A 56520-nucleotide genomic window follows, 5' to 3' on the forward strand; every position below is an offset into this window, starting at 1 on the left:
GCTTGCGCACTGCAAGGTCCTGGCCATGGACATGGACTCGACCCTGATCAACATCGAATGCATCGACGAGATCGCGGGCGTGGTCGGCGTGAAAGACAAGGTGTCCGAGATCACCGAGGCCGCCATGCGCGGCGAGATCAAGGATTTCGCCGAAAGCCTGCGCCGGCGGGTCGCGCTGCTGAAAGGCGCGCCGGCTGGCGCGCTGGACCAGGTCTACGAGGAAAAGCTGCGCCTGAACCCGGGCGCCGAACGCCTGATCTCCACGGCCCAGGCCGCCGGCATCAAGGTGCTGCTGGTGTCGGGCGGTTTCACCTTCTTCACGGAACGCCTGCGCGCCCGCCTGAACCTGGACAGCGCCCACGCCAACACGCTGGAAATCGAAGACGGCGTACTAACCGGACGCGTGCTTGGCGACATCCTGGACGCCGACGCCAAGGCCGCCCACCTGCGCGACTTCGCGCGCACGCACGGCGCCTCGACGGATCAGATCATCGCAATGGGCGACGGCGCCAACGACCTGAAGATGCTGGCCAACGCCGGCTTTCCGGTGGCCTACCACGCCAAACCGCTGGTGCGTCAGCAGACGCGCTACGCGCTGAACGTCTCGGGAATGGACGGCGTGTTGAACTGGTTCGAGAGCTGATCCTGCCTCAAAGGTCTCCTCAAAGGTGTCTGACACCCTGGGGAGATGACCGTCAGCCTGCGGCAGCGTCCCAACGGGTGTCAGACACCGTGCTCACACCGCGCTGCAACGCACGCCAGCCACCGCCCAAACGCAAAAGCCACCTCAGCAACGAGGTGGCTTTTTTCATGCAGGCAGGCGCCGCTGTCGCGGCGCCCCGCCATCAGTACCGCACGCGCAGGGACAGCAGCGCCGCCCGGCCCGTGCCCAGCGCCGCGTAGTGCGCGGCGTAGGCCTTGGTGTAGTACGTTTCGTCGAAGATGTTCAGCACGTTCAACTGCGCCGAGAAGTGCTCGTTGAACTCATAGCCGGCCATCGCGTCGAAGCGCCAGTACGACGGCACCCAGCGCGCCTTGGGCGTGCCGTCGGCGTTCTTCGTGGCGTCCGAGTTGCCGTACACCTTGTCAACGTAGTACGCGCCGCCGCCGACCGTCAGCTTGGGCAGGACCTTGTAGGTCGTCCACAGGCTGAAGGCGTTGCGCGGCGTGTTGGGCAGGTCCTGGCCGACGGCGCCGCTGTTGTAGGCGCCCTTGGTCATTTCGCTGTCCATGAAGGTGTAGCCGCCGAACACATTCCACTTCGGCGTGATGGCGCCCGAGAATCCCAGCTCGATGCCGCGCACCTTGGCTTCGCCCACTTGCGCCACTTCGGTCGCCGACACCGCCACGCTGGTGTTCTTGCGGATGTCCTGGAACGCCGCGGCCGACAGCGTCAGCTTGTCATCGAACACCTGCCACTTCGTGCCCAGCTCCACCGTGCGGCTCTTTTCCGGTTCCAGCGAAGACGTCGACAGCGAGGTCGCATCGCTGATCGCTCCGCCAGCAATGGCGGACGGCGTCGACGAGGTGCCGTAGGTCGCGTAGATCGTGCCGTTGGGCACGGGCTTGTACGCCAGGCCGACCTGGTAGTTAAAGAGGTTGTCCTCACGGCTCGTGCTGTAGAACGCGGGGGTGCTGGACGGATCGTTGCGGCCGCGCGCGATGTTGCTGCCGCTGGTGCGGTAGTTGTCCCACCGTGCGCCCAGGCTGGCTTGCCACTGTTCATTGAACTTGATGGTGTCAAAGCCGTAGAGGGCCAGCGTGTCCGTGTTGTAGACGGCAGGGTTGTTGTTGCGGGTCAGCTTGCCGGTGTAGTCGTCGTGGGGATTCGGATCCCACAGCGACGTGCACAGCGCCGGGTTCGACAGGTCCGTGGCGCTGACCTTGCAGTTCATCGGGCCCCGGGCGATCGTCTGGGTGTAGCTGTCCTTGTCCTGCTTGATGTTGCTGTACTCGAAGCCCAGGTCGAACGAGTGCTTCAGGCTGCCGGTCTCGAATTCGCCCGTCAGGTCCGTCTGGTTGGCGAACGTCTTGGTGACGTAGTAGCCCGACTTGAGCGCGCGATACACCAGCCCGTTCGGGATGTTGCCCTTGCTGTCGTCGGGATTGGTCGCCGCGAAATCGGTCGTGCCGCGGCCATAGCGCGTTACGTTGCGCAGTTGTAGCTTGTCCGAGAAGTCGTGCTGGAAGTCCACGGTAGCGACATCATCGCGGGTCTTCATGAAATCGCGGCCGGTCAGGCCATAGAACGACTTGCGGCCCACGCCCATGGTCTCCGTCACCGGCTGACCCGACTTCGGGTCATACGGAATGGAGTAATCGGGCATGCTGTCGTCCTGGTAGTGGTAGTAGCTCAGCGTGATGCGCGTCGGCGTGCCCACGCCCAGCATCAGCGACGGCGCCACGCCCCAGCGCTCGAAGTCCACTGCGTCATCGCGGCCCGGCGTGTCGCCCTTGTTGCCCATCACATTCAGGCGGAAGGCCGCCTTCTCGCCCAACCGCCAGTTGCTGTCGATCGTGGCGCGGTAGTTGTTGTCCGTGCCGATCTGCGCCGTGGCTTCGGTGAAGTCCGTGGCCTTTGGCGTCTTGCTGACCATGTTGATGCTGCCGCCCGCGCCGCCGCGGCCGGAGTACACCGAATCCGGTCCCTTGATGATCTCGACCTGCTCCAGATTGAAGGTATCGCGCACCTGCGTGCTGCTGTCGCGGATGCCGTCCAGGAAGATGCTGCCTGCCGAATTCTGGCCGCGAATGATGGGCAGGTCACCGCCCGGACGGCCGCCCTCACCCGCGCCGAAGGTGATCCCCGGCGAGTTGCGCAGCACGTCCTGCAGCGTGGATGCCGCCTGATCCTGGATCACCTGCTGCGGCACAACCTGCACCGTGCGCGGCGTGTCCAGCAACGGCGCCGTCATCTTGGGAGATTGCGCGGTCGACGTCTGGTACGCCGAGCTTTCGCCCTCCACGCGGACGGGCGACAACTGCGTCACGCCGCTGTCAGCGGACTGCGCTGCGGCATAGGGACTGACGAACAACGCAGGGGCGGCAATCGCAGCAGCCAGCGACGTGGCGAGCGTATTCAGCGAATACGAATCTTGGGGCTTCAATCCAGCTTCTCCAGAATGTAAATAGCAACGATTCTTGTTTTTTGTCGTTTGCGATTCTGAACCGTGACGCTGAATGAAACCTGAATGACAGGCTGTTGATGATCTAAAAGATGAAAAAACAACAGAGTTGATCTGCCGCAAATGCGAAACGGTCGGAGATTCGAATCGGGGGCAGATCAATGGTGGGATCCGGAAGCGTCACAAGCCCCTGCCGGCATGCGCAGGACAAAAAAAAAGCCCCGAAATCGGGGCGCTATTTTGTGCTGGGCAGGACTCAGACCCGAAGGCGAGGATGCCGCTTGAAGAGGTACCGGTACACGAATCCAGGATAGGCCAGCACCAGATACAGGCTGAGCGTGATGGCGTAGAACTCCCAGGTCTGGGCGAAGCGGTTGCCCAGCGTGGACTCGAACGCAAAGCCCAGCGCGCCAACGATGGCGTAGAACACCAGCACCTCGACCAGCCGCAACCAGAACGGCTTGACCGCCGCCGCCCCACCCTGCTTCCAGGGCAGCACGGCGAAGACGCGCTCGGTCAGGAAAGGAAGATTCGCGCTGACAAGCGCCAGCGCGATCAACAGCCACACCGCCAGCGTCTGGTTCATGGCTGTTATCCGTTCCTTAGAGGCTCAGCGACGAGCGGATGGCCTGCACGCACAGGGCCATCAGGCCACCCGGCAACAGACCCAGCACCAGGATCAAGGCGCCGTTGATCGACAGCACGCCGCGCTGGCCGGCCGTGGCCACCATCGGGGCGGCGTCGGCCGCCGGTTCGTCGAAGTAGACGACCTTGACCACGCGCAGGTAGTAGAACGCGCCGATCAGCGAGAACAGCACCGCGACCACCGCCAGCGTCACGTGGCCGGCGGAAACCAGCGCCTGCAGCACGGCCAGCTTGGCGTAGAAGCCCACCAGCGGCGGGATGCCGGCCAGCGAGAACATCAGGAGCAGCACGATGGCGGCATGCCACGGGCTGCGGCGGTTCAGGCCCTTCAGGTCGTCGATGTGCTCGCATTCAAAGCCCTGGCGCGACAGCAGCAGCACGATGCCGAAGCTGGCGAGCGTGGTCAGCACGTAGGTCAGCATGTAGAACAGCGAGGCGCCGTAGGCGGCCGACGACAGTTCCGGCTTGCCGGCCACCGACCCCGACATCAGGCCCAGGAGCACGAAGCCCATGTGCGAGATGGTCGAGTAAGCCAGCATGCGCTTGAAGTTGGTCTGGGCAATGGCGGTCAGGTTGCCGATGGCCAGCGAGAGCACCGCCAGGATCATCAGCATCGGCTGCCAGTCGGAGGCCAGGCCGTGCAGGCCGTCGACCAGCAGGCGCAGCGTGATCGCAAAAGCGGCCAGCTTGGGCGCGCCGCCCAGAATCAGCGTGACGGCGGTGGGCGAACCCTGGTAGACGTCCGGCACCCACATGTGGAACGGAACGGCGCCCAGCTTGAACGCAAGGCCCGACACCAGGAACACGACGCCGAACACCAGCGCCATCTTCTCGGCCTTGCCGGCGGCGATGACGTTGGACACTTCGGTCAGGTCAAGGTGACCCGTCGCGCCATAGATCATGGACATGCCGTACAGCAGGAAGCCCGAGGCCAGCGCGCCCAGCACGAAGTACTTCATGGCGGCTTCGGTGGCCACGACGTTGTCGCGGCGCAGGGCGATCAGCGCGTACAGCGCCAGCGACATCAGCTCCAGACCCAGGTAGATGGAGATCAGGTTCCCGGAGGAGATCATGACCATCTGGCCCAGCAGGGCAAACAGCGTCAGCACGTAGAGTTCGCCGCCGCGCACCATGTCGCGAACCTGCGCATACACGCGGCCGTAGATCAGCGTGACGCCGACGGCAAGGTACGAAGCGATCTTCAGCAGGTGCGACAGCTCGTCCGTGACGTACAGGCCGTTGAACGTCGAGCCAGCCACGCCGTTCTTCCACTGCACGGCCGACACGACGGTCAGCACGCCCAGGGCAAGCATGGTCAGCAGAAACGTCGGCTTGCGCTCGGGGTGATTGCTGACCGCGTCGATGAGCAGGATAGCCAGGCCGAAAATCAGCAGAAGGATTTCCGGTGTCGCCAAGGCGAAATCGATTTGGGATTGCATCATTGTCTTGTCTTACAGTTTCGAGACGGCAACGTGTTGCAGCAGGGCCTCGACCGACACGTGCATGACGTCGGTAAAGGGCTTGGGATAGATCCCCATGTACAACACGGCGATCGCCATCACGCCAAGAATCACGAATTCGCGGCGGTTGATATCGGTCAGCTCGCGCACGTGGTCGTTGGCGACATCGCCCAGGACGACGCGCTTGACCATCCACAGCGAATACGCCGCGCCCAGGATCAGGGCAGTAGCTGCCAGCAGGCCGATCCAGAAGTTGTGCTCGACAGCGCCCATGATCACCATGAATTCGCCGACGAAGCCGCTGGTGGCCGGCAGGCCGCTGTTGGCCATCGAGAACAGGATGAAGAACGTGGCAAAGCGCGGCATCACGTTGACCACGCCGCCGTAGTCGGCGATGCGGCGCGAGTGCATGCGGTCATAGAGCACGCCAATACACATGAACATGGCGCCCGACACGAAGCCGTGCGAGATCATCTGCACGATGGCGCCTTCGACGCCGGCCGTGTTGAAGATGAAAAAGCCCAGCGTGACAAAGCCCATGTGAGCGACCGACGAATAGGCCACCAGCTTCTTCATGTCGTCCTGCACGATCGCGACCAGACCGATGTAGATCACGGCAATCAGCGACAGCGTGATCATCAGGCCGGCCAGGCTGTGCGAGGCGTCAGGCGCGATCGGCAGCGAGAAGCGCAGGAAACCGTAGGCGCCCAGCTTCAGCATGATCGCGGCCAGCACGATGGAGCCACCCGTGGGCGCTTCCACGTGGGCATCCGGCAACCACGTGTGAACCGGCCACATCGGCACCTTGACCGCGAAAGCCGCGAGCAGCGCCACGAAGATCAGGATCTGCGGGGTGTAGCCCAGCTTGGTCTGCTGCCAGGTCAGGATGTCGAACGAACCGCCCGAGACATTCCAGAGGTAGACGAACGCGACCAGCGTCAGCAGCGAACCCATCAGGGTGTACAGGAAGAACTTGAACGCCGCATACACGCGGTTCGGTCCGCCCCAGACACCGATGATGATGTACATCGGGATCAGCGTGGCTTCGAAGAACACGTAGAACAGCATGCCGTCCAGCGCGCAGAACACGCCCACCATCAGACCCGACAGGATCAGGAAGGCGGCCATGTATTGCGCGACGCGGCTCGTGATGACTTCCCAGCCGGCCAACACCACGATGATGGTGATGAACGCGGTCAGGAGCACGAACCACATCGAGATGCCGTCGATGCCCAGGTGGTAATTGACGTTGAAGGCCTCGATCCAGGAGGTCTTCTCCACGAACTGCATGGCGGCCGTGGAGGAATCGAACCCGGTGTAGAGCGGAATCGTGACCAGGAAGCCGGCGATCGCGCCGACGAGCGACAGGCCGCGCGTCAGGCCGGGACGGTCGTCACGGCCCACCGCCAGCACCAGCAGGCCGAATACGATCGGGACAAAGATCGCAAGCGTGAGCCAGGGAAAAGTGTTGGATGCCATCTCGCTTGCCATCATTGGGGAATCAGCACAAAGAAAGTCACCAGCGCCATGACGCCGATGATCATTGCGAACGCGTAGTGATAGATGAAGCCGGACTGCAGGTGGCGGCTGACGGCTGCCACCCAGCCCACGACACGGGCGCTGCCGTTGATCAGGATGCCATCGATGATGCCGCGATCACCGGTCTGCCACAGGCCGCGGCCCAGGCAGCGCAGACCGCGCGCGATGACCTGCTCGTTGAACCAGTCGACGTAGTACTTGTTCTCGAGGATCTTGTTCACGCCCGACAGGTTGGCCTTGATGGCGGCCGGCACCTTGGGGTTGATCAGGTAGCAGTACCACGAGATGACGAAGCCAGCGACGACCAGCCAGAACGGCAGGGTCTGGAAGGCATGCAGGCCGTAGGCGACCCAGCCGTGCCATTCCTCGCTCAGCACGTGCATGGCGGGATGCTGCTGCGGCAGCACCTTGATGACGCCGTCGAAGAACTTGCCGAACACCATCGGGTCGACCGCCCAGGCGCCGACGAACACCGACGGAATGGCCAGCAGGATCAGCGGCAGCGTGACGACCCAGGGCGACTCGTGCGGCTTGCCGCCGTGGTGGCCATGGCCGTGGTCGTCATGGCCGTGATCGTCGTGACCGTGCGCGTCATGGCCGTGGCCGTGGTCGCTGGTGTCGAAGCGTTCCTTGCCATGGAAGACCAGGAAGTACACGCGGAACGAGTACAGCGACGTGACGAACACGCCGATCAGCACGGCATAGTAGGCAAAGCTAGCGCCCCAGACGTTGGCCTGGCCGGCGGCTTCGATGATGTTTTCCTTCGAGTAGAAACCCGAGAAGAACGGCGTGCCGACGAGCGCCAGCGTGCCCAGCAGGAAGGTGATCCAGGTGATGGGCATGTACTTGCGCAGGCCGCCCATGTTACGGATGTCCTGGTCGTGGTGCATGCCGATGATGACCGAACCCGCACCCAGGAACAGCAGCGCCTTGAAGAACGCGTGCGTCATCAGGTGGAAGATCGCGACCGAGTAGGCCGACGCACCGAGCGCGACAGTCATGTAGCCCAGCTGCGACAGCGTGGAATACGCAATGACCCGCTTGATGTCGTTCTGGATGATGCCCAGGATGCCCAGGAACAGCGCGCCGATGGCGCCGATCACGATGATGAACGACAGCGCGGTATCCGACAGTTCGAACAGCGGCGAGAAACGCGCGACCATGAAGATGCCGGCCGTCACCATGGTGGCGGCGTGGATCAGCGCGGAAATCGGGGTCGGGCCTTCCATCGAGTCGGGCAGCCAGGCGTGCAGCGGAACCTGGGCCGATTTGCCCATGGCGCCGATGAACAGGCAAATACATGCCACCGTCAGCAGCATCCAGTCGGAGCCCGGCAGCGTCATGCCGGCCAGCTTGTCGGCCTGCGCGAAGACTTCACCGTAGTGCATGGTGCCGGCGTAGGCGAACAGAAGGCCAATGCCCAGCACGAAACCGAAGTCGCCGACGCGGTTGATCAGGAACGCCTTCATGTTGGCGAAGATCGCCGTGGGGCGCGTGTACCAGAAACCGATCAGCAGGTAGGACACCAGGCCCACCGCTTCCCAGCCGAAGAACAGCTGCACCATGTTGTTCGACATCACCAGCATCAGCATGGAGAACGTGAACAGCGAGATGTACGAGAAGAAGCGCTGGTAGCCGGGATCGTCAGCCATGTAGCCGATGGTGTAGATGTGCACCATCAGGGACACGGAGGTCACCACGACCATCATCATGGCCGACAGCGGATCGATCAGGAAGCCGATTTCCAGCTTGGTCTGGCCGATCAGGCTCCAGGTGTAGACCGCGCCATCGAAGCGCAGGCCGTTCAGCACGTCGCCCAGCACCACCACCGAACCGATGGCGGAGATGAGCACGCCCAGGATGGTGATGACGTGCGAGGCGCGGCGGCCGATGGGACGGCCCAGGAACCCGGTGCCGAAAAGGCCCGCGAGAATTGCTCCGGCCAGCGGCGCCAGCGCGATGAGCAGGTAGAGATTGGGTGAGCTAGACATTTTCTTCCAATACCCCGTCAGCCCTTCAGGCGATCGAGTTCGTCAACGTTGATCGTGTTCAGGTTGCGGAACAGCAGCACCAGGATGGCCAGGCCGATCGCCGCTTCGGCGGCGGCCACGGTCAGGATGAAGAACACGAACACCTGGCCGGCGGTGTCGCCGAACCAGCTGGAGAACGCCACGAAGTTCATGTTGACGGCCAGGAGCACGAGCTCGATGGACATCAGGAGAATGATCAGGTTGCGGCGGTTCAGGAAGATGCCGAAGATCCCGATGGCGAACAGGATTGCGCCAAGGATCAGATAGTGGGCCAGCGTCAGCGTCATTGTTTTTCTCCTTGGGGCGCGGCACCGTTCGACGCGTCACGCTTGGCCTGGGCGCGCTCGCTCTGGGCGGGCATGCTCACCATGCGGAAGCGGTCCTTCGCACGCACGCGAACAGCGGCGACCGGGTCGTTGTACTTCACGTCGCGGCGGCGGCGCAGGGTCAGCGCGATTGCGGCAACCATGCCGACCAGCAGCAGCGCGGCGCCCACTTCAACGGCGTAGACATACTGCGTGTACATCGCCTCGCCCAGCGCGCGGGCGTTGTTGTAGTCGCTGGGCAGTTGCGCCTGCGGACCGGAGCCGTACCAGATGGTGCCCAGCACGAAGGACACTTCCAGCACCAGCACGAGACCGATGACCAGGCCGAGCGGCAGGTAGGTCTTCATGCCCTGGCGCAGGGTGTCCATGCGGATGTCGAGCATCATCACGACAAAGAGGAAGAGCACCATCACGGCGCCCACGTACACCAGCACCAGCAGCAGCGCGAGGAACTCGGCGCCCAGCAGCATCCAGAGCATGGCCGCGTTGGCAAACGCCAGGATCAGGTGCAGAACGGCGGTGACCGCGCTGCGCGCGGTGATCACGCGGAAGGCCGCGATCACCAGCACGGCGGCCAGTATGTAGAAAAGGACAGTGGTAAAAGTCATGGATCAGACCCTGGGCTTCAGCGGTAAGGCGCGTCTTCGGCCCGGCGGCGGGCGATGTCGGCTTCGTAGCGGTCGCCCACGGCGAGCAGCATGTCTTTGGTGAAATACAGGTCGCCGCGCTTTTCGCCGTGGTATTCGTGGATATGCGTTTCCACGATGGAGTCCACGGGGCAGCTTTCCTCACAGAAGCCGCAGAAGATGCACTTGGTCAGGTCGATGTCGTAGCGCGTCGTGCGGCGGGTGCCGTCGTCGCGCTGATCCGACTCGATCGTGATCGCCAGCGCCGGGCACACGGCTTCGCACAGCTTGCACGCGATGCAGCGCTCTTCCCCGTTGGGGTAGCGGCGCAGCGCGTGCAGGCCGCGGAAACGCGGCGACGCAGGGGTCTTTTCCTGGGGGTAGCGCAAGGTGACCTTGCGCTTGAAGAAATACTTGCCCGTCAGGCGCATGCCCTTGAGCAACTCGGTCAGCATCAGGCTGCCGAAGAAATCCTTGATCGCTTCCATATCCTGCCTCTGCTTGGCGCTTAGCGCCAAATGTTCCAGGGCGTCTGCATCCAGATCGCCACCACGACCAGCCAGACGCCGGTCAGCGGGATGAAGATTTTCCAACCCAAACGCATGATCTGGTCGTAGCGGTAGCGCGGGAACGAAGCCCGGAACCACACGAACAACGAGACCACGACGAACGTCTTGAGACCCAGCCAGATCCAACCCGGAATCCAGGTCAGCGGCGCGATATCGATCGGGGAAGCCCAGCCGCCCAGGAACATGATCGACGCCATGCACGACAGCAGGATCATGTTGGCGTATTCGCCCAGGAAGAACAGCGCGAAGGCCATGCCCGAGTACTCGACCATGTGGCCGGCCACGATTTCGGATTCGCCTTCCACCACGTCGAACGGGTGACGGTTGGTTTCTGCGACGGCCGAGATCACGTAGATCACGAACAGCGGCAACAGCGGCAGCCAGTTCCAGGACATGAACGTCAGGCCCTTGTCGGCAAACCAGCCGCGGTTCTGCACGTTGACGATCTCGGACATGTTCAGGCTGCCCGACACCAGCAGCACCGTCACAAGCACGAAGCCGATGGCCAGTTCATACGACAGCATCTGGGCCGAGGCGCGCAACGCGCCCAGGAACGCGTACTTGGAGTTGGACGCCCAGCCAGCGACGATCACGCCGTACACGCCGATGGACGTGATGGCCATGATGTACAGCAGGCCGGCATTGACGTTGGCCAGCACGACGTCGGGACCGAAGGGCACGACCGCCCAGGCAGCCAGCGCGGGCATCAGCGTGACCACGGGGGCCACGACGAACAGCACCTTGTTGGCCTGGCTGGGAACGACGACTTCCTTGGTGAGCAGCTTGAAGACGTCTGCGAAAGGCTGCAGCAGCCCCTTGAAGCCGACGCGGTTCGGACCCATGCGCACGTGCATGGCGCCGATCATCTTGCGCTCCCAGTACGTCAGGTACGCCACGCACAGGATGATGGGCACGGCGATGACCACGATCTTGATGAGGGTCCAGAGGACCATCCAGACCGTCGGGCCCAGCAATGCCTGACCGTGGCTTTCAAGAACATTGAGCCATTCCATCAGGCACGCTCCACGCTGATTTGACCAAATGCGCCACCCAGGGCAGCGGTAGTTTCGAAGGCGGCGGAAATGCGTACGGCACGATCGGCCACGGCATCATCCTGCACGGTTTCCAGTTCGACGGCGCCCTGCCCGGCCGAGACGCGCACCTTGACGCCGGCCGTCAGGCCGAGGCTGGTGAGGGTACGGCCGTTCATGGCGGCGGCGGGCTTCTTCGAAGCCGGCGAGGCCTGCAGCGGTTCCGAGCGGCGCACCATGGCGTCGGTGCGGTAGATCGGCACATCGGCGACGCGTTCCAGGCCGGTGAGGGCCTGGCCCAGACCCAGCGGGGCCTTGACGTCGTTGGACAGGCGGCCTTCGACGCCGCTGGCCAGCACGGCGTCGCGCACGGACTCGGAGGTCTCGTCGTCGAAGCCGGCCAGATGCAGGACGTTGCCCAGCACGCGCAGCACCTTCCAGCCCGGACGGGTCTGGCCGAACGGCGTGACCGTGCCCTTGAAGCTCTGGGCCAGACCTTGGGCGTTGACGAACGTGCCCGAGGTTTCCGTGAACGGCGACACCGGCAGCATCACGTCCGCCCATTCGGCAGCGGCCGAACGGTAAGGCGTGAGCGCGACGGCGAACTGCGCGCCGCGCAGCGCGGCGATGGCTTGCTGGCCGTTGTCGGCATCCAGCAGCGGCTCGGCGTGCAGGACGATGTAGGCCTTGAGTGGTTCGGCGAGCATGGCTGCGGCGGTCTTGCCACCCTTGCCCGGGATGGCGCCGGCGAGGTAGCCGCCGACGGTGTTGCCGCCCGAGGTCAGGAAGCCGAACTTGCCGCCCGACAGGTCAGCCACGGCGCGGCCGTTGGCGGCCAGGGTGGTGGCCTGAGCGCTGGCGACGGCCAGGTTGCCCATCAGGACGGCCGTGTTGGCGCCCGAGGCAAGGCTGGCGGCGATGAGCTTGGCGTTTTCGCCCGGCGTGACCGAGGCGAACTCGGCCGGCACGGCCTGTTCCTTGGCCTGGGCCAGCGCGACGGCCACTTCGGCCAGCGCGCGCGCCAGTTCCGACGGGGCCACGGTGATGCGCGCGGTCACGGGCATCAGGGGATCGTCGGCGGCGCTGTCGACCATCAGGATCTGCGTGCCGCGCTTGGCGGCCTGGCGCAGACGCTGGGCCATCAGCGGGTGGTCCTTGCGCAGGAACGAGCCGACGACCAGGACGCGGTCCAGGTTGTCGAGTTCGGCGATGGGCATGCCCAGCCACGGCGCGCCGGTCAGCGCGGCGTCGAAGGCCGGGTCGGTCTGACGCAGGCGGAAGTCGATGTTCTCGGAACCCAGCGCGCGGACCAGGCGGCCCAGCAGCGCGTATTCCTCGGTCGTGGCGTATTCGGACGCCAGGGCGCCGATCTGACCGGCGCCGAAGCTGTCACGCACGCGCGACAGGCCTTGGGCCACGGCCTGCAGGGCATCGGCCCAGGAGGCTTCCTGCCACTTGCCGTCGGTGCCCTTGATCATCGGGGCGGACAGGCGGTCGTCGCTGTTCAGGCCTTCGTACGAGAAGCGGTCGCGATCGCTGATCCAGCATTCGTTGACGGCTTCGTCCTCGAACGGCACCACGCGCATCACGCGGTCGCCCTTGACCTGGACGACCAGGTTGGCGCCCAGGCTGTCGTGCGGGCTGACCGAACGGCGGCGAGCCAGTTCCCAGGTGCGGGCGCTGTAGCGGAAGGGCTTGGAGGTCAGCGCGCCCACCGGACAGATGTCGATCATGTTGCCCGACAGTTCGGACTCGATCGAACGGCCAACGAAGGTCGTGATCTCGGAGTGTTCACCACGGCCCAGCATGCCCAGTTCCATGACGCCGGCGATTTCCTGGCCGAAGCGCACGCAGCGGGTGCAGTGGATGCAACGGGACATTTCCTCGGCCGACACCAGCGGGCCCAGGTCCTTGTGGAACACGACGCGCTTTTCTTCCTGGTAACGCGAGGAAGAACCGCCGTAGCCCACGGCCAGATCCTGCAGCTGGCATTCGCCGCCCTGATCGCAGATCGGGCAGTCGAGGGGGTGATTGATGAGCAAGAATTCCATCACCGACTTCTGAGCGGCGCGAGCCTTCTCCGAGCAGGTGTGGACGACCATGCCGTTGGTCACGGGCGTGGCGCAGGCGGGCAGCGCCTTGGGCGCTTTTTCCACTTCAACCAGGCACATCCGGCAGTTGGCCGCGATGGACAGTTTCTTGTGGTAGCAGAAATGCGGCACGTAAAGCCCGACTTTCTGGGCGGCATGCATGACCATGCTGCCTTCGGGCACTTCGACCTTGTTGCCGTCGACGGTTAGTTCAACCATTGCTGTTCCTGAGACCTACAGATATTGCGGGACCACACAAGACTTGTGCTCGATGTGGTGCGCGAATTCGTCGCGAAAATGCTTGAGGAAGCCACGTACGGGCATGGCGGCGGCGTCACCGAGGGCGCAGATGGTGCGGCCCATGATGTTGGCGGCCACGTTGTCCAGCAGCTCCAGATCTTCCGGACGGCCTTGACCGTTCTCGATGCGGTGCACCATGCGGTACAGCCAGCCGGTGCCTTCGCGGCACGGCGTGCACTGGCCGCAGCTTTCTTCGAAATAGAAGTACGACAGACGCAGCAGCGACTTGACCATGCAACGCGTCTCGTCCATGACGATCACCGCGCCGGAGCCGAGCATCGAGCCGGCCTTGGCGATGGAGTCATAGTCCATCGTGCATTCCATCATGATGTCGGCGGGCAGGACCGGGGCGCTCGAGCCGCCGGGAATGACCGCCTTCAGCTTCTTGCCGCCGCGCATGCCGCCTGCCAGTTCCAGCAGGGTCGAGAACGGGGTGCCCAGCGGGATCTCGTAGTTGCCGGGACGTTCGACGTCGCCAGTGATCGAGAACAGCTTGGTGCCGCCGTTGTTCGGCTTGCCGACTTCCAGGTAGGCCTGGCCGCCGTTGCGGATGATCCACGGCACCGCCGCGAACGTTTCCGTGTTGTTGATCGTGGTGGGCTTGCCGTACAGGCCGAAGCTGGCCGGGAACGGCGGCTTGAAGCGCGGCTGGCCCTTCTTGCCTTCCAGCGACTCCAGCAGCGCGGTTTCTTCGCCGCAGATGTAGGCGCCGTAACCGTGGAACGCGTGCAGCTGGAAGCTGAAGTCGGAACCGAACAGGCGGTCGCCCAGGAAACCGGCGGCGCGCGCTTCTTCCAGGGCTTCTTCGAAGCGCTCGTAGACTTCGAAGATTTCGCCGTGGATGTAGTTGTAGCCGACGCTGATGCCCATGGCGTAGGCCGCGATCGCCATGCCTTCAATCACGATGTGCGGATTGAAACGCAGGATGTCGCGGTCCTTGAACGTGCCCGGTTCGCCTTCGTCGGAGTTGCAGACGAGGTACTTCTGGCCGGGGAAGGCGCGCGGCATGAAGCTCCACTTCAGGCCGGTGGGGAAGCCCGCGCCGCCACGGCCGCGCAGACCCGACGCCTTGACCTCGGCGATCACGTCTTCCGGCTTCATGCCGGTGGTGAGGATCTTTTTCAGGGCTTCGTAGCCGCCGCGCTTGACGTAGTCGGCCAGGCGCCAGTTGGCGCCGTCGACGTCGGCCATGATCTGCGGCTGCATGTGCCGGCCGTGCAGGCACATCGAGTTGGACAGGTCGTTCAGGGGGTTGGGGTCCAGCCCCTGCGCGAACTGCTTGTACAGGTCAGGCGCATTCATGCCGACTCTCCTTGCTGCTTGAGGGCCGCGACCAGCGCGTCCAGCTTCTCGTCGGTCATGCGCACGCACATATGCTTGTTGTTCACGATCAGCACGGGGGAGTCGCCGCAGGCGCCCATGCACTCGCCTTCGACAAGGGTGAACTGGCCGTCTTCGGTGGTCTGGCGGTAGTCGACGCCCAGCTTGCGCTTGAGGTATTCGCCGGCACGGTCGCCATCGCGCAAGGCACAGGGCAAGTTGGTGCAGACGGCGATCTTGTTCTTGCCGACGGGCTTGACGTCGAACATGTTGTAGAACGTGGCGACTTCCTGGACCGCGATGGGCGGAACGCCAATGTAGTTGGCCACGTCTTCGATGACTTCGGTAGCCAACCAGCCCTTCTCTTCTTGCGCGATGGCAAGCGAGGCCATGATGGCGGACTGCCGCTGGTCGGCCGGGAACTTGGCCAGTTCACGGTCGATTTTCTGGTAGGCCTGTTCGGAAAGCAGCATAGTTTGAATCCGGGTTATGCGGGCGTGCTCGTGACTGTCTGGGGCGGATGATCAGCGATCGATCTCGCCGAAAACGATGTCCTGCGTGCCAATGATGGTGACGGCGTCGGCGATCATGTGGCCGCGCGACATTTCATCCAGCGATTGCAGGTGGACAAAGCCGGGCGCCCGAATCTTCAGGCGGTAGGGCTTGTTGGCGCCGTCGGACACCAGATAGAAGCCGAATTCGCCCTTCGGATGCTCGACCGAGGCGTATGCCTCGCCCGGGGGCACGTGGAAACCTTCGGTGAAGAGCTTGAAGTGATGGATCAGCTCTTCCATGTTGGTCTTCATGGCGGTGCGCGACGGCGGGGCGATCTTGTGATTCTCGATCATGACCGGGCCGGGATTGTTGCGCAGCCATTCCACGCACTGGCGGATGATGCGGTTGCTCTGGCGCATCTCGGCGACGCGGACCAGATAGCGGTCGTAGCAATCGCCGTTGACACCCACGGGGATGTCGAAATCAAGCAGGTCGTAGACTTCGTAGGGCTGCGTCTTGCGCAGGTCCCATGCGACGCCCGAACCACGCAGCATCGGGCCGGTGAAGCCCAGCGCCTTGGCGCGATCGGGATCGACCACGCCGATGCCGACCAGACGCTGCTTCCAGATACGGTTGTCGGTGAGCAGCGTTTCGTACTCGTCGACGCAGGCCGGGAAACGGTTGGTGAAGTCTTCGATGAAATCCAGCAGCGAGCCCGAACGCGCGTCGTTCATGGCGCGGATTTCCTTGTCGCCACGGTACTTGCTGGAGTCGCCGTACTGCGGCATGGAATCCGGCAGGTCGCGGTAGACGCCGCCCGGACGGTAGTAGGCCGCGTGCATGCGCGCGCCCGACACCGCTTCGTAGCAGTCCATCAGGTCTTCGCGTTCACGGAAGGCATACAGGAACACCGCCATGGCGCCCACGTCGAGCGCGTGCGAACCCAGCGACATCAGGTGGTTCAAGAGGCGGGTGATTTCATCGAACATCACGCGGATGTACTGCGCGCGCAGCGGGGCTTCGACGCCCAGCAGCTTTTCGATGGCCATGACGTAGGCGTGCTCGTTGCACATCATGGACACGTAGTCCAGGCGGTCCATGTAGGGCAGCGCCTGGATGTAGGTCTTGTGTTCGGCCAGCTTTTCGGTGGCGCGATGCAGCAGGCCGATATGCGGGTCGGCGCGCTGGATGACTTCGCCGTCAAGCTCGAGCACCAGGCGCAGCACACCGTGCGCGGCCGGGTGTTGAGGACCGAAGTTCAGGGTGTAGTTCTTGATGTCTGCCATGATTCAACGCCCCATGCCGTAGGTGTCTTCGCGCACCACGCGCGGGGTGATCTCGCGCGGATCGATCGTGACCGGCTGGTAAATGACGCGCCGTTGTTCGGGGTCGTAGCGCATTTCGACGGTGCCCGACAGCGGGAAGTCCTTGCGGAAGGGATGGCCGATGAAGCCGTAGTCGGTCAGGATGCGGCGCAGGTCCGGGTGGCCTTCGAAGACGATGCCGTACAGGTCGAAGGCTTCGCGCTCGAACCAGCCGACCGCGGGCCAGCACTCGATCAGAGAGGCGACCATGGGAAACTCGTCGTCGGGCGCCCAGGTGCGCACACGCAGCCGCCAGTTGTTCTCGATGGAGAGCAGGTGCGCCACGACCGCGTAGCGCGAGCGGTGGATGCGGACGTTCGTTTCCTCGGGCAGCTGGCGCGTGCCGTTGCCCCAGGTCAGGTAGTCGACGCCGCAGAGGTCGATACAGGTTTCAAAGCGCAGGCCGGCTTCGGTGCGCAGCTTGTTGCAGACGGAGAACCACTGCTCCGCGGGCACTTCGAGCGTCAGCTCGCCCAGCGCCTCGGTCAGCGCGATGTCCGCGCCGAGGGTGGTCTGCAAATTGTTTTTCAGGGATTCGAGCCTGGTCATCATCTTGTACGCTTAGGTGAACCGATACGCTGGTTTCGCAAGGTTCGCGGCGGCTAAAGGCCTGCCGGCGAACCGGACGAAGCATCAGCGCGCAATCGTGTTGGTCAGACGGATCTTGTTCTGCATTTGCAGCAAGCCGTAGACCAGCGCCTCGGCCGTGGGCGGGCAGCCCGGCACGTAGACGTCTACCGGTACGATGCGATCGCAGCCACGGACCACCGAATACGAGTAGTGGTAGTAGCCGCCGCCATTGGCACAGGAGCCCATGGAAACCACCCAGCGCGGCTCGGGCATCTGGTCGTAGACCTTGCGCAGCGCCGGCGCCATCTTGTTGCACAAGGTGCCGGCCACGATCATGAGATCGGACTGGCGGGGACTGGGCCGGAAGATGATGCCGAACTGGTCCAGGTCGTAGCGGGCCGCGCCCGCATGCATCATCTCAACCGCGCAACAGGCCAGACCGAAGGTCATGGGCCACATCGAACCGGTCTTCGCCCAGTTCAGGAACTTGTCGGCGCTGGTGGTGATGAACCCTTGCTTGAGAATGCCGTCTATAGCCATATTCGTCTCTGATAGCGTGCTGTGAAATGAACCCGGAGGTCACTCCCAATCCAGCGCGCCCTTTTTCCATTCGTAGATGAAGCCGACGGTCAACACGGCGAGGAAAACCATGACCGTCCAGAAACCGACGAGTCCGACGGTGCCCTGGGCGATGGCCCACGGAAACAGGAACGCGATTTCCAGGTCGAAAAGAATGAACAGGATCGCCACGAGGTAGTAGCGCACGTCAAACTTCATGCGTGCATCTTCAAACGCTTCGAAGCCGCACTCGTAAGGCGAGAGCTTCTCAGCGTAAGGACGCCGCGGACCAAGGAGGGAGCCGGCCGTTAGAAGCGCGAACCCGATAAGGGTGGCCACTACGATAAACAGCAGGACGGGAAAATACTGTTGCAGGTTCATTCAGGCGTCCGTCAAATGCGCAAACCTTAGGATTGTAGCATTCGCGCGGTTACTTCCGGCTGAACTCTGTAGCTTGAATAGCAGGCGAAAGACTGCATTCCTCAAATGGAACAATCGCAGCTTTCGTCGGCGTACTTCGAAGGATACACGGCTTGATGAGCACGAAGCCGTAGTATGCACGAATTCAGACAGCAGACGAAAAAAAACCACCCCCAAAAGGGTGGTTTATGCGAACGGGCCGAGGCCCGTTCGACTTTGCTTTAAATCCAGACAGGGCTTGCACCCTGCGTTGGATTAGAAGCGGTGACGGACACCGACGCCGACAGCGGTCGACTTCAGGTCGTTCAGGAACGCGTAGTTCGTGGCGTACGAACCGTAAGCGTACAGGTTGGTACGCTTGGACAGGTCGTAGGTGTAACCCAGCGAGTAGATGTTCATGTTGGCGTCGTCACCCGTCAGGTTGGCGTTCGACGGATCAACGCGCTGCCACGAACCGAACAGGTTCGAAGCGCCGCCGATCGGGGCCGACAGACCGACCATGTACGAATTGGCCTTGAAGCCGTCAGCAAACAGGTTGCTGCCGAAGTTCACGGAGCCAGTGCCACCACCGATGGTGCTGGTGGCGGTGCCTTGGCCGGCGAACCAACCGTCGGTCGTGCGAGCGTAGGCCAGGGCCAGCTTCACGACTTCAAAGTCGTACGAACCGCCGATGGCGTACATACGCGGGGTGGCGTCGGTCGACTCGGTCGGCAGACGGTTCGAGGCGTTCAGCTGGTCGTACGACAGAGCGACGTTCAGCGGGCCGTTGACGTAGCGCAGACCGGTCGTGATGGCGCGGGTGTTGTCGGCGGTCTTGAAGCCGGTTTCGGCACCCTTGGTGTCGTCAGCGCTGAACGAGTAGCCAACGCCGAACTGGAAGCCGCTGAACGACGGGGTCTGATACATGACCATGTTGTCGTAGCGTTGCGTGTTGGCAGCGCTCATGCCGACGCCGATGTTGGCTTGACCGAAGCCAGCGCCGAACGGGTCGATCGAGCCGAAGTACTTCGACGCGATGTTGGTTTGACGACCGAAGTCCAGTTGACCCCAGCTGTCGCTGGCCAGACCGACGGTGGCTTGACGGCCGAACAGACGACCACCTTGGGCGGAGTTGCCGTTACCCGAGTTGAAGCCCGATTCCAGTTGGAAAACAGCGCGCAGGCCGTCACCCAGATCTTCCGAACCACGCAGACCCCAGCGCGAACCGTTCTGGACGCCGTTGATCATGCCAAAACGGCTGCCGTTTTGGGCATCAGTACCGCCGCTGATCTTGTTGTAGCCGAGGCCCGTGTCGATGATGCCGTACAGGGTGACAGACGTTTCTGCCTGGGCGACACCGGCGAAACCGGCGAGCAGGGCGGCAGCGAGCAGAGTCTTTTTCATTTAAGAAATCTCCGTTGATTTGAGTGACAAGAGCAGCAATCCAGCAAACCAGCCTGCCGCCCCCCTAACTCCGCGAAGGGAAGTTGACGCTATTGCATCAAAAATCGGGGGGGCTGGCTATGGTCGGCATCAGAAAAGTGCAGGTTTGCGACAGGCTTGTTGGGAAGTTGCAACATCCCGCTGATGCTTGCCCGGCAACGCTAGGGCTTTCCCTTACCGAAAAGCCCGAGCGCGCAACCATGCGACTTTCGGCCCTGCCCCCAATTTTCCGGGCAATTGCAAAACTCATTTGTCGCGCAACTTTCTTCACGGATCCGGCGGCCATCCGGCGAAAAACGGAGGCGGCCGCGATGACGCCGGCCCTGCTGATCATCGTAGCCAAGTCCCGGCTGGATAACATTGTTATTAATAAAAATCGTCGATATGATCGGTGGCATCGAACAGACGCCCAGCCCCATGTCCACCCCCTCCCCGCGCGCCGACCGAAACGAACGACTCAGCGCCCTGCGCCGGCAGATCATCCTGGACGCCGCGCAGCGCGTCTTCGAGCGCGACGGTCTTGAAAAAACGACGATCCGGGCGATTGCGAAGGAAGCCGGCTGCACGACGGGGGCCATCTATCCGTGGTTTGCGGGCAAGGAAGCGCTTTATGGCGAACTGCTGGACGAATCGCTGCAGCGGCTGCACGCGCATCTGGAGCGAGCCGAACAGGCCGAAGCGCCGGAATCGGCCGCGCGCGGCGTGATCCGCGCGTTCTTCGGTTATTACGCCGAGCGGCGCACGGATTTTTCCCTGGGGCTGTATCTGTTCCAGGGACTGGGGCCGCGCGGATTGGGCCGCGACATGGACGAGAAGCTCAATTCACGGTTGAGGCAATCCATCGATCTCATCGGCCAGGCGTTGTCGCGCACGAAAGGCTGGCGCGGCGAGGCCGTGCAGGCCGAGCAGATGAACGTGTTCACCTACCTGATGGGGCTGTTGCTGCTGCTGCACACGCGCCGTCTCAAATCCCTGGGCCAGCAGGCCGACGCGCTGCTGGACAACTATTGCCTTGCCCTGGAGCAACGATGACTGCAACCGCCCTAGCCGCCAACGGCCACGCGCCGCTGATCAGCCTTGCCGACTTTCACGTGCTGCTGGCCGACCAGCACCCGTTCTCGATGCTGCTGGGAATCGACGTGCTGCACATCGGCCACGGCACGGCGCACGCCGTGCTGCCCGCCCGGGACACGCACCAGCGGCTGGGCGGCATCGTGGCCGGACCGATGTTGATGGGGCTTGCCGACCTGGCCATGTATGCGGCGGTCGTGGGCGCTACCGGCCAGGCGCATGCGGTCACGGCCAGCCTGACCATCAATTTCCTGCGCAAGAGCCCGGCGGGCGCCATCCATGCTCATGCCCGCCTGCTGAAGGTGGGCCGGCTTAGCGCGGGAGAGGTCGTGCTGACGGGAGAAGGCTCGGACGAGCCGGTTGCCCATATCGTGAGCACGTGGTCGGTGCCCAAGCCATGAGTCCGCGCGTCAGCATCGTCGGCATGGGCAGGATCGGCACGCTGGCTGCGCGGCGGCTGCTGGCTGCCGATCCCGACATTGCGCTGACGCTTTATGACATCGAGGCGGACCGCTGCGAGGCATTCCGCGGCAACGCGACGCTGGCGACGTCGGCGCGCGAAGCCTTGGCGGAATCCGACACCATCGTGCTGGCCCTGCCCCGCGAGCGCGAGATCGATCGCACGCTGGAACGCTTCAGCGACGGGCAGGTCACGGCGCCCATCGCCGGCAAGCTGATCATCGACCTGGATCCGCCGCCGGCCGACCGAATGCGGCAGCTGGACCGGGCCATTGCCAGCGCGGGGGGACGTTATGCCAGCGCGCCGCTGAAGGCGTGCGATTCGGCCAGCGTGGAGTCTTGCTTACTGGACGCGCTGAGCCCACCGGCCTGACACGTGCAGCCGCTCGACGGCCGCCACGCACAGGACCAGCCAACCGAGGCTGACGGCAAATCCGGCCACGACGTCGCTCGCGAAATGCACCTGCAAGAGGATGCGGCTAAGGCCGATGGCCATGATGAGCGCGGCCATGAACGCCACGCACGGCAGGCGCCACGCGGGCGGGGAAAACCGCCACATCAGGTAGCACGCCGTGCCGTAGACGGCCATGGCGGCAGAGGCGTGACCGCTGGGAAAACTCCAGCCGGTCGCCATGGCATAGCCGTGGTCGTGATCGGGGCGCACGCGTTCGAAGGTGTGCTTGAACAGCCAGTTGAGCGCGCCGTTCAGGCCGGTCGCGATGGCGCAAAAGAGCGCAAGCTGCCACAGCCCGCGCCATAACAGCGCAATCGTCATCAGCACGGCGACGACGGTGAGCAGGTTGCGGTCGCCCAGATACGTGATCCAGGACAGCAGCCACAGCATCGACGTGCACATGGACATGCTGAGCGCATCGGCCAGCGCGCCGTCGAACTGCACCACGGCGCCGCGGCTTTCGACAGCCAGGGCCAACGTGAGAAACAGAACGAAGGACACGCCGGCCACGCCGGCAAACAGCGCGGCGCGGCCATTGCGGGACAACCGCCCATGGCACCGCATGAACAGCAGCGCCGCGCCGCCGGCCAGCAGCGGCAGCGCGATAAACAACGAGAGGGCATGGGCCGCGGCCCATGCGGCGTAGACATCGGTCATGTGTGCGCCATCAAAAAAATTTCGCGCGGACGAGCGCGCGCACTACTACAGCGAGACCAGCGTCTTGTCGACGGGTGCGAACGCGTGCGCGCCGGCCGCGTAGTCCCAGCGCTCGACGTGGCAGACCTGCTGGCCGTCCTCTTCGGTGCGGGTGATCACGCCCAGCGAATTGGGCACGGTGCCCCGGACGCGGTGCGAACAGGTCGTTCCGGCCTGGACGATCCAGCCGGCCGGCCCCGTCGACGCGGTCAGCGGCAGCACGTAGGGCAAGTGTATGTGACCTCCCAGCACCAGGTCGACGCCCGCCTGCGCCCACGCCGCGAGCGCGCGCTCGCGGCCGATCAGCAGGTTGGACAGGTCGGATTCGACCTTGGCGCGCACCGGATGGTGCGCCACGACGATCCGCAACTGCCCCGGCCGCGCCTGGCGCAGCCGCTGGGCGACCCGGGTGATCTGGGCATCGGAGATCTCGCCGTCCTTGTGGCGCCTTGGCCGCGTGGTGTTCACGCCGATTGCCAGCACGCCGTCGTTCTCGAACACGGGTTCGAGGATTGGTCCGAGCGCGCGCTTGTAGTTGCCGTACGGATTGAGCACCCGCAGAAACACGTTGAACAGCGGGATATCGTGATTGCCGGGCACCGCCAGCACGGGCAGCGCCAGGCGCTCGATGAAACGGCGTGCGGCGGCGAACTGGCTGCGGCGCGCGCGCTGGGTGATGTCGCCGCTGAGGACCACGAGATCGGGCGACAGTTGCCGTGCCAAATCCAGCACAGCTTCAATGACCGCCTTGCGCTCGGTGCCGAAATGGGTATCGGACAGATGCAGGATCCGCGTCATGAGCGGTCCAGGAACTCGGGATCCGCCGGCACCACGAGAGGTAGACGATCAGTCGCCACCTTGAATTCGAGCGGCGTGTCCATCCAGGAGATTTCGCCGTCCATCGCCACCTTGACCCGGCGGCGCCCTCGCACCCCCACCGTGAGCTTGTCGAAGGCGAAATTGATCACGTTCTCAGCGTCGCCCAGCCGGCTTAGCAGGCCGCGCACCAGCAGGCCATAGAGCGCCAGCGTGCCGACGGGCCGCGCCGCCATGGCGACCAGTTGGTTCCGATCGAGCCCGTCGTTTTCGATGCCGATATGTTCAAGCTGCAGTTTGTTGTTGCCCACTACCAGCGTGGGCGACGTCAAGCTGCGCGACTTGCCTTCGAATTCAAGTTGCAGGCCGAGCTGGCGCGGTTGGCGCCACAGCGTGACCAGGCCCGACCACAGCGCGACCCAGCGCCGGCGGCCGTAGCGCTGCTTGTAGGCTTCGCGGTCTTCCAGCAGTTGCGGATACAAACCAAGGCTGGCGTTCACGAGGAACAGGCGGCCGTTCAGCAGGCCGACCTGCACCGGCCGGATGGTGCCTTGCAGGAAGCCGCGCAGCGCAACGTCTGTCTCTTGCGAAATGCCGTAGGTGCGGCCGAAGTAGTTGAAGGTGCCTTGCGGCAGGATGCCGAAGGGCACGCCTTGTCCCAGCACCGCGCCCGCGACGGCATTGAGCGTGCCGTCGCCGCCCGCGGCAATGACGACGCCCTGCTCGTCCTGCGCGCGCTTGACCGCCTGGCGCGCCACGTCCGTCAGCCGCGACGGATCGTCGACCGGCATGAGTTCGTAGCGCCGCCCGGCCTCGTCGAGGATCTGCCGGATGGTGTCCTGCAGGACCTGCGCGTCGCCGCGCCCCGATCCTTTATTGAGGACGATGAATAAGGGTTCTGTTCCCGTGAGGGGTCGAGCCGCTGTTGCCGGGCTCTGCTCGGATGGCGTCATGCGACAAACATACCCTAAGCGGGCAAAGCGCCGCAAGACGCGGTGAAGCGCGGGCACGCACGCTTTGTAAGCAAGCGTGCGTGCGACCGGTCAACGCCCGATGGCGTAGGCCTGCATCAGGCGCGGCGTCGCGGCCGCATGCAGCAGTCCGTCGGGATCGCGCGATGCCGCGGTCAGCCGGCCGACCGACCATTCGGGCACTTCCTCGATCTGGTGCCCGCGCTGGCGCAGGGCCTCGATGACCTCGGCGCCAAAGCTGGCCTCCAGCGCGAGATGGCCCGGCTTGCGGTCACGGGGATAGAACGAGGTGGGAAAGTGCATGGTGTGCGACATGGGCAGGTCGATGGCTTCCTGCAGGTTCAGGCCGTGATGCACGCGACGCAGGAAGAACAGGAGCTGCCATTGCTCCTGCTGGTCGCCGCCCGGCGTGCCGAACGCCAGATAGGGCTTGCCGTCGCGCAGCGCCAGCGACGGGGTCAGCGTGGTGCGCGGGCGCTTGCCCGGCGCCAGCGTGCCGGGCAGGCCTTCTTCCAGCCAGAACATCTGGGCGCGGGTGTTCAGGCCGAAGCCCAGTTCAGGGATGACCGGCGAGGACTGGAACCAGCCGCCCGACGGCGTGGCCGAGATCATGTTGCCCCAGCGGTCGATCACGTCCACGTGCGTGGTGTCGCCGCGCTTGGCCGAGGCGCGCATGTCGGCAAGCGTCGGTTCGTTCGTGGCGCTGCCGGGCGCGGTGACCGGCGACAGCCGTTCCAGGGTGTCCATGACCCGCGCCACCTGCGCCTCGAAGCCGGGCACCTGGCCGGGCAGCAGGTCGCGCGACGCGCCCTCCCCGATCAGCTGGCGGCGTTCGGCGTTGTACGCGTCGGACAGCAGATGGGCCAGCGGCACGTCGATGAACGCGGGGTCGCCGTAATACGCTTCGCGGTCGGCGAAGGCGAGCTTCATGGCCTCGGTGACGCGATGGATGAACTCGGCGCTGGTGGGACCGACGCCTGCCAGGTCCATGTCCTTCAGGATGGCGAGGGTCTGCAGAAAGACCGGTCCCTGGCTCCAGGCGCCCGCCTTGGCGACCGTGTAGCCGTGATAGTCGTAAGTCAGCGGCTTGTCATAGCTGGCGGACCAGCCGGCCAGGTCGTGCGCGGTGATGACGCCGCGGTGGGTCGTGCCGCTTTCGTCCATGACGTCGGTGTTGCGGGCGAAGCGGTCGATCTCTTCAGCGATGAAGCCGCGGTAGAACGCGTCGCGCGCGGCCTCGATCTGGCGGTCGCGGTCGGCGCCAGCGCCTTCGGCGGCTTTGAGGACGCGGGTCCAGGTGCGGGCCAGCGCCGGATTGCGAAACAGCTTGCGGGACTGCGGCACCTGCCCGCCCGGCACGTAGACCTGGGCGGTCGTCGGCCAGTGCGTCTCGAAGAAGTCTTTCAGGCCAGCGATGGTGTTGGAGATGCGCGGCATCAGCGCATGGCCATGCTCGGCGTAATAGATGGCGGGTTCAAGCACGTCGCGCACCCGCATCGTGCCGTGGTCGCGCAGCAGCAGCATCCAGGCGTCGAACGCGCCCGGGATCACCGTCGCGAGCAGGCCGTTGCCGGGGATGAGCTTCAGCCCTTCGGCGCGGTAGCGTTCGAGCGTGGCGGCGGCGGGCGTGGTGCCCTGCCCGCACAGCACCTCGACCTTGCCGGTGCGGGCGGAATAGAACACGGCGGGCACTTCGCCGGCCGGGCCGACCAGATGGGGCTCGACCACCTGCAGCACGAACGCCGAGGCAACGCAGGCATCGAACGCATTGCCGCCGCGCTCCAGCAGCGACATGCCAGCCGCGCTGGCCAGCCAATGAGTGGACGTCACGACACCGAAGGTGCCGAGAATTTCCGGGCGAGTCGTAAACATGGTGGGTCCTGGTGTGGGAGGGGTGTCTGACGCCAAAGTGCGGCTATCGGCCGGTGTCAGACACCCGTGGGGCATCGAGATGTACAGCGGTCATTGCGTACGGGTGTCAGACACCTGGGAAGGAGAGACCCGCCGCCAGCAACTGACGCCATCCGGGACACCGCGGATCCGGCTCCGCCGGTCCGCTGGAGTCGCCCCCTTGAGGGGGGGCCCGCGTCAGCGGGCTGGGGGTGGGCCTTACCTTCCGGTCCGCTGGTGTCGCCCCCTTGAGGGGGCCCGCGTCAGCGGGTAGGGGGTGGGCCTACCTCTAGGGGTGGGCCTACTTCTTCTCTACCCCTTTCAACCGGATCAAGCCGTCCGGATACGGAACGAAGCCTTGCAGCTTGGCCTGCACGCCGAACGTCCACGGCAGGTAGAACAGGTAGATGATGGGACGCTGGTCCTGCATCGCGGCCAGCACCTGGTCGTACAGGGCGCGGCGCTTGGCGGTGTCGGCCTCGGCGCGGGCGTCGTTGAGCAGTTTGTCGACGGCGGCGTCGCAGAACTTGCCGTCGTTCAGGTTGCCCTTGCAGCTCAGGTATTGGTGGATGTTGCCGCTGGGATCGACCCGGCCCGACCAGCCGCTCTGGCCTACCTGGAAGTCGCCGCGCGCGAGCGAGGACTGCAGCGAGGCGAATTCGACAGGGCGCAGGGTGATGTCAAAGCCCGCTTCGGCCCCCATGGCCTGCACCAGTTCGAAGACCTGCTGCATGGTGGTGTTGTTGCCGAAGGTGATCTCGACCTTCACGCGGTCGTAGCCGGCTTCCTTGAGCAGGGCCTGCGCCTTCTTGGGATCGCGGCCCGGGCGGTCGAAGGACTTGTTGTAGGCAAAGCTGGCGGGCGGGAACGGCTGGTGGGCAGGCTGGAACATGCCTTCGCCGATCACCTGGTTCAGCACGTCGCGGTCGATGGCCAGATCCAGCGCCTGGCGCACGCGCTTGTCCTTGGCCAGCGGATGATCGGCGCGCGCGCCGTTGGCAAGGTTGACGGAGATGGACTGGAAACCCAGGCCGGTAACCGGGGCCAGACGCAGGCTGGGGTCGTCCTTGACGGCCTTGGCGTCGCTCGGCGCCACGCGCTCGATGATGTCCAGGTCGCCGGCGCGCAGGTTGTTCAGGCGCACGGTGTTGTCCGGAATCGGCGTGAAGACGAGGCGGTCGAAATGGTAGTTGGCCGCGTCCCAGTACTTGGGGAATTTCTCGAGCACGATGCGGTCGTTCTGCACGCGCTCCTTGAACTGGTAGGGGCCCGAGCACACGGGCTTGCCGCCGGGATCCTTGTCGAAACTGGCGGGCGAAATCATCATGCCGGCGCGGTCGGACAGCTGCGACAGCAGCGAGGCGTCCGGTTCCGACAGGTTCAGCACCACGGTCCGGTCGTCCGGGGCATCCACGCTGGCCACCGTGGCCAGTTCGCTCTTGCGGTTGCTGTCGGGCAGCGTGCGGGCGCGGTCGAGGTTGGCCTTGACCGCGGCGGCATTGATGGGAGTGCCGTCATGGAAGACGGCATCCGTGCGCAGCTTGAAGGTCAGCGTCTTGTTGTCGGGGCCGACGGACCACGATTGCGCAAGCTGGGGCACGAACTTCAGGTCGGGCGTGATGTCGACCAGCCGGTCGCACAACGAGGCGAACACGATGCGGCCGACAAAGGTGCGGGCGCGCGCCGGATCCAGCACGTCCGGGTCATCCTGCAGCCCGATACGCAAGGTGGACTGGGCTTGCGCCAATCCGGTGGCGAGCATTCCCGCCATGGCCATGGCGAGGCAAAGTTTACGCATGAAAGATCTCCGTCGATTCCGCGGGGGACCGTGCCTCGTGCGGGGGCGCACCGCCTGGCAGGGAGGAACAGACCCCGGGTCGTGCCGCATCGCCGGGCCCATCCCCCTCGTGCGCACGTTGTTGCTGGATTCTGCGCCAGGCGCGCGGCGATTGTATAGACCGGCGCGGGGCGCGCCGCCCACTATACGCCCGTGGCGGCCGCCTTGCGGACGAAAGCCTCAGGGCAGACGGCACGGCGCCGAGAAATCGGCCGAGGCGGCAACCGTGTCGCGCAGCAGGGCGACCAGCGGCCGGGCGTCGTCGCGCCGGTACTGGAACGCGTAAGGCAACGCGGCCAGCTCGGGATCGCCGTGCAGGACACGCAGGCTGCCTTCGGCCTGGAGCTTTTCGGCCCAATGCCTGGGCAGCAGCCCCACCCCGGTGCCTTCGATCAGCAATCCCACGATGGCGCCCCAGTTGTTGCAGCACAGGCGCTCGCCCGCGGCCTGGCGCCCGCCCAGCCAGTCGTCGATGATGCGCGTGGTGCCCGCGCCCTCGGGCAAGGTCACGAGCGGCAGCCGGGCCAAGAGGGCCATGGTCATGCCGGTTTCGCCGGGCTGCAGCACCGCGGGCGCGGCAACCCAGGAAAAGCGCGCCTCGCCGATGGGCAAGGACGCAATGCCGGCGCGGGACGACCGGCCGGCGATCACGGCGAAATCCAGTTCCCCGTCCGCGACGCGTTGCTCCAGCACCTGGCCGATGTCGACGTAGGGTTCCAGCACCAGCTCAGGGTAGGCGGCGCGCACGGCGCGTATCAGCTGCGGCAGCCAGGTCAGCGCCGTGAGTTCGCCCACGCCGAAACGGCAGCGGCCGCGCAGGCCGGGCGTCTCGGTCATGGAAGCGCGGATCTGGTCCGCGGCGGCGAGCAAGCCGCGCGCCTGCGGAACCAGGCGCTGGCCGGCGTCGGTCAACACGGCCTTGTGGCCGCTGCGGTCAAAGAGCGGCTGGCCCAGCGCTTCTTCCAGTTCCGTGATGCGCTTGGAAAGCGAGGACACCGACAGGTGAAGCCGCTCGGCCGCCACGGCGAAACTGGCGCAGGTGGCGGCCCAATAGAAGGCTTCGAGCTGCTTGAGCGTCATGGCTGCTTGCTGACGCGATAGGCGCAGCGCCGCGCGCCGGCCAGGATATGTTCTTCGCGGTCGACCTGCACGCCCTCGCCCAGCACCTTGCGAAACAGTTCCAGCTCGCTGCGGCAAAAGCCCATACAGGCCTTGGCGGCCGAACAGATGGGGCAATGGTTCTCGATGAAGACGAATCCGGCTTCGTCCTCGCGCAGTTCCGCCATGTAGCCCTCTGCGCTGCGCACGTCGACCAGCCGTTCGAGCCGCGCCTTCAGGTCCGGCGCGTCCTGCATGGCCTGCTGGTAGACGTTGAGCATGGCGTTCTCGCGCACCTGCACCAGCTTGTCGATGCCCTCGTCGCCAAACACCTGGCGCACCGCCGCGATCATCTGCACCGTCATCTCGGCGTGCGTGTCCGGAAAGCGCCCGTGGCCGGCGGCGGTCAGGAACCAGATCTGGGTGGGCCGGCCGCGGCCCGCGCTGCGGCTCTCGGCGTCGACCAGCCCGTCGGCGTGCAGCCGCGTCATCTGCTGGCGCACCGCCTCGGCCGTCACGTCCATGGCCCGCGCGATGACCGCGATGGATTGCGGCCCGCGGGTCTTCAGGGTCATGAGGACGCGGTCCGCAGGCTGGTGCGGCAGCGCGGCGGCCGGTTGGGACAGGCTGTCAGACATGAGGGGTATCGATGCTCCGGATGAAGGTTCCTATGGTGCCACGGCCAGCCGCGTCTGGCCGGCCTCGTCAGCCTGCCAGCCGCCGCCCAGCGCCTTATAGAGCGCCACGAGGCGCGTATAGGACTCGGCTTCCGCCACGGCCACGGCGTCCTGGGCGCGCAAAAGCGTACGCTGCGCATCCAGCACGGTCAAATAAGGCGTGCTGCCCTCGCGGTAGCGCAGCCGGGCCAGTTCGGCGGCCCGCCCGCTGTGGGCTGCGGCCTGCGCCAAGCTGCCCAGGCGCTGCTGCGTCTGCCCGTATTCGGCCAACGCCGACTCCACTTCCTCGACCGCGCGCAGGACCGCCTGCTCGTAGCGCGCCGCCTCGCCATCCAGGCGCGCCTCGGCCCCGCGCTTGCGGGCAAGAGCCGACGGCAGATGGAACGCGGGCCAGTTGGCGTTTGCCGCGACGCCGAACCCGCGGCTGGCGGCCGAGCCGAAGTCCGCGCCGCGCAGCGCGACGAATCCCAGGAAGCCGCCCAGATCGATGCGCGGGTACAGCTCGGCCGTGGCCACGCCCACGTCTGCGTTGGCGGCAGCCAGGTTGCGTTCGGCGGCCAGCACGTCCGGGCGCCGCGACAGCAACGCGCCCACGTCGCCGATGGGCAGGCGCGCGGTCAGCGGCGCAAGCGGCTGGGCGGCGTCCAGCGCACCCAGCTCCGCCGGACGCAGCGCCGCCAGCACCGCGATCCGGTAGCGCGCCAGCCGGCGCGCGGTCTCCTGGACCGGGACGCTGGCCCGCACGGTGTCGAGTTCGGCCCGCGCGCTGGCGAGGTCTCCTTCGTCGCCACGGCCGGCCGAGACCAGCGCCTGGGTCACGCGCAGGCTGTCCTCCTGGCTGGCCAGGTTGGCGCGCGCCACAACCAGCCGCTGCTCGGCGCCGCGCAGTTCGAAATAATTGCGCGCCACTTCGGCCGCGACCACGATGCGCGCCTGCGCCAGGTCGGCAGCCTGCGCCTCGCTACGGGCCGCGGCGCTCTCGGCCGCGCGGCGCAGTCTGCCAAAAAGGTCCAATTCCCAGGCCGCGTCAAAGCCCGCCCGGTAGCTTTCGGCCAGATTGCGCTGGCCTGCGACGCCGGGATTGGCCTGCGACAGGCTGCGCTCGTAGCCGCCGCCCAGCGTTACGGCCGGCAGCTTGTCCAGTTCCTTTTCGTCGAGCACCGCGCGCGATTCGGCAAGGCGGGCCTGGGCGATGCGGATGTCCAGGTTGCGGGCGAGCGCCATGTCGATCAGGCGGTCCAGTTGCGGGTCCTGCAGTTGCTTCCACCAGTCGCGCTGGACCTGATCGGTGGAAAACAGCGCCTGCTCGGGGCTGGTCAGCACCACGGGCGCCGGGCTGGGCCGGCGGTAGTCGGGTCCGACGGCGCAGCCCGCGGCGGCCAAAGCGGCCAGCAGCACGGCGGCGCCGCGGAAAAGGCGGGGAAAGAAATGCGGTTTATCCATGATCGATTCCTCAGTGCTGGACGGCGGCGCGCGCGTCCTCGGCGTCGGCCTGCGCCAGTTCGCGGGCGCGCGGCGTATCGTTGGCGGCGCGGTGGTCCCGGGCAAACACGGTGTAGACCGTGGGCAGCACGAACAGCGTGAAGAGCGTGCCGACCAGCAGCCCGACCACGATGACCAGTCCCAGGCTGTAGCGGCTGTGCGCGCCGGCGCCGGTGGCGAACAGCAGCGGAATCAGCCCCATGACCATCGCCGCCGTGGTCATCAGGATGGGACGCAGGCGGATGCGCGCGGCCGCTTCCATCGCCGCGCGACGGTCCAGCCCGTGGCTGACCTGCATCTCGTTGGCGAACTCCACCATGAGGATCCCGTGCTTGCTGATCAGGCCGATCAGCGTCACCAGGCCGATCTGCGTATAGATGTTGACCGTGGCCATGCCCAGCGCCAGCGGGATCAGGGCGCCGCAGATCGACATGGGCACGCTTACCAGGATGATGAAGGGATCGCGCAGGCTTTCGTACTGGGCGGCCAGCACCAGGTAGATGACGATGATGGCGAAGATGAAGGTGATCATCAGCGCCGAGCCTTCCTGCGTGAACTGCCGCGCGTCGGACTGCCAGTCGTAGCTGAAGCCCGCCGGCAGCGATTGCGCCTCGCGCGTGAGGAACTGCACCGCATCGCCCATCGTGACGCCCGGCATGGGAATCGCCTGGAACGTGGCGGCGTTCAGCTGGTTGAACTGCGTGAGCTTGTTGGGCTCCACGCCCATCGACACCGATACCAGGTTGGACAGCGGCACCTGCGCCCCCGAGGCGCTCTTGACGTGGTACTGCGCCAGCGCCTGCGGCGAGATGCGCTGTTCGCGCAGGCTTTGCGGAATGACGTCATAGGAACGCCCGTCCATGCCGAAGCGATTCACGTAGTTCTCGCCCACCAGCACCGCCAGCGTGTCGCCGATGGCCTTCATGGTGACGCCCAGGCTGTTGGCCTTGCTGCGATCCACCTTCAGCTGCACGACGGGGTTGTTGTAGTCCAGGTCGCTGTCCACCACCATGAACAGGCCGCTTTCCCTCGCCGCCTGCTTCAGGCTTTCCATGGCGTCAAAAACCACGGCATAGTCCGACGCGCTCATCAGCACCATCTGCACCGGCAGCCCGCCCGTGGAGCCGGGCAGCGACGGCAGCTGGAACGCAAAGATGTTGCTGCCTTCGACCTGGTTCGCCATCGACTGCATGTCGGCCTGGATCTCGTCGGCCGAGCGCGTGCGGTCCTGCCAGTCCACGAAGTCCACGCCCCCGATGCTGTTGGAGACGCCGTCGGACCCGTTGATCAGCCAGCGCCCCTTTTGCTCGGGCAGCGTCTTCATGACGTCGTCCCACTTCTTGCCGAACTTTTCCACGTAATCGATGTTGGCCTGCTGCGGCGACTTGATGGCGGTGAGCACCGTGGACTGGTCCTCGACGGGGGCCAGCTCCTGCTGCGCGGCGTTGTACAGGAAAGGCAGGCTGGCCAACACGGCCACCGCCAGCACGCCGGTGACCCAGCGGTGATGCAGCGACACGTCGAGCACGCGGCCGTAGGCCTCGCCCAGGCGGCCGAAGAAGTGCTCGGCCTTGCGCGCCATCCAGCCATCGGCGACCCGGCCATTCAAGAGAAACGAGCTCATCACCGGCGACAGCGTCAGCGCGATCACGCCGGACACCACCACCGCCCCGGCCAGCGTGAAGGCGAATTCCTTGAAGAGCGAGCCGGTCAGGCCGCCCATCAGCCCGATCGGCGCATAGACGGCCGCGAGCGTGATGGTCATGGCGATCACCGGACCGGCGACCTCCCGCGCGCCGATCAGCGCCGCCCGCACGGGCGACTTGCCCTCCTCGATGTGGCGGTGCACGTTCTCGACCACGACGATGGCGTCGTCCACCACCAGGCCGATGGCCAGCACCATCGCCAGCAAGGTCAGCAGGTTCACGCTGAAGCCAAAGAGGGCCATGATGGCCGCGCCGCCCAGCATGGACAGCGGAATGGTGACCACGGGAATCAGCACCGCCCGCAGCGAGCCCAGGCACAGGAAGATCACCGCCACCACGATGACGATGGCTTCGAGCAGCGTCTGCGTCACGCCGTCGATCGAAGCGCTGATGAAGCGGGCCAGTTCGAACGGCACCTGCACGCTGGTGCCGGGCGGCAGGTTCTGCTTGATGTTGGGCAGCAGCTCGTTCAGGCGCTTGACGATGACCAGCGGATTGCCGACCGGCGTGGCGTTCAGGCCGAAGTACACGGCCGGCTCGCCGTCCATCAGGCCGCTCGAATCGGTGGACGCCGCGCCCAGTTCCACGGTCGCCACGTCGCCCAGCCGAACGACGGCGCCGCCTTCGTGCTTGACCACCAGGTCCCGGAACTCGGCCACGTTGACGAGGTCGGTGTTGACCTGGATGTTGGACACCACGTACAGCCCCTTGGCCTGGCCGGGCGCCGCCTGCACGTTGTTCTGGCGCAGCGCGTCGGCCAGCTCGCCGGCGGAGATGCCGCGAGCCGCCATGCGGTCCGGGTCCAGCCATACCCGCATCGCCAGCTTCTGCCCGCCGTACAGCTCGACGCTTGCCACGCCATCGATGGACGAGAGCTGCGGCTGCACCACCCGCGACAGGTAATCCGTCAGCGCGGCCAGCGACAGGTTCGTGCTGGAAAAGCCCACATAGGCGACGGCCGTCGCCTCGCCCGCGGACTTGACCAGGACCGGGTCGTAGACGTCCTGCGGCAGGCGGTACTTGACCTCGTTGACCTTGGCCATCACCTCGGTCATGGCCTTGTTGGAATCGGCGTTCAGCTTCATCCGCACGGTGATCACGCTGCGGCCCTGGGTCGATGACGACGACAGGTAGTCGATGCCCTCGACGGTGGCCACGGACTGCGCGATGGGCTGCGTGACGAAACCCTGCATCAGATCGGGCGAGGCGCCCGGATATTGCGTCGTGATGGTGATGGTGGTGCTTTCGGTCAGCGGGTATTGCCTGACCGGCAACCCGCTCAAGGCCTTGATGCCCAGCAGCAGGATGAGGGTGCTGACCACCAGCGCCAGCACGGGGCGGCGCACGAACAGATCGGTGAACTTCATGTTGGCCTCCGCACCTTACCGGGCCTGCGCCACGGCGTGTCCCGGCGCGGCCAGCGCCACGGTGTCGTCCGGCAGGATCTCGACGGCGGCGCCGTTATGCAGGCGCAACTGGCCCGACGTCACGACCCGGTCGCCCGCCTTCAGCCCCTCGGTCACCACCACCCGGCCGCGCAGGCGCTCGCCGGTTTTCACATAGGCCTGCCTGACAGTCGGCGCCGCCGCAGCAGCTTCTGGCGGCGTCACGACGTAGACCGAATCGCCATAGGCGCTGTAGCTGACGGCCGTCTCCGGCACGGTGATGACATCCGGGCGGTCGGGCAGTCCGATCCGCCCCTGCGCGTACATCCCCGCCGACAACGCGCCGTCAGGATTGGCCAACAGGGCCTGCACGCGGACCGTGCGGGTGCCCGGGTCGACCTGCGGCTCCACGGTGGTGACCTTGCCCGGGAACTCGCGGCCCGCGTGCGCGTCCACCGTCACCGCCACCGGCTGGCCCACCCGCAGCGCACCCAGCGCCTGCTCGGGCAGCGTCAGGTTGGCGTACAACGAGGACGCATCCGTCAGCGACACCAGCGGATCGCCCGCGCGGGCAAATTGGCCCAGGTTCACGCGGCGCACGCCAAGCACCCCGTCGAACGGCGCCTTGATGCGCTTCTGGTCGATCAGCGCCTGCACGCGCCGCACGTCGGCGGCCGCCTGTTCATGGTCGGCCACGGCCTGGTCGAGCTGTTCACGCGTGGCGGCCTGCAGCGGCACCAGCCGGCGCGTGCGATCCAGCAGGGCCCGCGCATTACGCGCCTGGGCTTGCAGCCGTGCCAGTTCGCCCTGCTCGGGCGCGTCGTTCAACTGCACCAGCAACTGCCCCGCCTTGACCGCCTCGCCCGGCGTGAAGAGGATCTGCGCCACACGTCCGTCGACTTCCGCCGCCACCATCACCTGGCGCGTGGCTTCCAGCGACCCGATGCCGGCAAGCATCACCGGAAAATCCGCCTGCACGGCGGGCGCCACCGCGACCTTGGCCGGCGGCATCGACCACCCGCCGCCAGGCGCGGCCGCCTTCGATTTCCAGTACATCGCCCCGCCGGCCAACGCCGCCGCCACTGCCAGGGCGACGACCGCCCCTGCCCTGCTTCTCGCCTTCATGATTCGCTCGCTTTTTTATTTAAACAAGAATTTGCTTGGATAATCCACGAATCGCGGGATTTCGTCAAAGCAGCGAAAGCAATGAAGGGGATAGGTGCGGCCTATGGGCCAAAAAAAGCCACGCGGACAGCGTGGCTTGGGAATATGAGCAGGCGCCTGCCGGCGCGCCGACTAACCGCGAACCATGTGCAGGTAGTGGCGATGCCGCTCGTATTGGTCGAGGATGTCGCCAATGACGGCGTCGCGGCTCCAGCCCATGATGTCGTAGTCCTGCCCGCCCTCGCGCAGATGGACTTCGGCGCGGAAGTACTTGCGCTCGTCTTCGTCGGCGGCCTCGTCGGGCGTCAGGCTGGGGCGCACGAAGGCCTGGGGCTGCACGGCGTAGGAAAAGTCCAGGTGTTCGCCATGCGAGACCTCGAGGATTGCGCCGCCCTCGTTCTCGTCTTCGCGCACCTGCACGGCATAGCCTTGCTTGCGCAATTCGTCGGCCACGTCTTCCAGCGCGGGCCGCACCACATCCGCGATGAAGCGCAGCACATGGGCGCGGCGCGGCATCATGACCATGTTGCGCAGACGCCGCTCCCAGGATTGGCCGCCGCGCGCCGGCCGCGACAGCGTCAGGGACTGATAGCGGATGCCGCGCTTGGTGGCGTCCAGCTTGAGCGCCTTGAACAGGCCCCAGAGCGACAGCAGCAGGATGATCGAGAAAGGTAGCGCGCTGGCGATGGTGGCCGTCTGCAGCGCGGTCAGGCCATCGGCCAGCAGCAGCGCGATGGCCACCGCGCCCATGGACAGCGACCAGAAGATCCGCTGCCATACCGGCGTGCGGTCCGCGCCGCCCGAGGCCAGCAGATCCACCACCAGCGCCCCCGAGTCGGCGGAGGTGACGAAGAACACGGCCACCATCGCAATGGCGAACACCGAGATCACGCTGCTCCAGGGCAATAACTCAAGGAATGCGAACAGGGCGAGCGAACTGTCCGCATCCACGGCCTTCGCCAACCCCTGGTCGCCGCCGACCAGGATGTAATAGATGGCCGTGTCGCCGAACACCGTCATCCAGAACAGCGTGAACCCGGCCGGCACCAGCAGCACGCCGCAGACGAATTCACGAATGGTGCGGCCCCGCGAAATGCGGGCAATGAACAAGCCCACGAAAGGCGACCAGGCGATCCACCAACCCCAGTAGAACAACGTCCAGCCGCCCAGCCAGTCGGTCGGCTCGTAGGCGTACAGGTTGAAGGTCTTGTTGACGATGTCGGACAGATAGGCGCCGGTGTTCTGCACGAACGTCTGGAAAAGGAACACGGTGGGGCCAACGGTCAGCACGAACAACAGCAGGACCACCGCCAGCACCATGTTGGCTTCCGACAGGAAGCGGATGCCCTTGTCCAGCCCGCTGGCCACCGACAACGTGGCCAGTCCGCAGGTGATGACGATCAGCACGATCTGGGGCACGACACCAACCGGAATGCCGAACAGATGGTTCAGGCCGCTGTTCATCTGCGCCACGCCCAGGCCCAGCGACGTGGCCACCCCCAGCACGGTGCCGATGATGGCGAAGATGTCGACCGCGTGGCCGATCGGACCATGGATGCGATTGCCGATCAGCGGATACAGCGCCGAGCGCAGGGTCAGCGGCAGGCCGTGGCGGAAGCTGAAGAACGCCAGCGTGAGCGCCACCGCCGCGTAGATCGCCCAGGCGTGCAGTCCCCAATGAAAGAAGGTGATCTTCATGGACTCGCGCGCGGCCTCGACGGTGCCGCCCTCGCCCACGGGTGGCGACACGAAGTGCATGACGGGTTCGGCCACGCCGAAGAACATCAGCCCGATGCCCATGCCGGCGGAAAACAGCATGGCGAACCAGGTGAAATTGCGGTAATCGGGCTCGCTATGATCCGGGCCGAGCTTGATGTCGCCATACCGGCTGATCGCCAGGAACGCGACCGAGATCAGGATGATGGCGACGACCAGGATGTAGAACCAGCTTGCATTGCCGATGATCCAGGCCTGCATCGATTCGAAGAGGGTCTGCGCTGCCTTGGGCGCAATGATGGCGAAGGCCACCAGCAGCAACGTGAAGACGGCCGCGGAATAGAAGACGGGCCGATGGATGGTCGTGCTTGGCCGGGGTTCCGAAGTCATGGATGCACTCCTTGTGCCCGAGGGTGATGGAACATGGCGTTGGCCCCCTCAGCACGACCGGTGCGCCGCCGGTATTACTATCACGGGCGCACCCAAGCTGACAATCACCTGAGTTTGAAATCGGACCGTTCAGCGACGGTCCCGCGGCCTCAGTCCGGCTTGGCGTCGCCGAACACCACACGGCGAAAGAACCCGGCCAGAACGGCCTCGGTCATCTCGGGCGTGACGGCCTGGGGGTCGAAGGCAACGCTGAACTGCATGCCGTCGGAAAGGGCCAGCAGACCCACCGCAAGCTGCTCGGCCGGCAGCGGCAGCGGCGTGCCGAACTGGGCCGAGAACTGGCGGATGTATTCGGTGGTGGCCGCGCGCAACTCGCGCAGACAGGCGACAAAGCCCACGCGGAAGTCCGGATCGCGCGCCGCCTGCAGCTTGCCCTCCATCCACAGCAGAAAGCAGTCGTTTTCGCGAAAGTGCTTGCTGTAGTAGTCGAGCACGCGCGCTTCCATCTGCGACCGGCTCTCGCCGGCTTCGAAAATGGCGCGCATGTCGGCCATGACGTTTTCGTGGTCGCGCTTGAGCAGTTGCAGGAACAGCTCGGACTTGCTGCCGAAATTGGAATAGAACGCGCCGCGCGTGTAGCCCGCCTGCTCGGCAATGTCTTCAACGCTGGCGGCCACGAAACCCTTCGACAGAAAAATCGACTGCGCGGCGTCAAGCAGGCGCTGGCGCGTCTGATCTCGGCTTTGCTCTCGGGTCAGGCGGACTTTGGACATGGCGCGAGTTTAGCACCGGCGCGTATTTCAGATTCACCTTTGTATTCAGATACAAGACTGTATTAGAATTCAGTCCGTATCGAGTCTGACTCGTCCCTTTCCTGCCCCCTTTTCCGCGCAGCGAGGTGTTTCGTGAATTGTTTTGGCCCGGGCGCGCATCCCATCGCACGCCATGCCGTTGCTCCTGCAGCACGGATCGTTCCCGCCGTTTCGCCCCGCCGCCGGACGCGCCTGTTGGCCCTGTCCGCTGTCATCGCAATGGCCGCCGCCGTGGCCGGCTGCGGCCGTGACGAAGCGCCCGCCCCCGCGCCGCGCCCCGTCGTCGCCATGCCCGCGCAGGCGGACGAAGCCCTGCCGGCCTGGACGCTTCCCGGTGAGGTGCAGGCGCGCTACAGCACGCCGCTGTCGTTCCGCGTGGGCGGCAAGATCGTGGAACGCAAGGTGCGGTTGGGCGACACCGTGTCCCCCGGCCAGGTCCTGGCCAAGCTGGACCCGGCCGACGCCACCAAGAACGCCGCCGCCGCGCGCGCGGCGCTGTCGGCGGCCCAGCACCAGCTGGACTACGCCCGCAAGCAACTGGATCGCGATCGCGCCCAGGCGCGCGAGAACCTGATCGCCGCCACCCAGCTCGAGCAGACCCGTAATGCCTACGCCTCGGCCCTTGCGCAGCGGGACCAGGCCGCGCAGGAGGCGGCGCTGGCGGCCGACCAGCTCAACTACACGACGCTGCACGCCGATCACGCGGGCGTCATCACCGCCGAACAGGCGGACACGGGACAGAACGTCGCCGCCGGTACCCCCGTCTATCAGTTGGCCTGGGCGGGCGACATCGACGCGCTGTGCGACGTGCCCGAAAGCGTGCTGGCGGGGCTGGAAATCGGCCAGCGCGCCACCGTCACGCTGGGGCCCTTGCCCGGCCAGACGTTCACGGCCGTGCTGCGCGAGATCGCGCCGGCCGCCGATCCGCAAAGCCGCACCTACCGCGCCAAGCTCACATTGGAATCGCCCTCGCCCGAGGTCCGGCTGGGCATGACGGCCAATATCAGTTTCGATAACCGCCAGGCCAACGGACGGACCACCTATACCGTGCCGGCCACGGCCCTGTTCCATGACGGCCGCGAGCCGGCGGTGTGGATCGTCAAGCCCGAGGCCGACACGCTGGAACTGCGCCGCGTGCAGGTGCTGCGCTACGACGCGCGCACCGTCACGCTGTCGCAAGGGTTGGCGGCGGGCGAGCGCGTGGTGTGGCAAGGCGTGCACACCGTGTCGGCCGGCGAAAAGGTGCGCCCGGTGCCGCCGCTGCATCCCGAGGATTTCGCGTCATGAGCGCCCCCGGCCAGGACCCCGGCCAGCAGGCTGACCAAGACGCCCATCGCCACGAGGAAGGCCGGTTCAACCTGTCGGCCTGGGCGCTGCGGCATCAGCCGCTGGTGATCTTCATCATCACGCTCGTCACGCTGTTCGGCGTGCTGTCGTACTCGCGGCTGGCGCAGTCCGAAGACCCGCCCTTCACCTTCCGCGTCATGGTCATCCAGACCCTGTGGCCGGGCGCCACGGCGCAGCAGGTCCAGGAGCAAGTCACCGACCGCATCGCCAAGAAACTCCAGGAGACCGCCAACACCGACTTCCTGCGCAGCTACTCGCGGCCCGGCGAATCCCTGATCTTCTACACGATGAAGGATTCGGCGCCGGCCAGCACCGTGGCCGACCAGTGGTATCAGGTGCGCAAGAAGGTGAGCGACATGCGGGCCACGCTGCCGCAAGGCGTGCAGGGTCCGTTCTTCAATGACGAGTTCGGCGACGTCTACACCAACATCTACACGCTGCAAGGCGACGGCTTCTCGCCCGCGCAGTTGCGCGACTATGCCGACAAGCTGCGCACCGTGCTTTTGCGCGTGCCGGGCGTGGCCAAGGTGGACTATTTCGGGGATCAGCCCGAACACATCTACCTCGAGATCCCGAACACGCAGCTCACCCGGCTGGGCGTGTCGCCGCAGGAGATCGCCGAGGCAATCAACAGCCAGAACGCCGTGCAGGGCGCGGGCACGCTGACCACGGCGGACGACCGCATCTTCGTGCGGCCCACCGGCCAGTTCCCGAACAGCCGCGCCCTGGCGGACACCCTGATCCGCGTGAACGGCAAGTCCGTCCGGCTGGGCGACATCGCCACCCTGCACCGCGGCTATGACGATCCCCCGGCGCAGCAGGTGCGGTTCCAGGGCGAAACCGTGCTGGGCATCGGAATCACCATGCAGCCGGGCCACGACGTGGTGCGCCTGGGCAAATCGCTGGACGCCAAATTCAAGGAACTGCAGGCGGAACTGCCCGCGGGGCTCGCGCTGACGGAAGTGTCCAGCATGCCGACGGCGGTGTCGGAGTCCGTCGACGAATTCCTGCGTTCCGTGGCCGAAGCCGTGGCGATCGTGCTGGCGGTAAGCCTGGTGTCCCTGGGGTTGCGCACGGGCATGGTGGTGGTGATCTCCATCCCTGTGGTGCTGGCCATCACGGCGCTGTTCATGGAGATGTTCGGCATCGGCCTGCACAAGGTGTCGCTGGGCACGCTGGTGCTGGCGCTGGGCCTTTTGGTGGACGACGCCATCATCGCGGTCGAGATGATGGCGGTGAAGCTTGAACAGGGCTGGAACCGGACACGCGCCGCCGCGTTCGCCTACACCAGCACCGCTTTTCCCATGCTGACCGGCACCCTGGTCACCGTGGCGGGATTTCTGCCCATCGCGCTGGCCAAGTCCAGCACCGGCGAATACACGCGCTCGATCTTCCAGGTGTCGGCCATTGCGCTCATCACCTCGTGGTTCGCGGCCGTGGTGCTGATTCCGCTGCTGGGCTACCGCCTCCTGCCCGAGCGCAAGCGCGAAGCGCATCTGCCGCACGACCACGAGCACGACATCTACAACACCCGCTTCTACCAGCGCCTGCGCGGCTGGGTGGCGTGGTGCGTGGACCGGCGTTATCTGGTGCTGGCCGGCACCGTGCTGGTGTTTGCCGTGGCGATGGCGGGTTTCAGGTTCGTGCCGCAGCAGTTCTTTCCCAGCTCCGACCGCAGCGAATTGCTGGTGGACGTGCGTCTGCAGGAAGGCGCGTCCTTTGCCGCGACGCTGCGCCAGGTCGAGCGTCTGGAAAAAGCGCTGGAGGGCCGGCCCGAGATCGCGCATTCGGTCAGCTTCGTGGGCACCGGCGCGCCGCGCTTCTACCTGCCGCTGGACCAGCAGCTTGCCACGCCCAACTTCGCCCAGCTCGTCATCACCACGCATTCGGTGGAAGACCGCGAAAAGCTCGCGCAGTGGATGGCGCCGATGCTGCGCAGCGACTTCCCCGCCATCCGCAGCCGCCTGTCGCGCCTTGAGAACGGGCCGCCGGTCGGCTACCAGGTGCAGTTCCGCGTCAGTGGCGACAAGATCCCCGAGGTGCGGGCGGTGGCCGAAAAGGTGGCGGCCGAGGTGCGGGCCGACAAGCGCTCGGCCAACGTGCAGTTCGACTGGGACGAGCCTTCGGAAAGATCGGTGCGCTTCGAGGTCAACCAGCAGAAGGCCCGTGAACTGGGCATCACTTCCAGCGACATCTCCAGCTTCCTGGCGATGACGCTCTCGGGCTACACCGTGACGCAGTACCGCGAGCGCGACAAGCTCATCAACGTCACCCTGCGCGCCCCGCGCGAAGAACGGGTCGACCCGGCCCGCCTTGCCACGCTGTCCATGCCCACGGCAAACGGCCCCGTGCCGCTGGGCACTATCGGCCAGGTCCGCTACGACCTCGAGTACGGCGTCATCTGGGAGCGCGACCGCCAGCCCACGATCACTGTCCAGGCCGACGTGACGGGCGATGCGCAAGGCATTGACGTCACGCACGCCATCGACAGGAAGCTGGACGCCCTGCGTGCCGAGCTGCCCGTGGGCTTTCGCATCGAAGTCGGCGGGCCCGTGGAGGAAAGCGCGAAGGGCCAGACGTCCATCAACGCGCAGATGCCCCTGATGGCGGTGGCCGTGCTGACGCTGCTGATGGTGCAGTTGCAAAGCTTTTCCCGGGTGCTGATGGTGGTGCTGACCGCGCCGCTGGGACTGATCGGCGTCGTGGCCGCCCTGCTGCTGTTTGGCAAGCCTTTCGGCTTTGTCGCGATGCTGGGCGTGATCGCCATGTTCGGCATCATCATGCGCAACTCGGTCATCCTGGTGGACCAGATCGAGCAGGACATCCGCGCGGGCCACAAGCGCGTGGACGCCATTGTCGGCGCCACGGTGCGGCGTTTCCGGCCGATTACGCTGACCGCTGCCGCCGCCGTGCTGGCGCTGATCCCGCTGCTGCGCAGCAACTTCTTCGGCCCGATGGCGACAGCCCTGATGGGCGGCATCACCATCGCCACGGTGCTGACGCTGTTCTTCCTGCCCGCCCTGTATGCGGCGTGGTTCCGCGTGAAGCACGACGAACGCGACGAGCCGGAAGGCGTGCCGCCCGGCGCCAACGCGGGCGACACGGTGGAACGAGGAGCCTGACCATGCGCATCCCCTTCACTTTTCAACGCGTTCGGTTTGCGGCGCTGCCGCTGATGCTGGCACTGGGCGGCTGCGCCTTCGCGCCGGACAGCAAGCCGCCTGCCATGGCGCAACCCGCGCAATATGGCGTCGAGGCCGCGCCCCCCGCGGGCGCCACCGCGCAGGGCGTGGCGCAACGCTTCGAGCGCGGCGCGCACCCCGTGCCGCAGTGGTGGAAGCGCTACGGCTCCGAGGCGCTGAATGCACTCGTCGAGGAAGGCCTGGCCAACAGCCCGGACCTGGCCGCCGCCGAACGCAACCTGGCCGGCGCGCGCGAGCAATTGCGCGGGCAGGTCAATTCCTCGTTGCTGCCTTCGGTGGACGCGGGCGCCAGCGCCACGCGCAACCGCGCGCTGACGATGCCCGAACTGCCCGAACCCACGGCGCTCTTTAACGTCTTCACGGGACAGGTGCAGGCCAGCTACAACCTGGACCTCTTTGGCGCGGCGCGCTTTGCCAACACCTCGCTGGCGGCGCAGGTCGCGCAGCAGGCCTATCAGCTTGAAGCCGCCCGGCGCTCGCTCGCGGCCAACATCGTCACTGGCGCGATCACCTCGGCCGCGCTGGCAGAACGCGTGGCGCTGACGGAAAAGCAGGCGGTGCTGCTGCGGCAGGTGGCGCATGACACGCAACGCCGCTATGAATACGGCTCTGCCTCGCAGAACGACGCGCTGGCCGCCGACCAGGACGCCGCCACGCTGGAGGCGTCCTTGCCCGGACTGCGCGCGCAGTGGCACGCCACGCGTCACGCGCTGGCCGTGCTGCTGGGCCGCAGTCCGGACCAGGCGCCCCCCGACCTGGCCTTCGACACCCTGGCCGTGCCCGAGGCGGTGCCCGTGGTGGTGCCGTCGGAACTGCTGGCCTCGCGGCCGGACATCCGGGTCGCCGAAGCGGCGCTTGAGGCCGCCGCTGCGGACGTGGGCCTGGCCACCGCGCAGATGTTTCCCAGCCTGTCGCTATCGGCGTCCATGGGCAAGGGCGGGTTCTCTTGGGCCGACGCCTTGTCAGGTGGCGGTTCGATCTGGGCCATTGGCGCGTCGCTGACGCAGCCGATCTTCCATGGCGGGCAATTGCTGGCCGAACGCAACGCCGCGAAAGAACGGTACGAGGCCGCCGTTTTGCAATACAAGCAGACCGTGCTGACCGCGTTTCGTGATGTGGCCGATACGCTCTCGCGCCTGGATGCGGGCGGACAGGCGCTGGCGTCGGCGGAAGCCTCGCGGCGCGCGGCCGAACAGTCCTATCGGAACACGGCCAGCCGGGTCAAGTTGGGTGCGCTGGCGCCCTACACCGAATACGCCGCCGAACAGCATTACGTCGCTGCGCGCCTGCGCGAACTGGAATACGCCAACAGCCGCATGACGGAAACGGCGGCGCTGTTCCAGGCAATGGGGTCGCCGGTTGCCGCCGCACCGCAAAGGTAGCGATCCCGCGCGCCGGTCTTCGTGGCGCGCCGGGACCGGCTGGCGCATCAGCCTTTCTTGAAAAGGCGCTTGACCAGACTCACCGCGCCCAGCACGACCGCGCCGGCGACGATGCCGAACAGGGCATTGAGCAACGTGGACACCAGCGCGTGCACGACGCCGCCCCCGCCCACCGCGGCGGCGGCGTGTTCGATGGCCGCATGCACGGGGGGAATGCCGTGGGTCAGGATGGCGCCGCCGACCATGAACATGGCGGCCGTGCCGACCACGGACAGGGTCTTCATCAGGTAAGGCGCCGCGCCCACGATCCGCTCGCCCAGCCAGGCCACCGCGCGCGACGATTTCTGGCTCAGGTGCAAGCCCAGGTCATCGAGCTTGACGATGCCCGCGACCAGGCCGTAGACGCCCACCGTCATCGCAATGGCAATGATGGACAGCACCGCGACCTGCCGTGTGAAGTCGGCGCCCGCCACCGCGCCCAGGCTGATGACGATGATTTCCGCCGACAGGATGAAGTCGGTGCGCACCGCGCCTTTGATCTTGGTCTTCTCGAACGCGACCATGTCGACCGACCGGTTCTGCAGCGCCTCGGAGAGCGCGGCGTGATGCCCTTCCGGGGATTCGCCGTGCGACAGGAACTTGTGCGCCAGCTTCTCGACGCCTTCGTAGCAAAGAAAGGCGCCGCCCAACATCAGGAGCGGCGTGATCGCCCAGGGTGCGAAGGCGCTGATGAGCAGCGCCGCAGGCACCAGGATCAGCTTGTTGATGAAGGAACCCTTGGCCACCGCCCAGACGACGGGAAGCTCGCGGTTGACGGGCACGCCGCTGACCTGCTGGGCGTTGAGCGCCAGGTCGTCGCCCAGCACGCCCGCCGTCTTCTTGGCGGCCACCTTCGTCATGACGGAAACGTCATCCAGGATGGTGGCGATATCGTCGAACAACGCGAAAAAGCTGCTTCCGGCCATCAAGATCCCCAGGCGCCTAATAAGGTGCTCCGAGTGTACAGGCGGCGGCCGGCGGATTCATGCAACCGAGCTGTCGGTTTTCATTCCGTTTGTGTCCGGATCGGGGCGGGTTGCGCGCCGTGCGCGCCGCCGCGTCTGAAGCGTCTGGCGGGTCTGGCGCTACATCGCCTCGATGCGGGGATAGAGATCGCGGTTTTCGCGCTGCATGCGCTCGTGCACCCGGCGCAGCACGGTGTTGGCGTCGTCGCGAAAACCCCGCTCGTCCAGTTCCAGGCTGCGCGCATTGTTCCAGCGCTTGGCGAAGCCTTCGTAGGCGGCGGCGATGGCGTCCATCTCTTCCTGGAATTCGCGTCCCTTTCGCGCCAGGTCGGCGTCCGCGCTGCGCGCCACTGCGGGATACAGCGCGCGGTCCTCGACCGCCAGATGCAGTTTGATGGTGGCGCTCATGGCGACGATGCCCTGGGCGATCTCGGCCGCGTTGCGCGCCACGCCGGCAAGGGCCAGCTTGCGCAGCGACGCGATGCCTTCAAGGATATCCACGTGCTGCTGCTTGAATTTGTCGATGTTCATACGGACCTTCCCTGCTGATGCCGCGGGGCCGGCAGGCCCCGCCCTTCCTTGCCGCGCGCCGTCAGGCCGGCGCGCGCGCTCCTGCGTTCTCGAAGAGGATGTTGTTTTCCAGGTGGATGTGCGCCATCAGATCTTCCTTGAACTGGCGAATGCCCAGGTAAAGCGCGCGCCAGGTATTGCAGGCCGCACGCGGCAGGGTCACGTTGTTGGTCAGCGCCATCAGGCGTTCGAGCGCCACGCCGTGGTCGTCGTGTTCCGTGCGCATGACCATGATCGGCATGGTGGCCATGGCGCCGTGGCCGCGCGCCAGCATCGGGAACAGCACCTGTTCCTCTTTCTGCATGTGGCTTTCCAGTTCCTGCTGCATGGCGCGCAGGTGATCGGCCAGGCCCGCCGGGCAGTCCGGGCTGTCGGCGTGCACCTGTTCCACCTTCAAGGCCAGGCGAATGAGTTCCGGCAATTGCTGACGGTGGACCTCGTGGTAACGCGCCAGGATGTGATCGACCAGCTCGGCCGGCGAAGCGAGCCCCCAGTCCGTTTCCTGCGAGGGGTTCTGCGCCAGGGCGATCAGGCGCGCCTCGATCTGCGCGGGATCCAGCGAACGCTGGGCTGCCGCCTCGGCCAGGCTTTTCTTGCCGCCACAGCAGAAGTCCAGTTCGAATTCGTGAAACACCTGCGTGGCGCCGGGAATGCTGCGGGCCAACTGGCCCAGGGATTGCTCAACCATGCTCATCGCGTCTCTCCATAGATCATGACGGTGCTCCTCTACTTGCGAAATCCGTGCCAGGAAAAAACTTGCGATTTATCAACCACCTGCGTTTTAAAGGGTAGATATCACCCTTCGGCGGTAGGGTTCTATTCACCTTGCAACGGTAGAATTCACCCATGCAAAATCTCCTGCTTGCCGACCTGGTCGCCGACCTGCCGCCCGCCATTCGTCTACAGCGCCTGGTCTCCAGCCTTCGAACGCATTTCCGCTGCGGCGCCGTCGCGCTGCTGCAGCTCGAAGAAGATCATTTGCGCCCCATCGCGGTGGACGGTCTGACGCAGGACGCCCTGGGCCGCCGCTTCGCCGTGCAGCAGCATCCGCGGCTGGCGGCCATCCTGGCGCGGCGCGGCGTCACCTGTTTTCACCACGACAGCACCCTGCCCGATCCCTACGACGGACTCATCAACGGCATGGCCGGCGAACCGCTGCCCGTGCACGACTGCATGGGCACCAGCCTGCACATCGAAGGCAAGACCTGGGGTGTGCTGACGCTGGACGCGCTGGAGGTCGGCACGTTCGACATGGAGGCGCAGGCCGATCTGCGCGACTACATCGTGCTGCTCGAAGCCGCGCTGCGCACCACCCGCCTGGAAGCCGAGATCCGCGCCCTGCGCGTGGCGCGCGGGCAGGCGCCGGCGGACAGCGCCGCGCCCGCCGCCAGCGAGATCCTGGGCCAGAGCGAGTCCATTGCTCGCCTGCTGCACGAGATCGAAGTCGTGGCCGATTCGGAATTGCCGATTCTGCTGCTCGGCGAGACGGGCGTGGGCAAGGAATTGTTTGCGCGCCGGGTGCACGGGCTGTCGCGCCGCCGCGACCGGCCGCTGGTGCACGTGAACTGCGCCGCGCTGCCCGAGTCCCTGGCCGAAAGCGAATTGTTCGGCCACGCAAAGGGCGCGTTTTCCGGCGCGGTGGCCGACCGGCCCGGCCGCTTTGAAGCCGCCAACGGCGGCACGCTGTTCCTGGATGAAGTCGGCGAACTGCCGCTGCTGGTGCAGGCCAAGCTGCTGCGCACCCTGCAGAACGGCGAGATCCAGCGCCTGGGCGACGACCGTCCGCGGACGGTGGACGTGCGCATCGTGGCGGCCACCAACCGCAGCCTGCGCGACCTGGTGCGTGCGGGCGATTTCCGCGCCGACCTCTACCACCGGCTGTCGGTCTATCCGATTCCCATCCCACCCCTGCGCGATCGCGGCAATGACATCCTGCTGCTGGCCGGCCGCTACCTGGAACTGAACCGCGCGCGCCTCGGGCTGCGCAGCCTGCGGCTGTCGCCGGAGGCCGAGGAAATGATGCGCCGCTACCGCTGGCCCGGCAACGTGCGCGAACTTGAACACGTCATCAGCCGGGCGGCCATCAAGGCGGTCAGCCACGGCGCGAGCCGCAACGAAATCGTCACGCTGGGCGCCAAGCTGCTGGACCTGTCCGACGGCGACATGCCCGGCGCGCTGGAAGACGATGCGGATGAGGCGCCCGCCCGCCAAGCGCCGGCGCAGTCGCTACGCGACGCGGTGGACGCCTGTCAGCGGCAGGTCATCCGCCGGGCGCTGGACACCCACGACGGCAATTGGGCCGTCGCCGCGCGCGCGCTGGATGTTGACCCCAGCAACCTGCACAAGCTGGCGCGGCGGCTGGGGTTAAAGGGCTGAAGCGTGACGCCGCGTTGGGCGCAAATCAAGCAATCCGGGCGTGCGAATCGACCACCAGACGACCGTGGGTGATTGCGGCGTCGACCGCCATTCCGGGCGTGGCAACAAACCCGCCGGCAACGAAAAGCGGCACGGCATGGGGCTCGCCAAGCCGGTCCTGATCACCCGCCAGTTCCACTGCCACGGTGGCGGTGAACGCTGGCCGATGCGCGTTCCCGACGGAAACCCGGGAGACGCTGGCGGTAAGCCGATAGCCCTTGTAGACCATATTGTTCTGATACATGGGACCTCCAATGTTCGGCGGCAGGCCTTGCGGCCCGCCACTCACAGCGCGCGGATCTGCGTCGCGTGAGGGCCCTTGGCGCCTTGCGCGGTCACATAGCTGACCCGCTGGTTTTCCAGGAGCACTTTGTGTCCGTCGCTGACGATCTGCGAGAAGTGCGCAAACAAATCCTTGCCGCCGTTCTCGGGCATGATGAAGCCAAATCCCTTGGCATCGTTGAACCACTTCACAATTCCGGTTTCCATTGACGCTTTCCTTTAAATGCGGACAGGCCGCGTAGGGAGGCCTGTCAAGGAAAGGATCGCGAACAATGAGGCGCCCCGCAAAGGGTGCAAGACCGGACGAAAATCACGATGCTCGAAAAGCTTCGGGACCACTATGGGTGCCGGGCCGGGGGAAGTCAACGCGCTTTGTGCTTATTGCGTAACCAATCAACTCAATCCTCGGGACGGCCGCGAAAAGCGCGTATGCTGGCCGCGTGGTGCTTGAAACGCGCGTTGCCTCGCCGTATCGCCATGAGGAGCAAGCCGTGATCAACCATCGCCAGAACGTCCCGCCCATCCCCCGCCCAGGCCAAGTCACCGCGTTGACCGCTGACGCCACGTGAGCCTGATCGGCAGGTCCATCGCCCGATTCGCCAAAGCGTGCGTTAAGCGCCTTCCCCCAGCGCCGGCCCCGTCCCGTGGCCCTGTCGAATCGGGACGCGATCGGCATCCGCGCCACGCCGCGATTTCATCGCCCTGGCGGATCTACCGCATCTACGCCCGCCCTGGCCATCTGCTGTTGCGCAACGAACAAGGCCAAATCCTGGATCTGGGCGTGATGAAAGGCGCCGAACCCAATCTCCGGTACCGGCTCTTTGCCCGGGACCTGCAAGGCAGGGGGTTCGCCACGCGCACGCAATTGCTTGACGACATTGCGCGGCGCATCGAGGCCGGGGAAGTCAGCCAGGAACTGCAGGTCCTGCCCGCCTGGGACAGGCCGCTGGGCGCCGATCTGGACCGGGGCACGCACACGGATGTGTCGATGAAATTCGCACGCTAGCCGGATATGCTCGCCAGTCCGCTGATGCAGGCCGACGTGACGGGGTTCGACGCACCCTCGCGCTGACGCGTGAAAGGCAATTGCATTCGGTAACAGGGCCGTGCTACAAGACGGCCCTTCCCTGTCATCCCTCGCCCGAATCATGTACACAGCCTCGACCGCCAGCCTGTTTATCGCCGGCGTCGCAGTCATTCTCGCCATGCCGGGCCCGACCAATACGCTGCTTGCCGCCGCCGGCCTGCGCCAGGGCTTTCGCCAGTCCGCGCCGCTGACGCTGGCCGAGCTTGCGGGCTATCTGATTTCAATCACGGTGTGGGGCCGCTTTCTCGGTGAAGCGGCGCAGGTGCTGCCCTGGTTGCCGGGCGTAGTCCGGGCCACCAGCAGCCTGTACATCGCCTGGCTCGCGTGGCGCATGTGGCGCGCGGCCAGCGCCGTGCCTTGCGCGGCCAAGCAAGTGATCGGCATGCGCACGCTGTTCGTTGCCACGTTGCTCAACCCGAAGGGCATTCTGTTCGCCAGCGCCATCTTTCCCGCACTGGCTTTCCAGAACTTGCCCGCGTATCTGACGGCGATGGGCGTCTTTGCGCTGCTGCTGGTGCCCATCGGCCTGGCCTGGGTGCTGTTTGGCGCGACGCTGGGCGGCGAACGGATGAAGTGGATCGATCCGGCAAAAATGCAGCGCGGCGCGTCGATCGTGCTGGGCGTGTTTTCCGCGACACTGGCCTGGTCGGTGTTTCGCTGAGCACATGTCGCACCGGCTTGAAAACCCATAGGATCCCTCGGGCGCGGCGGACCGAGCCCGCCCGCCGCCGCGGCCATCAGCCCTTGGGCATCTCGCGCTTCAAGCAGGCATTGACCACCTCGGTCACGCTCTTGCTCAGCCTTTCGCTGTCCGGCGTGGCGCTTTTGGTCGCCAGCAGTTGGTCCAGCTGCTTGAATTCTTCGTACGGCACGGATTTCTGCAAACCGTCGACCATGCAATTGCAATAACTGGCGGCCTTCGCGTCCACTTCCGGCGAGGCCTGGACCCGGGACTTGAAGCCCGCGACGCACGAACTATAGGTTTCGCGCTGGACCTCGGGCGGATAGGCCTCTTTCTTGCCGCACGCGGCAAGCGCCGCCAACGACATCAGCCCCACGCCCGCCGCGACCCGCAATGACGTTCCAGCCATGAGCCCCGCTCCTGATGAATTGAAAGCGGACCATTGTGGCATAGGCGAAACCCGCCATTGCGCCCCAGCCGCCGAGCTCAGCCCATGCCCGCTGCGCAATCCAGGATGGCGCGCCGGAATTCATGCATCAACGGCGACCAGGCGGTCCCCTGCCGCGAAATCAGCGCAATGGCGCGCGGCAGCGGCCGGCCCAGCGCCACCGGCAGCGCGACGACGTCCGCCTCAGCCTCCAGCGCGCTTTGCGGCAGCAGCGCCAGCAGGTCCGTCTGCGCCAGCAACGCCAGCGTGCCCTTGGAAAAGTGCTCGACTTCCAGCGCCGCAGCGGGCAATGGCAAGTTGCTTTCCGCGTACCGCGAATCCAGGGCCTTGCGTGCAATCGAGGAAGGCTTGGGAAGAATCCACCGCAGGTCCGCCAGATCGCGCAACGCCAGCTTGCGGCGCGCGGCCAGCGGATGATGACGGCTGGCCGCCACGCACAGCCGGTCTTCCATGATCGGTTCATGGTGCAGGGTCGAAGGCACGTCCGCATAGATGGGCGTCACGGCCAGGTCCAGCTTGCCGCTGGCGACCTGCTCGTTCAGGTCATCGGATAACCCCTGCGTCAATTGCACCCGCAACGCCGGTCGGCGCGGCAGCAGGTGCCGCATCGCGGGCATCGCCACGCTGTCGATGGTGGCGCCCGTCACCCCGACGCGCAGCAATCCCGCCTGCCCCACGCGCAATTCCGCCGCGTGACGCATGGCGTCCAGGTATTCGGCCCAGAGCCGCTTGGCATGTTTCAGAAACACCAGTCCGGCCGACGTCAGGCGCAGCCCACGGCCGCTGCGGTCCAGCAACGCAAGACCCGTATCGGCTTCCAGCCGCTGCAGCGACTTCGACAGCGCCGGCTGGCTGACGCCAAACGACGCCGCGGCGCGTTCCAGGTTGCCGTACTCGACGGCGGCCAGGAAGTACTCGATATCCCGCAGCGACAGATTCATAACCAAAGTTCATTCATTTACGTACTTTCGGGAATATAACGGCCACCCTGCCCTCCTAGAATCCTGGGATCAACCCGAGCATTCACCGAGGCGAGAGCACAATGGAACACAAGCCGAACATCGTCTTGATCGTGGCCGACAACCTGGGATGGGGCGAACTTGGGTGCTACGGCGGCGGCGCCCTGCGCGGCGCACCCACCCCGAACATCGACCGCCTGGCCGCCGAGGGCCTGCTGCTGCAGAACTTCAACGTGGAAAGCGACTGCGTGCCCACGCGCTCGGCGCTGATGAGCGGCCGTCACCCCATCCGCACGGGCTGCCTGCAATCCGTGCCGCCCGGCCTGCCGCAAGGGCTTACGCGCGACGAGATCACGCTGGCGCAACAACTATCGGGCCAGGGCTACGCCACCGCGCATTTCGGCAAATGGCACCTGGGCGACATCCCCGGCCGCTATCCCAGCGACCGCGGCTTTGACGAGTGGTACGGCATCCCTCGCACCACCGACGAAAGCCAGTTCACGTCGTCGATCGGCTTCGATCCCTCGGTGGCGGACATTCCGCACATCATGCAAGGCGAAGCCGGCGGGCCGTCGGAGAACGTCAAGGTCTACGATCTGGATACGCGGCGCGGCATCGACGCCGAACTGGTGGACCGGTCCATCGGTTTCATGCGCAAGCACGCCGAGGCGGCGCGCCCGTTTTTCTTGTATCTGCCGCTGGTGCATCTGCACTTTCCCACCCTGCCGCACCCCGACTTTGCCGGGCGCACGGGCGCGGGCGACTTTGCGGACTCGATGGTCGAAATGGACCACCGCGTCGGCCAGATCGTGCAGGCCGTGGACGCGCTGAACCTGCGCGATGACACCGTGTTCATCTTCTGCAGCGACAACGGCCCTGAATACCGCAAGCCTTATCGCGGCACTGCAGGGCCCTGGAGCGGCACCTACCATACCGCCATGGAAGGCAGCCTGCGCGTGCCCTTCATCATCCGCTGGCCCGGCCGCGTGCAGCCGGGCCAGGTGTCCAACGAGATGGTCCACGTGACCGATCTGTACACCACGCTGTCCCGCATCGGAGGCGCCGGCATTCCGCAGGACCGGCCCATCGACGGCATCGACCAGACCGACTTCTTTACCGGCGCCAGCCCGAAATCGCTGCGCGAGGGATTCCTGTTCTACATCAAGGGCGACCTGCGCGCCGTGAAATGGCGCGACTGGAAGCTGCACTTCTACTGGGAGCCCGAGGTCAACGAGGGCAAGGGAAAACTGGAATCCCCGTATCTGTTCAATCTGATTCAGGACCCGAAGGAGGAAAGCGACATTCTCATCTTCAATACCTGGGTGCTCGGCCCCATCCTGAAAATGGTGCAGGCGTTCAACCAGTCGTGCGCTGAACATCCGAACACGCCGCCCGGCAAGCGGGATCCCGGCTGAGCGCAAGACGAATCACCGATAGCAGAAATCAAGGGGAAAACATGAAATTCGCTATCCAATGCTGCGCGATGCTCCTGAGCATCGCCCTGCCCGCCGCGGCCGCCACGGCGGCCGACAGCAATTCTCAATGGCCTGCCAAACAGATCACGTGGGTGGTGGGCTTCGTGCCCGGCGGCACGGCGGACGTGCTGACCCGTATCGCGGCGCAGGAACTGGCGCGCCAGACCGGCCTGAATGTCATCGTGGAAAACCGTCCCGGCGCCTCGGGGGCGATCGCGCTTCAACTGGTTGCGCGCAGCAAGGCCGCCGACGGCTATCTGATCACCGTGCCGGGCCCGCTCATCTACCCGACGCCACAACCCGACATCGGCCGCGAGCTGGCCCCCGTGATGCTGATGGCGCAAGGCCCCATGGTCATCGTCGGCCCCGCCCGCAACGCCAAGAACAGCCTGCAGGACGTGCTGGCCGATGCCCGGCGCCAGCCCGAAGCCTGGAGCTATGGCAGCTCGGGCAACGGCACCTCGCAGAACCTCGCGGGCGAATTGCTGAATCAATACGCCGGCACCCGCATCGTGCATGTGCCATACAAGGGCGGCGGTCAGGCGGTGGCGGACGTTGCCGGCGGACAGATTCCGCTGGCCATCCTGGGATCCGCGCCGGTCATGCCGCAGATCAAGTCCGGCGCACTGAAGGCTTACGCCGTGACGACACCCTATCGCCTGGACAGCCTGCCCGACGTGCCCACGGTGGAGGAATCGGGCTTCAAGGGCTACGCCGCGACGCAATGGTTTTCGGTGGCGGCCAGCAATGCCATCACGAGCGAACAGCTTGAACCCATCAACGCCGCGCTGCGCGCCGCGGTCGCCACGCCCGCGTTCAAGGCGGCGGTCGACAACGCCGGCATGCTGGCCGGCGGCGGCTCGCGGGAAGACCTGCTGAAGTTCATCCAGGCGGACAACGCCAAGTGGAAGGCCCTGATCGACAGCGGCGCGGTGAAACTGGCGAACTAAGGGGCTGGCGCACTGCGGGGCTGGCGCACTGCGGGGCCGGGCATCAGCTCATGTACACGCCGCCATTGATGGCGTAGTTGGCGCCGGTGACGAACGCCGCCTCGTCCGAGGCCAGCCACGCGCACAGCCCGGCCAGATCCTGCGCGGTGCCCAACCTGCCGACCGGCACGCTTTCGACGATGCGGTCCAGCAGCGCGGGCGGGAAGGCGCGGACGGTGTCGTCGGCGATGAAACCCGGCGACACCAGGTTCACCGTCACGCCGCGCGCCGCGACTTCCTGCGCGAGCGAACGGGTGAAGCCGATGACGGCGCCCTTGGCGGTCGCGTAGTTGATCTGGCCGATCTGGCCTTTTTCGGCCGCCACCGATCCGATGTTGATGATCCGCCCCCAGCCTCGGTCCGCCATGCTGTCGACGACCTGCTTGGTGCTGTTAAAGAGCGTGTCCAGATTGCTGCGCAGGACGGCCGACCAGTCGGCGTGGCCCATCTGCCGAAAGCGCATGTCCAGCATGGACCCGGCGTTGTTGACCAGCACATCGATCTCGCCGACCTCGCGGCGGACCTTGGCGAACGCGGCCTCGGTCGAGGCCCAGTCGGTGGCGTCGCCTTCCGAGGCGATGAAGTCGTAACCCAGCGACTTCTGTTCCTTCAGCCAGTGGTCCTTGCGGGATGAGCGCGGACCGCAGCCGGCCACCACGCGATGGCCGGCGCGGTGCAGCGCCTGGCAGATCGCGGTGCCGGTATGGCCCATGCCGCTGGTGACGTACGCAATGCGCAAAGCCATGGTGCTTCCTTTGAATGTCGTGCGGCAGGCGCCGCGGGAATCAGGCGGCGGCGCCGACCAGCGGAAACAGGCCGAACGCCAGCGCGGCCGCCAGCATCACCAGGCAGACCATCGTGGCCCACTTCAGCGAATAGCGCTGGTGATCGCCGAATTCCACCCCGGCCAGGCCGACGAGCAGGTAGGTCGACGGCACGAGCGGGCTGAGCAGATGGACGGGCTGGCCGATCAGGGAGGCGCGCGCCATTTCCACGGGCGAGATGCCGTAGCCCTGCGCCGCTTCGCTCAGGATGGGCAGCACGCCGAAGTAGAAGGCATCGTTGGACATGAAGAACGTGAACGGCAGGCTGACCAGCGCGGTGATGCCCGCCAGGTACGGTCCCAGCGCGTCGGGAATCACGGCGAGCAGGCTGCGCGACATGGCTTCGACCATGCCGGTGCCCGACAGGATGCCGGTGAAGATGCCCGCCGCGAAGATCAGCGACACCACCGACAGCACGTTGCCGGCATGCTGCGCCACGCGGCGGCGCTGCTCGGCCAGGTTCGGGTAGTTGATGATGAGCGCAACCGCGAACGCAATCATGAACAGCACGGGTAGCGGCAGCACGCCCAGCACCAGGCTCACCATCAGCGCCAGCGTCAGGCCCGCGTTCACCCACAGCAGCTTCGGACGGCGCAGGTCGTGATCCACTTCGATCTCGGGCAGGTTCTTGGGGCCGTCCTCGTCGTACCCGGCGTGCAGGGACGCGCCATCGGGCAGCGACAGCACACCGAGGCGGCGGCGCTCGCGCAGGCCCAGGAAGAACGCCAGGATCAGGATAGCCACGATCGCCACGCCCATCACCGGCACCAGCGGCACGAAGATGTCGCCCGCGTCCACATGCAGGGCGCTGGCCGCCCGCGCGGTCGGGCCGCCCCACGGCGTCAGGTTCATGACGCCGCTGGCCAGCATCGCCAGGCAGGTCATGGACAGCGCGTTCATCTTCAGGCGCCGGTACAGCGGCAACATCGACGCCACCACGATCATGTAGGTGGTCGACCCGTCCCCGTCCAGCGAGATCACCAGCGCCAGCACGGTCGTGCCCACCACGATCTTGAGCGGATCGCCCTTCACCGCGCGCAGGATGCGGCCGACGATGGGGTCGAACAGGCCCGCGTCGATCATCACGCCGAAGTACAGGATGGCGAACATCAGCATCACGCCGGTCGGCGCGATTTTGCGGATGCCGTCCAGCATCATCTTGTCGATGCCGCCGCCAAAGCCGCCCAGCAGCGCAAAGATAATGGGGACAAGGATGAGGGCGACCAGCGGCGAAAGGCGCTTGGTCATGATCAGCGTCATGAACGTGATCACCATGCCGAAGCCAAGCAGGGTCAGAAGCATGAGGGTTATCTCCAGCTAGTCGTTGTTATGTGCTGCC

50 protein-coding genes (1 of these 50 only partly in view) are annotated in these 56520 nt (G+C 65.8%); 12 read left to right on the forward strand and 38 right to left on the reverse strand.

Annotation, left to right across the window (positions count from 1 at the left end):
* On the forward strand, window positions 1-643 hold the 3' portion of the coding sequence (serB, locus tag KVT32_RS04345; RefSeq protein ID WP_217617745.1) for a phosphoserine phosphatase SerB. It extends 215 nt beyond the left edge of the window; only the last 643 of its 858 coding nucleotides appear in the window; its start codon lies beyond the left edge, outside the window; it ends in the stop codon at window positions 641-643.
* Window positions 644-845: 202 nt separating this feature from the next.
* On the opposite strand, the gene KVT32_RS04350 is transcribed toward serB, so the two are convergent.
* The 17 genes from KVT32_RS04350 to KVT32_RS04430 all read right to left on the reverse strand — a co-directional run bounded on the left by KVT32_RS04350 (window position 846) and on the right by KVT32_RS04430 (window position 19851).
* Window positions 846-3107 (reverse strand): TonB-dependent siderophore receptor, encoded by a 2262-nt coding sequence (locus KVT32_RS04350; protein WP_152383670.1) that lies wholly within the window; start codon window positions 3105-3107, stop codon window positions 846-848.
* Between the two features lie 274 nt (window positions 3108-3381).
* A complete protein-coding gene (locus KVT32_RS04355; RefSeq protein ID WP_152383669.1) occupies window positions 3382-3711 on the reverse strand; it encodes a DUF2818 family protein in 330 nt (109 codons plus the stop codon).
* Between the two features lie 16 nt (window positions 3712-3727).
* Window positions 3728-5212 (reverse strand): NADH-quinone oxidoreductase subunit NuoN, encoded by a 1485-nt coding sequence (gene nuoN / locus KVT32_RS04360; RefSeq protein WP_217617746.1) that lies wholly within the window; start codon window positions 5210-5212, stop codon window positions 3728-3730.
* A gap of 9 nt (window positions 5213-5221) precedes the next feature.
* Entirely contained in the window at window positions 5222-6724 is a 1503-nt protein-coding gene (locus tag KVT32_RS04365; protein WP_056321733.1) for an NADH-quinone oxidoreductase subunit M, read from the reverse strand.
* On the reverse strand, window positions 6721-8760 hold the full coding sequence (gene nuoL, locus KVT32_RS04370) for an NADH-quinone oxidoreductase subunit L (RefSeq protein ID WP_217617747.1): 2040 nt from the start codon (window positions 8758-8760) through the stop codon (window positions 6721-6723). Before nuoL ends, KVT32_RS04365 begins: the two co-directional genes overlap by 4 nt.
* Before the next feature lie 17 nt (window positions 8761-8777).
* Entirely contained in the window at window positions 8778-9086 is a 309-nt protein-coding gene (nuoK, locus tag KVT32_RS04375; protein ID WP_006217969.1) for an NADH-quinone oxidoreductase subunit NuoK, read from the reverse strand.
* Window positions 9083-9733: an NADH-quinone oxidoreductase subunit J gene (locus KVT32_RS04380; protein ID WP_062840512.1), complete on the reverse strand. Its 651-nt coding sequence runs from the start codon at window positions 9731-9733 to the stop codon at window positions 9083-9085. Before KVT32_RS04380 ends, nuoK begins: the two co-directional genes overlap by 4 nt.
* A gap of 17 nt (window positions 9734-9750) precedes the next feature.
* A complete protein-coding gene (gene nuoI, locus KVT32_RS04385) occupies window positions 9751-10239 on the reverse strand; it encodes an NADH-quinone oxidoreductase subunit NuoI (RefSeq protein ID WP_008161196.1) in 489 nt (162 codons plus the stop codon).
* Between the two features lie 20 nt (window positions 10240-10259).
* Window positions 10260-11333, reverse strand: a complete 1074-nt coding sequence (nuoH, locus tag KVT32_RS04390) for an NADH-quinone oxidoreductase subunit NuoH (RefSeq protein ID WP_056321725.1) — start codon at window positions 11331-11333, stop codon at window positions 10260-10262.
* Window positions 11333-13660, reverse strand: a complete 2328-nt coding sequence (gene nuoG / locus KVT32_RS04395; protein WP_217617748.1) for an NADH-quinone oxidoreductase subunit NuoG — start codon at window positions 13658-13660, stop codon at window positions 11333-11335. Before nuoG ends, nuoH begins: the two co-directional genes overlap by 1 nt.
* Window positions 13661-13675: 15 nt before the next feature.
* Window positions 13676-15043, reverse strand: coding sequence for an NADH-quinone oxidoreductase subunit NuoF (gene nuoF / locus KVT32_RS04400; protein ID WP_056321720.1), 1368 nt, complete (start codon window positions 15041-15043; stop codon window positions 13676-13678).
* Window positions 15040-15534, reverse strand: a complete 495-nt coding sequence (gene nuoE, locus KVT32_RS04405; protein ID WP_056321718.1) for an NADH-quinone oxidoreductase subunit NuoE — start codon at window positions 15532-15534, stop codon at window positions 15040-15042. Before nuoE ends, nuoF begins: the two co-directional genes overlap by 4 nt.
* Before the next feature lie 51 nt (window positions 15535-15585).
* Entirely contained in the window at window positions 15586-16842 is a 1257-nt protein-coding gene (locus tag KVT32_RS04410; protein WP_217617749.1) for an NADH-quinone oxidoreductase subunit D, read from the reverse strand.
* 3 nt (window positions 16843-16845) lie between these two features.
* The gene (locus KVT32_RS04415; RefSeq protein ID WP_217617750.1) at window positions 16846-17472 is read right to left on the reverse strand and encodes an NADH-quinone oxidoreductase subunit C; all 627 of its coding nucleotides are present in this window, start codon (window positions 17470-17472) and stop codon (window positions 16846-16848) included.
* Between the two features lie 81 nt (window positions 17473-17553).
* Complete coding sequence (locus tag KVT32_RS04420) at window positions 17554-18030, reverse strand: NADH-quinone oxidoreductase subunit B family protein (RefSeq protein ID WP_006217960.1); 477 nt, start codon at window positions 18028-18030, stop codon at window positions 17554-17556.
* A gap of 39 nt (window positions 18031-18069) precedes the next feature.
* Window positions 18070-18429: an NADH-quinone oxidoreductase subunit A gene (locus KVT32_RS04425; RefSeq protein WP_006217959.1), complete on the reverse strand. Its 360-nt coding sequence runs from the start codon at window positions 18427-18429 to the stop codon at window positions 18070-18072.
* 294 nt (window positions 18430-18723) lie between these two features.
* Complete coding sequence (locus KVT32_RS04430; RefSeq protein WP_152383666.1) at window positions 18724-19851, reverse strand: porin; 1128 nt, start codon at window positions 19849-19851, stop codon at window positions 18724-18726.
* Between the two features lie 456 nt (window positions 19852-20307).
* Between KVT32_RS04430 and KVT32_RS04435 the strand changes: the two genes are divergently transcribed.
* Genes KVT32_RS04435 through KVT32_RS04445 form a run of 3 tightly spaced genes read left to right on the forward strand, consistent with a single transcriptional unit; the run spans window position 20308 to window position 21793 of the window.
* Complete coding sequence (locus KVT32_RS04435) at window positions 20308-20922, forward strand: TetR/AcrR family transcriptional regulator (protein WP_056321707.1); 615 nt, start codon at window positions 20308-20310, stop codon at window positions 20920-20922.
* Window positions 20919-21362, forward strand: a complete 444-nt coding sequence (locus KVT32_RS04440; protein WP_056321704.1) for a PaaI family thioesterase — start codon at window positions 20919-20921, stop codon at window positions 21360-21362. The genes KVT32_RS04435 and KVT32_RS04440 overlap by 4 nt, the downstream gene beginning before the upstream one ends.
* Window positions 21359-21793 (forward strand): NAD(P)-binding domain-containing protein, encoded by a 435-nt coding sequence (locus KVT32_RS04445; RefSeq protein WP_152383665.1) that lies wholly within the window; start codon window positions 21359-21361, stop codon window positions 21791-21793. The genes KVT32_RS04440 and KVT32_RS04445 overlap by 4 nt, the downstream gene beginning before the upstream one ends.
* Here the strand turns inward: KVT32_RS04445 and KVT32_RS04450 are convergent.
* The 12 genes from KVT32_RS04450 to KVT32_RS04505 form a co-directional block, all read right to left on the reverse strand.
* A complete protein-coding gene (locus KVT32_RS04450; protein WP_152383664.1) occupies window positions 21764-22531 on the reverse strand; it encodes a phosphatase PAP2 family protein in 768 nt (255 codons plus the stop codon). The two genes, KVT32_RS04445 and KVT32_RS04450, sit on opposite strands and share 30 nt — an antisense overlap.
* A gap of 45 nt (window positions 22532-22576) precedes the next feature.
* Window positions 22577-23368 carry a metallophosphoesterase gene (locus KVT32_RS04455; RefSeq protein ID WP_152383663.1) on the reverse strand — a complete coding sequence of 264 codons (792 nt, stop codon included), beginning with the start codon at window positions 23366-23368 and terminating at the stop codon, window positions 22577-22579.
* Window positions 23365-24339 carry a diacylglycerol kinase family protein gene (locus tag KVT32_RS04460; protein WP_152383662.1) on the reverse strand — a complete coding sequence of 325 codons (975 nt, stop codon included), beginning with the start codon at window positions 24337-24339 and terminating at the stop codon, window positions 23365-23367. Before KVT32_RS04460 ends, KVT32_RS04455 begins: the two co-directional genes overlap by 4 nt.
* A 90-nt stretch (window positions 24340-24429) precedes the next feature.
* On the reverse strand, window positions 24430-26229 hold the full coding sequence (locus KVT32_RS04465) for a gamma-glutamyltransferase family protein (protein WP_152383661.1): 1800 nt from the start codon (window positions 26227-26229) through the stop codon (window positions 24430-24432).
* A gap of 319 nt (window positions 26230-26548) precedes the next feature.
* Window positions 26549-28045, reverse strand: a complete 1497-nt coding sequence (locus tag KVT32_RS04470; RefSeq protein ID WP_152383660.1) for an ABC transporter substrate-binding protein — start codon at window positions 28043-28045, stop codon at window positions 26549-26551.
* A gap of 219 nt (window positions 28046-28264) precedes the next feature.
* Window positions 28265-29164, reverse strand: a complete 900-nt coding sequence (locus tag KVT32_RS04475) for a LysR family transcriptional regulator (protein WP_056321685.1) — start codon at window positions 29162-29164, stop codon at window positions 28265-28267.
* Window positions 29161-29820 carry a metalloregulator ArsR/SmtB family transcription factor gene (locus KVT32_RS04480; protein WP_152383659.1) on the reverse strand — a complete coding sequence of 220 codons (660 nt, stop codon included), beginning with the start codon at window positions 29818-29820 and terminating at the stop codon, window positions 29161-29163. The genes KVT32_RS04475 and KVT32_RS04480 overlap by 4 nt, the downstream gene beginning before the upstream one ends.
* Before the next feature lie 30 nt (window positions 29821-29850).
* Window positions 29851-31302 carry an efflux transporter outer membrane subunit gene (locus KVT32_RS04485; RefSeq protein WP_152383658.1) on the reverse strand — a complete coding sequence of 484 codons (1452 nt, stop codon included), beginning with the start codon at window positions 31300-31302 and terminating at the stop codon, window positions 29851-29853.
* Between the two features lie 10 nt (window positions 31303-31312).
* Window positions 31313-34414 carry a MexW/MexI family multidrug efflux RND transporter permease subunit gene (locus tag KVT32_RS04490; RefSeq protein WP_152383657.1) on the reverse strand — a complete coding sequence of 1034 codons (3102 nt, stop codon included), beginning with the start codon at window positions 34412-34414 and terminating at the stop codon, window positions 31313-31315.
* 15 nt (window positions 34415-34429) lie between these two features.
* Entirely contained in the window at window positions 34430-35557 is a 1128-nt protein-coding gene (locus KVT32_RS04495) for an efflux RND transporter periplasmic adaptor subunit (RefSeq protein ID WP_152383656.1), read from the reverse strand.
* Window positions 35558-35728: 171 nt separating this feature from the next.
* Complete coding sequence (locus tag KVT32_RS04500; RefSeq protein ID WP_056321672.1) at window positions 35729-37702, reverse strand: choline BCCT transporter BetT; 1974 nt, start codon at window positions 37700-37702, stop codon at window positions 35729-35731.
* A gap of 149 nt (window positions 37703-37851) precedes the next feature.
* The gene (locus KVT32_RS04505; protein WP_152383655.1) at window positions 37852-38475 is read right to left on the reverse strand and encodes a TetR/AcrR family transcriptional regulator; all 624 of its coding nucleotides are present in this window, start codon (window positions 38473-38475) and stop codon (window positions 37852-37854) included.
* Window positions 38476-38709: 234 nt separating this feature from the next.
* On the opposite strand from KVT32_RS04505, the gene KVT32_RS04510 reads away from it, so the two are divergent.
* From KVT32_RS04510 to KVT32_RS04520, 3 genes are read left to right on the forward strand one after another with little or no spacing between them, the layout of a single operon-like run.
* Window positions 38710-39801, forward strand: coding sequence for an efflux RND transporter periplasmic adaptor subunit (locus tag KVT32_RS04510; protein ID WP_371825565.1), 1092 nt, complete (start codon window positions 38710-38712; stop codon window positions 39799-39801).
* Window positions 39798-42983 (forward strand): efflux RND transporter permease subunit, encoded by a 3186-nt coding sequence (locus KVT32_RS04515; protein ID WP_152383654.1) that lies wholly within the window; start codon window positions 39798-39800, stop codon window positions 42981-42983. The genes KVT32_RS04510 and KVT32_RS04515 overlap by 4 nt, the downstream gene beginning before the upstream one ends.
* A 2-nt stretch (window positions 42984-42985) precedes the next feature.
* Window positions 42986-44446: an efflux transporter outer membrane subunit gene (locus tag KVT32_RS04520; protein WP_152383653.1), complete on the forward strand. Its 1461-nt coding sequence runs from the start codon at window positions 42986-42988 to the stop codon at window positions 44444-44446.
* Window positions 44447-44493: 47 nt separating this feature from the next.
* Here the strand turns inward: KVT32_RS04520 and KVT32_RS04525 are convergent, their stop codons facing one another.
* The 3 genes from KVT32_RS04525 to ytfE form a co-directional block, all read right to left on the reverse strand.
* Window positions 44494-45411: a DUF808 domain-containing protein gene (locus tag KVT32_RS04525; protein ID WP_152383652.1), complete on the reverse strand. Its 918-nt coding sequence runs from the start codon at window positions 45409-45411 to the stop codon at window positions 44494-44496.
* Between the two features lie 159 nt (window positions 45412-45570).
* Window positions 45571-45981 carry a hemerythrin domain-containing protein gene (locus KVT32_RS04530; protein ID WP_128827625.1) on the reverse strand — a complete coding sequence of 137 codons (411 nt, stop codon included), beginning with the start codon at window positions 45979-45981 and terminating at the stop codon, window positions 45571-45573.
* A gap of 61 nt (window positions 45982-46042) precedes the next feature.
* Window positions 46043-46714, reverse strand: coding sequence for an iron-sulfur cluster repair protein YtfE (ytfE, locus tag KVT32_RS04535; RefSeq protein WP_152383651.1), 672 nt, complete (start codon window positions 46712-46714; stop codon window positions 46043-46045).
* A gap of 152 nt (window positions 46715-46866) precedes the next feature.
* Between ytfE and norR the strand changes: the two genes are divergently transcribed.
* On the forward strand, window positions 46867-48396 hold the full coding sequence (gene norR, locus KVT32_RS04540; protein WP_152383650.1) for a nitric oxide reductase transcriptional regulator NorR: 1530 nt from the start codon (window positions 46867-46869) through the stop codon (window positions 48394-48396).
* 25 nt (window positions 48397-48421) lie between these two features.
* Here norR and KVT32_RS04545 read toward each other — a convergent pair whose 3' ends face one another.
* Both KVT32_RS04545 and KVT32_RS04550 read right to left on the reverse strand, forming a co-directional pair.
* Window positions 48422-48679, reverse strand: coding sequence for a hypothetical protein (locus KVT32_RS04545; RefSeq protein ID WP_056321647.1), 258 nt, complete (start codon window positions 48677-48679; stop codon window positions 48422-48424).
* Window positions 48680-48720: 41 nt separating this feature from the next.
* A complete protein-coding gene (locus KVT32_RS04550) occupies window positions 48721-48924 on the reverse strand; it encodes a cold-shock protein (RefSeq protein ID WP_108005367.1) in 204 nt (67 codons plus the stop codon).
* Window positions 48925-49282: 358 nt separating this feature from the next.
* On the opposite strand from KVT32_RS04550, the gene KVT32_RS04555 reads away from it, so the two are divergent.
* Both KVT32_RS04555 and KVT32_RS04560 read left to right on the forward strand, forming a co-directional pair.
* Window positions 49283-49723 (forward strand): hypothetical protein, encoded by a 441-nt coding sequence (locus tag KVT32_RS04555; protein ID WP_152383649.1) that lies wholly within the window; start codon window positions 49283-49285, stop codon window positions 49721-49723.
* A gap of 142 nt (window positions 49724-49865) precedes the next feature.
* Complete coding sequence (locus tag KVT32_RS04560; protein WP_152383648.1) at window positions 49866-50465, forward strand: LysE family translocator; 600 nt, start codon at window positions 49866-49868, stop codon at window positions 50463-50465.
* Between the two features lie 76 nt (window positions 50466-50541).
* Here the strand turns inward: KVT32_RS04560 and KVT32_RS04565 are convergent, their stop codons facing one another.
* Complete coding sequence (locus tag KVT32_RS04565; protein WP_226848373.1) at window positions 50542-50895, reverse strand: hypothetical protein; 354 nt, start codon at window positions 50893-50895, stop codon at window positions 50542-50544.
* 77 nt (window positions 50896-50972) lie between these two features.
* Window positions 50973-51875 carry a LysR family transcriptional regulator gene (locus tag KVT32_RS04570; protein WP_217617751.1) on the reverse strand — a complete coding sequence of 301 codons (903 nt, stop codon included), beginning with the start codon at window positions 51873-51875 and terminating at the stop codon, window positions 50973-50975.
* A 101-nt stretch (window positions 51876-51976) separates the two neighbouring features.
* Here KVT32_RS04570 and KVT32_RS04575 point away from each other — a divergent pair, with 101 nt between their 5' ends.
* Window positions 51977-53308, forward strand: coding sequence for an arylsulfatase (locus KVT32_RS04575; RefSeq protein ID WP_152383647.1), 1332 nt, complete (start codon window positions 51977-51979; stop codon window positions 53306-53308).
* A 41-nt stretch (window positions 53309-53349) separates the two neighbouring features.
* A complete protein-coding gene (locus KVT32_RS04580; protein WP_063955328.1) occupies window positions 53350-54318 on the forward strand; it encodes a tripartite tricarboxylate transporter substrate binding protein in 969 nt (322 codons plus the stop codon).
* Between the two features lie 43 nt (window positions 54319-54361).
* On the opposite strand, the gene KVT32_RS04585 is transcribed toward KVT32_RS04580, so the two are convergent.
* The gene (locus tag KVT32_RS04585) at window positions 54362-55102 is read right to left on the reverse strand and encodes an SDR family oxidoreductase (protein ID WP_056321629.1); all 741 of its coding nucleotides are present in this window, start codon (window positions 55100-55102) and stop codon (window positions 54362-54364) included.
* 40 nt (window positions 55103-55142) lie between these two features.
* Window positions 55143-56483, reverse strand: coding sequence for a CitMHS family transporter (locus tag KVT32_RS04590; protein WP_056321627.1), 1341 nt, complete (start codon window positions 56481-56483; stop codon window positions 55143-55145).
* Between the last annotated feature and the right edge of the window lie 37 nt (window positions 56484-56520).

The organism is Achromobacter sp. GbtcB20, from assembly GCF_019091095.1.
Classification (GTDB): domain Bacteria; phylum Pseudomonadota; class Gammaproteobacteria; order Burkholderiales; family Burkholderiaceae_B; genus Achromobacter; species Achromobacter mucicolens.

What these genes read in the sequence shown, in the direction of transcription:
- KVT32_RS04355 (WP_152383669.1), bottom strand. Translation starts at nt 3,711, where the DNA reads ATGAACCAGACGCTGGCGGTGTGGCTGTTGATCGCGCTGGCGCTTGTC.
- nuoN (WP_217617746.1), bottom strand. Translation starts at nt 5,212, where the DNA reads ATGATGCAATCCCAAATCGATTTCGCCTTGGCGACACCGGAAATCCTT.
- KVT32_RS04365 (WP_056321733.1), bottom strand. Translation starts at nt 6,724, where the DNA reads ATGATGGCAAGCGAGATGGCATCCAACACTTTTCCCTGGCTCACGCTT.
- nuoL (WP_217617747.1), bottom strand. Translation starts at nt 8,760, where the DNA reads ATGTCTAGCTCACCCAATCTCTACCTGCTCATCGCGCTGGCGCCGCTG.
- nuoK (WP_006217969.1), bottom strand. Translation starts at nt 9,086, where the DNA reads ATGACGCTGACGCTGGCCCACTATCTGATCCTTGGCGCAATCCTGTTC.
- KVT32_RS04380 (WP_062840512.1), bottom strand. Translation starts at nt 9,733, where the DNA reads ATGACTTTTACCACTGTCCTTTTCTACATACTGGCCGCCGTGCTGGTG.
- nuoI (WP_008161196.1), bottom strand. Translation starts at nt 10,239, where the DNA reads ATGGAAGCGATCAAGGATTTCTTCGGCAGCCTGATGCTGACCGAGTTG.
- nuoH (WP_056321725.1), bottom strand. Translation starts at nt 11,333, where the DNA reads ATGGAATGGCTCAATGTTCTTGAAAGCCACGGTCAGGCATTGCTGGGC.
- nuoG (WP_217617748.1), bottom strand. Translation starts at nt 13,660, where the DNA reads ATGGTTGAACTAACCGTCGACGGCAACAAGGTCGAAGTGCCCGAAGGC.
- nuoF (WP_056321720.1), bottom strand. Translation starts at nt 15,043, where the DNA reads ATGAATGCGCCTGACCTGTACAAGCAGTTCGCGCAGGGGCTGGACCCC.
- nuoE (WP_056321718.1), bottom strand. Translation starts at nt 15,534, where the DNA reads ATGCTGCTTTCCGAACAGGCCTACCAGAAAATCGACCGTGAACTGGCC.
- KVT32_RS04410 (WP_217617749.1), bottom strand. Translation starts at nt 16,842, where the DNA reads ATGGCAGACATCAAGAACTACACCCTGAACTTCGGTCCTCAACACCCG.
- KVT32_RS04415 (WP_217617750.1), bottom strand. Translation starts at nt 17,472, where the DNA reads ATGATGACCAGGCTCGAATCCCTGAAAAACAATTTGCAGACCACCCTC.
- KVT32_RS04420 (WP_006217960.1), bottom strand. Translation starts at nt 18,030, where the DNA reads ATGGCTATAGACGGCATTCTCAAGCAAGGGTTCATCACCACCAGCGCC.
- KVT32_RS04425 (WP_006217959.1), bottom strand. Translation starts at nt 18,429, where the DNA reads ATGAACCTGCAACAGTATTTTCCCGTCCTGCTGTTTATCGTAGTGGCC.
- KVT32_RS04430 (WP_152383666.1), bottom strand. Translation starts at nt 19,851, where the DNA reads ATGAAAAAGACTCTGCTCGCTGCCGCCCTGCTCGCCGGTTTCGCCGGT.
- KVT32_RS04435 (WP_056321707.1), top strand. Translation starts at nt 20,308, where the DNA reads ATGTCCACCCCCTCCCCGCGCGCCGACCGAAACGAACGACTCAGCGCC.
- KVT32_RS04440 (WP_056321704.1), top strand. Translation starts at nt 20,919, where the DNA reads ATGACTGCAACCGCCCTAGCCGCCAACGGCCACGCGCCGCTGATCAGC.
- KVT32_RS04445 (WP_152383665.1), top strand. Translation starts at nt 21,359, where the DNA reads ATGAGTCCGCGCGTCAGCATCGTCGGCATGGGCAGGATCGGCACGCTG.
- KVT32_RS04450 (WP_152383664.1), bottom strand. Translation starts at nt 22,531, where the DNA reads ATGACCGATGTCTACGCCGCATGGGCCGCGGCCCATGCCCTCTCGTTG.
- KVT32_RS04455 (WP_152383663.1), bottom strand. Translation starts at nt 23,368, where the DNA reads ATGACGCGGATCCTGCATCTGTCCGATACCCATTTCGGCACCGAGCGC.
- KVT32_RS04460 (WP_152383662.1), bottom strand. Translation starts at nt 24,339, where the DNA reads ATGACGCCATCCGAGCAGAGCCCGGCAACAGCGGCTCGACCCCTCACG.
- KVT32_RS04465 (WP_152383661.1), bottom strand. Translation starts at nt 26,229, where the DNA reads ATGTTTACGACTCGCCCGGAAATTCTCGGCACCTTCGGTGTCGTGACG.
- KVT32_RS04470 (WP_152383660.1), bottom strand. Translation starts at nt 28,045, where the DNA reads ATGCGTAAACTTTGCCTCGCCATGGCCATGGCGGGAATGCTCGCCACC.
- KVT32_RS04475 (WP_056321685.1), bottom strand. Translation starts at nt 29,164, where the DNA reads ATGACGCTCAAGCAGCTCGAAGCCTTCTATTGGGCCGCCACCTGCGCC.
- KVT32_RS04480 (WP_152383659.1), bottom strand. Translation starts at nt 29,820, where the DNA reads ATGTCTGACAGCCTGTCCCAACCGGCCGCCGCGCTGCCGCACCAGCCT.
- KVT32_RS04485 (WP_152383658.1), bottom strand. Translation starts at nt 31,302, where the DNA reads ATGGATAAACCGCATTTCTTTCCCCGCCTTTTCCGCGGCGCCGCCGTG.
- KVT32_RS04490 (WP_152383657.1), bottom strand. Translation starts at nt 34,414, where the DNA reads ATGAAGTTCACCGATCTGTTCGTGCGCCGCCCCGTGCTGGCGCTGGTG.
- KVT32_RS04495 (WP_152383656.1), bottom strand. Translation starts at nt 35,557, where the DNA reads ATGAAGGCGAGAAGCAGGGCAGGGGCGGTCGTCGCCCTGGCAGTGGCG.
- KVT32_RS04500 (WP_056321672.1), bottom strand. Translation starts at nt 37,702, where the DNA reads ATGACTTCGGAACCCCGGCCAAGCACGACCATCCATCGGCCCGTCTTC.
- KVT32_RS04505 (WP_152383655.1), bottom strand. Translation starts at nt 38,475, where the DNA reads ATGTCCAAAGTCCGCCTGACCCGAGAGCAAAGCCGAGATCAGACGCGC.
- KVT32_RS04515 (WP_152383654.1), top strand. Translation starts at nt 39,798, where the DNA reads ATGAGCGCCCCCGGCCAGGACCCCGGCCAGCAGGCTGACCAAGACGCC.
- KVT32_RS04520 (WP_152383653.1), top strand. Translation starts at nt 42,986, where the DNA reads ATGCGCATCCCCTTCACTTTTCAACGCGTTCGGTTTGCGGCGCTGCCG.
- KVT32_RS04525 (WP_152383652.1), bottom strand. Translation starts at nt 45,411, where the DNA reads ATGGCCGGAAGCAGCTTTTTCGCGTTGTTCGACGATATCGCCACCATC.
- KVT32_RS04530 (WP_128827625.1), bottom strand. Translation starts at nt 45,981, where the DNA reads ATGAACATCGACAAATTCAAGCAGCAGCACGTGGATATCCTTGAAGGC.
- ytfE (WP_152383651.1), bottom strand. Translation starts at nt 46,714, where the DNA reads ATGAGCATGGTTGAGCAATCCCTGGGCCAGTTGGCCCGCAGCATTCCC.
- norR (WP_152383650.1), top strand. Translation starts at nt 46,867, where the DNA reads ATGCAAAATCTCCTGCTTGCCGACCTGGTCGCCGACCTGCCGCCCGCC.
- KVT32_RS04545 (WP_056321647.1), bottom strand. Translation starts at nt 48,679, where the DNA reads ATGTATCAGAACAATATGGTCTACAAGGGCTATCGGCTTACCGCCAGC.
- KVT32_RS04550 (WP_108005367.1), bottom strand. Translation starts at nt 48,924, where the DNA reads ATGGAAACCGGAATTGTGAAGTGGTTCAACGATGCCAAGGGATTTGGC.
- KVT32_RS04560 (WP_152383648.1), top strand. Translation starts at nt 49,866, where the DNA reads ATGTACACAGCCTCGACCGCCAGCCTGTTTATCGCCGGCGTCGCAGTC.
- KVT32_RS04565 (WP_226848373.1), bottom strand. Translation starts at nt 50,895, where the DNA reads ATGGCTGGAACGTCATTGCGGGTCGCGGCGGGCGTGGGGCTGATGTCG.
- KVT32_RS04570 (WP_217617751.1), bottom strand. Translation starts at nt 51,875, where the DNA reads ATGAATCTGTCGCTGCGGGATATCGAGTACTTCCTGGCCGCCGTCGAG.
- KVT32_RS04575 (WP_152383647.1), top strand. Translation starts at nt 51,977, where the DNA reads ATGGAACACAAGCCGAACATCGTCTTGATCGTGGCCGACAACCTGGGA.
- KVT32_RS04580 (WP_063955328.1), top strand. Translation starts at nt 53,350, where the DNA reads ATGAAATTCGCTATCCAATGCTGCGCGATGCTCCTGAGCATCGCCCTG.
- KVT32_RS04585 (WP_056321629.1), bottom strand. Translation starts at nt 55,102, where the DNA reads ATGGCTTTGCGCATTGCGTACGTCACCAGCGGCATGGGCCATACCGGC.
- KVT32_RS04590 (WP_056321627.1), bottom strand. Translation starts at nt 56,483, where the DNA reads ATGCTTCTGACCCTGCTTGGCTTCGGCATGGTGATCACGTTCATGACG.